This is a genomic window from Pseudomonas sp. GW822-FHT04C11, from assembly GCF_058800905.1.
On sequence record NZ_JBXAMS010000024.1, the window covers coordinates 1 to 57,671 of the forward strand.

A 57,671-nucleotide genomic window follows, 5' to 3' on the forward strand; every position below is an offset into this window, starting at 1 on the left:
TAGGTCATCGTCAAGATTAAATTCCGAAACCCCAATTGCGAAAGCAGTTGGGGTTTTGTTTTGCCTGCGAGAAAGTTCGTACAGCAACATCGGACGGCTCACGGCTGTCACAGTCACCTGACAATGCTAAGGTTCGGCCCTAGCTTTTGCATTTCTCCAAGGAAGCCCTTATGGCGGACGCCTCGTTCCTCAGTGCTGGTTTTATGGTGGTTCACGGCAACCGCCTGGACGAACTGCGTAGCCTGGTGGTCAGCTGGATGCGGCGTTATCCGCTTGCGCCCCTGGAAAATGAAATCGCTCTGGTGCAGAGCAACGGTATTGCCCAATGGCTGAAGCTGGCATTGGCCGAAGACCCTGAAGATGACGACATGGGCGGCTGTGGCATCGCTGCGGCGATTGATGTGCAGTTACCCGGTAGCTTTATGTGGCAACTTTATCGATCAGTGCTCGGGCGTGATGAAATTCCAGCGAAATCGTTGCTGGACAAGGCCCCTCTAACCTGGCGATTGATGCGCCTGTTGCCAGAGCTGATTGATCAACCACATTTCGAACCGCTGCAACGCTTCCTGACTCACGATACCGACCTGCGTAAACGCTATCAGCTCGCTGAGCGGCTTGCTGATCTGTTTGACCAGTATCAAGTGTACCGGGCGGACTGGCTGGAAGATTGGGCGGCGGGTCGCCATCAACTGCGTAACGGTAGAGGTGAGAGCAAGCCGCTCACTCCGGCCAACTGCTGGCAGGCTGAGTTATGGCGTGCGCTGTTGCTGGACGTCGGTGAGCAAGGCATGGCGCAAAGTCGCGCAGGCGTTCATCAACGCTTCATAGAGACAATCACTGGGCTGGACACCGCACCTAAGGGATTACCTTCACGGGTGATCGTTTTTGGCATTTCTTCGCTACCTGCTCAAGCCCTGGAAGCACTCGCAGGATTGGCTCGCTTCAGCCAGGTTCTGCTCTGCGTGCACAACCCATGTCGTCACCACTGGGCCGACATCGTCGCCGATAAAGACCTTTTAAGGCATCAGTACAAGCGACAGGCGCGCAAGACCGGCATGCCGGTCGTACTTGACCCACAAACCCTGCATCAACATGCTCACCCGCTGCTGGCAGCTTGGGGCAAGCAAGGACGCGACTACATCAACCTGCTCGACAGTTATGACGATCCCAACAGCTATCGATCAGCTTTTCGCGATGGACGTATCGATCTATTCAGCGAAAGCCAGCCGTTGAACATGCTCAATCAATTGCAGGACGACATCCTTGAGTTACGCCCGCTGAATGAAACCCGCCTGCTCTGGCCTGCGGTCGATCTGAAGCAGGACGAGTCGATCCGTTTTCACATTGCCCATAGCGCACAGCGTGAAGTGGAGATACTCCACGATCAGTTGCTCGCACGCTTTAGCGCAGACCCGCAGTTGCGCCCACGCGATGTGATCGTGATGGTTCCGGACATCGACAGTTACGCTCCGCACATCCGCGCCGTGTTCGGTCAACTTGAGCGGGAAGATCGGCGCTTTATCCCTTTCACGCTGACCGACCAGGGCCAGCGTGGTCGCGACCCGTTGCTGATCGCGGTCGAGCATTTGCTCAAGCTGCCTGACAGCCGTTTTCCGGTCAGCGAGATCCTCGACTTGCTGGACGTTCCGGCATTGCGCGCCCGATTTGGCGTAGAGGAGCGTGACCTGCCGACCTTGCATCGCTGGATCGAGGGGGCTGGCGTTCGCTGGGGTATGAACGCCGAACAACGCGCCGGTCTTGGTTTGCCTGATGAGCTTGAGCAAAACAGCTGGCGTTTTGGCTTGCGTCGCATGCTTCTGGGGTATGCCGTTGGCAGTGGTCATTCCTGCGATGGCATCGAACCTTATGATGAAATCGGCGGACTGGATGCGGCACTGATCGGCCCATTGGTAGCTTTACTCGATGCTTTGCAGATCGCTCACGCGGAACTCACGCAACCGGCATCGCCCGATCAATGGGGTGTGCGTCTGCAAGCATTGATGCAGCTATTTTTCCTGGCCAGCAATGAGCATGATGACTATCTGCTGGCCCAACTCGAGTTGCTCCGCGAAACCTGGCTGGAGACCTGCGAATCGGTTGGTTTACTGGATGAGCTGCCGCTGACGGTGGTCCGTGAAGCCTGGTTGGCTGGTCTCGATCAAGGGCGTTTATCCCAACGCTTCCTGGCCGGCGCAGTGAATTTTTGTACGCTCATGCCGATGCGGGCAATCCCGTTCAAGCTCGTTTGCCTGCTGGGTATGAACGATGGTGATTATCCGCGTGCACAACCGCCACTGGATTTCGATCTGATGGGCAGCGATTACCGCCCCGGTGATCGGTCTCGGCGAGAGGATGATCGCTATCTATTGCTCGAAGCCTTGCTCTCGGCGCGGGACCAGCTTTACATCAGTTGGGTCGGGCGCAGTATTCGCGACAACAGCGAGCGCCCCGCATCGGTATTGATCGGTCAGCTGCGTGACCATCTGGCTAACGGCTGGAAAAACACCGACGGCAGTAAAGAACTCCTCGATGCGATGACCCAGGAGCATCCGTTACAACCCTTCAGTGCCCGTTATTTCCATGAAGGCGATCAACTGTTCAGCTATGCCCGAGAATGGCAGCTGTTGCATGAGCAGCATGACCGTGGTCCAGTCTTGGAGGTGCTTGATGCCTATGTTCAGGAAGAGCCGCTGAGCCTTGGTCAACTACAGGATTTCCTGCGTAATCCCGTGCGGCATTTTTTCAGTCAGCGTCTCAAGGTGTTTTTCGAAGCGGCTGAAGCGCCTTTGGCAGATGAAGAGCCCTTCGTGCTCGATGCACTGCAACGCTACAGCCTGAGCGACAGCTTGCTTGAAGCTGCACTGGCTAGCCCCGATCAACCTGAGCAGGCTCTGCATGCACAGGCCAAAAGGTTGCAGGACAGCGGCTTGCTGCCGATGGCCGGTTTCGGTGAGTGCTTGCAACGTGAGTTGATCGAGCCGCTACCGGATCTGCTGCAACGTTATCAACAGTTGCTCGCATTGTGGCCAACACCGCAAAACAGTGCTTTGCCGGTGACGCTCCAATTGCAGGGAGTGAGCCTGGAAGGCTGGCTCAGCGGTCTCCATCAACGCAGCGATGGCGGGTTGCTGGCTGTCACTACGATCCCCAACAGCATTGGTTCGATCAAGACCCGCAAGTGGCATCGTTTGACTCGTCCTTGGGTTAATCACCTGGTGGCTTGCGCGAGCGGCTTGTCGATGACTACGGGGTTGGTGGCCAGTGACGATACCTTGCTGCTTGCCCCTATCGAGCAAGATGCCGCGCTGAAAACCCTGGGCAATCTGTTACAGGCCTGGCAATCAGGTATGCGCCAGCCATTGCCCGTAGCGGTAAAAACGGCTTTCGCCTGGCTGGGCCAGACTGATCCGCTCAAAGCCGAGGCTGCCGCTCGCAAGGCCTATGAGGGCGACGGTCAGACCACCGATGGCGAGCGCCGCGAAAGCCCTGCACTGGCTCGCCAGTTTGCCGATTACAACGCCCTGATTGCCGACGAAACCTTTGTCGATTGGTGTGACGCGCTCTACCGTCCGCTGCTCGAAGCCCCTTGGCACTCATTGACCAGTGAGGAGTCGCACTCATGACAGCGAAGGTCCCTCTGGCATTAGCCTTCCCGCTTCGCGGTAGTCAACTGATCGAAGCCAGTGCCGGCACCGGCAAGACGTTCACCATTTCCGCGCTCTACTTGCGGTTGGTGCTTGGGCACGGTGACGAGTCTGCCGGTTTTGGTCGTGAACTCCTGCCACCGCAAATCCTCGTGGTGACCTTTACTGATGCCGCGACCAAGGAGCTGCGTGAGCGGATCCGTACACGTCTTGCCGAGGCAGCGCGGTTTTTCCGCGACGAAACACCAGCACCTGACAGCCTGATTGCCGAGTTGCGTGGGCAGTTCAGTCCCGAACAGTGGTCCGGCTGTGCGAACCGTTTGGACATCGCCGCGCAGTGGATGGATGAGGCAGCAGTTTCGACGATTCACAGTTGGTGCCAACGGATGCTGCGTGAGCATGCGTTCGACAGTGGCAGTCTGTTCACTCAAACCCTCGAAGTTGATCACAGCAATCTGCTCGGTGAAGTTCTGCGCGATTACTGGCGACTGTTTTGCTACCCGATGCAAGGTGATGCGCTGAACTGGGTTCGCAGCCATTGGGGCGGCCCGGCCGCCTTGCTGTCACGAGTGCGCGGGTTGTTCGCCAGTGAGCGTGATAGCGCTGAAGGAAAAGAACCTGCCGAGCTGATCACGGAGTGCCTGCAAGCTCGACGTGATGCGTTGCTGGAGCTCAAGGCGCCTTGGCGACAATGGGCGCAGGAGTTGCGAGAGATCTGTCTGCAAGGCGTCGCCAGCAAGTCTGTCGACGGACGCAAGATGCAAGCGCGTTACTTCGAGCCCTGGTTCGAGAAAATCTGTACTTGGGCCGAGGATGACAGCCTTGAACAACTGGATATTGGCACCGGCTTCAATCGTCTGACACCCGATGGCATGGCTGAGGCCTGGAAAGGTCAGGCACCAAGCCACCCCGGCCTGGACGCCATGTCCGGCCTGAAAGCCAGTCTCGATGCATTGCCGACTCCGGATGCCGCAGTCCTGAAACATGCCGCACAGTGGGTGGGGGCGCGTTTTGAAGAAGAGAAGCGTCGTCGTGCTGAAATGGGTTTTGACGACATGCTGCTCAGGCTCGATGCTGCATTGCGAGCCGAAGGTGGGGAGCGTCTGGCGACGTTGATCCGCGAGCAGTTTCCCGTCGCGTTGATCGACGAATTCCAGGACACCGACCCGGTCCAGTACCGGATCTTCGAAAGTATCTATCGTATTGAAGACAACAACCCCGAATGTGGGCTGTTTCTGATCGGCGACCCTAAACAGGCGATCTATGCCTTCCGTGGCGCAGATATCTATACCTACCTGCGCGCGCGTCAGGCAACGAGTGGTCGCTTGCATACCCTGGGCACCAACTTCCGCTCCAGTCACGGGATGGTCGATGCGGTGAACCATGTGTTCCAGCGTGCAGAAGCCCGTGAGCAGGGGCGTGGTGCGTTTCTGTTTCGTGAGAAAAACGGCGAAAACCCGGTTCCATTTCTGCCGGTCGAATCGCAAGGCCGCAAAGAGTCTTTGCAGATCAACGGTCAGGCCGTACCGGCGCTGAATATCTGGCAACTGTCCAGCGAGCAACCGTTGTCCGGTGTTGTGTACCGACAGCAACTGGCTGCAGCGTGCGCCAGTGAAATCACTGCATTGCTCAATGGCGGCCAGCAGGGGCGTGCGGGTTTTGTCCGGGGGGCAGAGGATCTACAGGGGTTGCTACCGGCAGATATCGCGATTCTGGTACGCGATGGTAAAGAGGCCCAGGCGGTACGCAACGAATTGTCCGTGCGAGGTGTGCGCAGTGTTTATCTATCGGACAAGGACTCGGTGTTCGCGGCCCAAGAGGCTCACGACCTGTTGAGTTGGCTAAAGGCCTGCGCCGAGCCGGATGTCGAGCGACCACTGCGTGCAGCGCTGGCCAGCATCACCTTGAACCTGTCGCTGACAGAATTGGAGCGTTTGAACCAGGATGAGCTGGCCTGGGAGAAGCGTGTCATGCAGTTTCGTGAGTATCGGGTGATCTGGCGCAGTCAGGGCATCCTGCCAATGCTGCGCCGGTTGCTGCATGATTTCGAACTGCCTCAGGCCTTGATTGCCCGAAGCGATGGCGAGCGGATACTGACCAACCTGCTGCACCTCTCGGAGCTGTTGCAGCAAGCCGCCGCCGAGCTCGATGGCGAGCAAGCCCTGATTCGTCATTTGTCCGAGCATCTGGCGTTGTCCGGGCAGGCCGGTGAAGAGCAGATTCTGCGTCTGGAAAGCGATGAGCAACTGGTCAAGGTAGTGACCATCCACAAATCCAAAGGCCTTGAGTATCCGCTGGTTTTTCTGCCGTTCATTTGTTCGGCAAAACCGGTGGACGGCAGTCGATTGCCGATGCACTACCACGACGCGAACGGGCAAGCCCAGATAACGTTGAGCCCAACCCCCGAGTTGATTGCCCTGGCGGACGATGAGCGCTTGGCTGAAGATTTGCGTCTGCTCTATGTGGCCTTGACCCGAGCCCGGCATGCTTGCTGGCTGGGAGTCACCGACCTCAAGCGCGGCAATAACAACAGCTCGGTGCTGCACCTGTCGGCATTGGGCTATCTGCTGGGTGGCGGCGAAAAGCTGGTCGAGTCGACGGCGCTGAAGCGTTGGCTGGAAGACTTGCAGCAAAACTGCAGCGCTTTGAGCTATGGCGAGATGCCTGAAGCCACAACCGAACGTTTTCTCCCGCCACGCAATGAGGCAACGTTGCTCGCACCGCTGATACCGAAGCGCAAGGCGGCCGAGAACTGGTGGATCGCCTCCTACAGTGCGTTGCGCATTGGCGATAGTCTGAGCGCTGGCAGCGACGAAGCGCCGGAAAGCCCTCAAGCGCAAAAGCTTTTCGATGACGAGCGACTTGATCCCGATGCGCCACGCGAAGTGCTTGCGAGCGGTGGTGATATCCACCGCTTCCCGCGCGGGCCGAATCCCGGGACTTTTCTCCATGGATTATTGGAGTGGGCGGGTGACGAAGGTTTCGCCGCAGACCCGAAATCCATCGAAAACGCCATTGCACGCCGCTGCAACCGCCGCGGCTGGGAAGGCTGGATCAACACCCTGAGCGACTGGCTGCAGCATTTGTTGCAAGCGCCGTTACGCATTGGTACCGAACAACCACCCGTGGTGTTCGAACAACTGACCGAGTACCGGGTCGAAATGGAATTCTGGTTTGCCAGCCATAAAGTCGATGTGTTGAAGCTCGACGAACTGGTGCGCCAATACACCCATGCCGGCGCTTCTCGTGTCGTTGCCGAGCCCGTACTGCTGAATGGCATGTTCAAAGGCTTTATCGACCTGACGTTCGAGCACGCCGGGCGTTACTACGTTGCGGATTACAAGTCCAACTGGCTCGGTGCTGACGATTCGGCCTATACCGAGCAGGCAATGGAACAGTCGATGCTCGATCATCGCTATGACCTGCAGTACGTGTTGTATCTACTGGCGCTGCATCGCCAGCTCAAGGCGCGACTCGCCGATTACGACTATGACCGGCACATGGGCGGCGCCTTGTACCTGTTCCTGCGCGGCACCCGGGCACCTGGCCAAGGCGTGTATTTCACTCGTCCGCCACGGGAGTTGATCGAACGACTGGACCGGCTGTTCCAGGGAAAACCAGAACCCAAGCCTGAACCGGCCTGGGAGCAGGGTGTATTGCTATGAGCCGTTCCTTTGCCGATTTGTTACCCACACCGTTGACGGCCGAGAGCCTTGCGCAACTGACACCGCTGAGTCGCGCCGATGACCTGTTGCTGTTACTCGAGCGCTGGGTCGAGCGTGGCTGGCTTCGGGCCTTGGACAAAGCCTTCGTCGCCTTCCTCCACGAACTGGCGCCCGATGGCGATCCGCTGGTGTTGCTGGCAGCAGCCTTGACCAGTCATCAACTGGGGCACGGGCATGTGTGCCTCGATCTGTTCGAAACGCTCAAGGAGCCGGACTTCGCGCTATCCCTGCCGCCGGAAGGCGATCTGCAGACCGGAACCCTGTTGTTGCCATCGCAATTGCTTGAAGCATTGGAGGGCGCTCACTGGTGCAAGGTCCTGGCATCCAGCAGTCTTGTGGCGCTGGCCGTCGATGAGCGTGATGAAACACAGCAGCGCCCATTGGTATTGTCTGGCAAGCGACTGTATTTACGCCGTTACTGGACGTACGAACGGCGCATCGACAGTGCGCTGCGCCAACGACTTATCGTCCATGAACCAACACCCGATGACCTGTCCGAACGCCTGAGTGGCCTGTTTGGCCAGGCCAGTTCCAGTGCGCAGATCGATTGGCAGAAACTCGCCTGTGCCCTGGCCACCCGTGGTGCATTCAGCATCGTTACGGGTGGGCCTGGAACCGGTAAAACCACCACGGTTGTGCGTTTGCTGGCCCTGCTCCAGGCGCCAGCCGTGGAGGCGGGCAAGCCACTGCGGATTCGACTTGCCGCCCCCACGGGCAAGGCCGCCGCGCGGCTGACAGAGTCCATCAGCCAGCAAGTTCGCACACTGCAAGTTGCCGAGAGCGTTAGGGACAAAATCCCCTCTGACGTGACCACGGTCCACCGTCTGCTTGGCAGCCGGCCGGGAACCCGGCATTTCCGCCATCACGCCGGCAATCGCCTGCCGCTGGATGTGCTGGTGGTCGACGAAGCCTCGATGATCGACCTGGAGATGATGGCCAATCTGCTTGATGCGTTGCCGACGCATGCCCGGTTGGTCTTGCTCGGTGACAAGGATCAGTTGGCGTCGGTGGAGGCCGGCGCCGTTCTCGGTGATCTGTGCCGCGATGCCGAGGCCGGTTGGTACAGCCCGCAGACCCGCGACTGGCTGGAGGCCGTCAGTGGTGAAAATCTTGGTTCCAGCGGTTTGCAGGAAGACATCGACGCCACTCACCCGCTGGCCCAGCAGGTCGTGATGCTGCGTCATTCGCGGCGCTTTGGCGAAGGCAGCGGCATTGGTCAACTGGCGCGCTGGGTCAATCAGCAGCAGGCCGATGAGGCCCGCAAGCTGCTGGCTGCCCGCAGTCATGCCGATCTTTTTTCGCTGCCCCTCAAGGGCGAGCAGGACAGGGCGCTGGAGCGTCTATTGCTCGAAGGCCATGGCGAAGGTCCGCAGGGTTATCGGCATTACCTGAGTCTCTTGCGCAACCAGCGTCCGTCCATCAACTCACTTCCCGACGATCCTTGCTGGATCGAGTGGGCACGCAATGTCTTGCAAGCCTTTGATGCGTTCCAGTTGCTGTGTGCCGTGCGCAAGGGACCGTGGGGTGTCGAGGGGCTGAATCAGCGGATTACCGGCGCGTTGCTCAAGGCGCGGCTGATCGACAGTGATCAGCAATGGTACGAAGGGCGTCCGGTACTGATGACGCGCAACGATTATGGTCTGGGCCTGATGAATGGCGACATCGGTATCGCCCTGAAATTGCCTGAGCGCGATGGCCAGGAGGGCGGACGCCAGGTGCTACGCGTCGCTTTTGCGCGTAACGATGGTCAGGGCGGTGTGAGGTTTGTTTTGCCCAGCCGACTCAATGACGTGGAAACCGTCTACGCCATGACCGTGCACAAATCCCAAGGCTCCGAATTCGCCCACACGGCGTTGATCCTGCCAGATGCGCTGAACCCGGTGCTGACCAAAGAGCTGATCTACACCGGAATCACTCGCGCCAAGAACTGGTTCAGCCTGATCGAACCACGTACCGGGATTTTTGAAGAAGCCGTACGACGCAAGGTCAAGCGCTTGAGCGGGTTGATGCTGGAATTGGGGTGAGCAGGTGCAGTGTGGTGGCGAGAGGACTTGACCTATCGCCACCAAGACCCGGCCCGCTCCGAGGTCTACTCCGCTGCCAGCAGCATTTCGGTCTGGGCGGTCAGGCCCATGAAGCGTCGAACACGTTCGCCGGTCTGCTTGTTGCGTATGGCATACGGGCTGGCATCCAGCTGAACATTCCCGTTTTCCATGAAGATCACCCGATCGGAAATCGACATCGCGAAGTCCATCTCGTGGGTCACGATCAGCATGGTCATGCCTTCTTTGGCCAAATCGCGGATCACATTCAACACATCGCCCACCAGTTCCGGATCGAGGGCCGAAGTCGGTTCGTCGAACAGCATGATCTTCGGTTCCATGGCCAATGCCCGAGCAATCGCTACCCGTTGTTGCTGACCGCCGGAAAGCTGATGCGGATACTTGTGCGCGTGAGCCAGCAGTCCGACCTTGTCCAACAACGCATAGGCGCGTTGTTCACTCAAGGGTTTTGCGCTGCCGTGGAAGCGCGGCGCCAGAGTGATGTTGTCGAGAATGCAGCGATGGGGAAACAGGTTGAAGTTCTGGAAAACCATCCCGATATGCCGCACACCACTACGAACCCTGGCGCTGTTGGGGGTGTCGTTGGAACCGATGAAGCTTTCGCCAAATAGCATGATCTCGCCTTGATCAATACTTTCCAGTCCATTGATGGTGCGAATCAACGACGTTTTACCTGAGCCTGACGGGCCGATGATTGAAATCACCTGACCACTGCCGACAGTCAGGTCGATGCCCTTGAGCACTTCGTGATTGCCATAGCGCTTGTGGATCTTCTCCAGCTGTAGGACTGGTACCGCACCGCGATTGACCGGGAGGCCGGCAGTGCTGGTCAGCGGTTGGGATTGGGCCTTGAGTCGGCTTACGGCGGTTTCGTCTAGGGTTTGCGGCTTGCGTTGGTTCAGATCCAGATGGTGTTCCAGTCGCTGCAAAAACCAGCCGAACACGCTAACGATAAACACGTAATACACCGCTACCGCACCGAGGGTTTCCATGACCAGGAAGTTCTGCGCGTACAGGCGCTGGCCGACGGTGAGCAGTTCGGTCAGGGAGATCACCGAGATCAGCGACGTCAGTTTCACCACCGTGATGTATTCGTTGATCAAGGTCGGCAGGGAAATGCGAAAAGCCTGAGGAATCACGATCAAACGCTGCAAGCCCAGGAAGCCGATACCCAGCGCGCGCCCGGCCTCTTTCTGACCCTTGGCGACCGAAATCAGGCCACCGCGATGGATCTCTGCCATATACGCCGCTTCGGTGATCACCAGCGCGAACAACCCGGAGTAGAAGGGGTTGGACAGGACCGAGCCGGTCATCGGGAATAACTGCGGCAGGTTGTAGACGAAGACCACCAGCACCAGCAGCGGAATGCTGCGGAAGAACCAGATATAAGCGGTCGCCGGAAGTCTGAGCCAGACCGAAGTCGACAGCTTGGCCGAGGCCAGCAGAAAGCCCAGCAGCATGCCGATGAACCAGGCCAGGGCACTGAGTTCGATTACGGTGACGCAGGCTTGCCAGAAGGCGGAGTCTGCGAACAGGGAGAAGAAATACGTCCAATCGAATTGCATAAGTACCTCGAACCGCATTGAAGTCTTCGCGGGTAAGCCGCTCCCGCGCTGGGAGCGGTACTTTTGTAGGCGCGTGCTGGCCCGCGAAGGGGCGTCGCCTTAGTTGGACGCTTCTTCCAGGTTGTACTTCTTCAGGATAGCTGCGTAGTCACCGCTTTTTTTCGCCTCATCAAACGCCTTGAGCAGCGCCTGATAGGTCTCCTCGTTGCCCTTTTTGACGAAGATGCCGAGGGTTTGCGGATAGACCAGATGCTGGGAGGTGATCACTACACGGCCGTTGGTGTGCTCGGCGATCATCTTCGCCGCGCCGGCGATTTCCATTTGGGCCTGGATGTTTTTCGACAGCAGGGCCTGGGTCACTTCCGGTGCTGACGGGAACTCGCTGACAGTGATGGCGCCCTTGTTGTTCGGCACGCAATAGTCGGTCGAAAGTTTCTTCAATTGAGCGACCCAGGTGGTGCCTTGTTCCAGCCCGACTTTCAGGCCGCAGAGGTCTTCCGGGGTTTGCGCATTCAGACCGCTGTCTTTCGGTGCCATGATTGCCGCGCCCGTCACCGCGTAGCCAATGGTCATCGCTTGAGTCTGACGCTCTGGCGTGATGTACATGCCAGAGATGATCGCGTCGTAGTGCCCGGAATTCAGGCCGGAAATCAGATTGGGGAACTTGGTATCGACGAACTCCGCCTTGGCTTGCATCTGCTTGGCCAGGGCTTGAGCCAGTTCCGGATCGGAGCCGACGATATTCTTCTGGCTGTCATAGGATTCGAACGGCGGGTAGGTGATTTCCATGCCGATTTTCAACTGACCCGGTGTGGCGGCGGAAGCCATGCTGGCAGTTGCACAAAACAGGCTGGCGGCGAGCAGGGACAAACGGGCAGCACGGTTATTTTTGTAAAGCATTTTCGGTGACTCCGATTAGATAGTAGTGGCCGACAGCAATGATCAGGACGGTTGCGTCTGGTTTTTCAGGTGCCCGAAGCTCGAAGGCTTACGCGCCTTCTCCGGCAACGTGATTTCTCCGTTTTCCACCCGCTTGCGCAGGTATTGGTAAGTCTGCAGCGCCTGGCCGTACATGTGTTCGCCAATGGCGATCTGCTCATACTCTTGCCCGGTCTTGGCGAAACCTGGCAAGGGTTTGATCTGGGTATGGAAGTCGCAGGCATAGAACAGCGGGAAGGAGTAGCGCTCTTCGCTGACACTGCGGACACGGTGAGCCGTCGCAACGAATGCACCCGCGGTCATGACTTCGAGCATGTCGCCGATGTTCACCACGAACGCCCCTGGAATAGGCGGTGCATCGATCCACTGGCCAAGATTGTTCATCACCTCCAGCCCGGGTTTGTCAGCCAGCAAAATGGTGAAGCACTCGTAGTCGGTGTGCGCACCAATCCCGGGTGCATCCTGAGCCGTGCCGTCGAACGGGTAGTGGATCAGCCGCAGCTTCGAGGGCGGCCGGGTGACCATGCTGTCGAAATAGTCTTCCTCCAGGCCCAATGCCAGGGCGAAGCCACCGAACAGCCGTCGACCGAGGGCGAAGATCGCGGCGTAGTAGGCCTGCACGGCTTCCTTGAAACCTGGCAGTGACGGCCATTCATTCGGCCCGAGCAGCGGCGTGTTAGCCAGCACCAGCGGATCGTTTTCCGGGACTTCGAAGCCGATGTCGAAGGCTTCCTTATGATCCGGTTTGCCCTTGGCATAAACCTCTTCACCTTCCGGGACAAAGCCCTTGTGAGTCTTCGAGGTGCCGATGTAGTGCTGCATCTTGGTTTCCAGGGACTGATCGAAATAGTCCTTGGCTGCCTGGCGCAAGTTGGTGATCAACTGCGGATCGATGCCGTGGCTGGTGATATAGAGAAAGCCGACGTCACTGGCAGCCACCCCGAGCTGCTCTGCGACGACCAGCCGATGTTCCCGTTCGATGCTGAACAGACCGGCGATATCCACCACCGGAATGCTCTTGAAGTTCGCTTGGGGCGTAGTGTTATTGATCTGCTCGGACATGTTGCAAGCACCTCACGCGAGGGTTGAGTGATTGAAGCGATTGAAGTGTTCGCGCTCTGTGTTGGCCATCCAGATATTCAGCGACCACAGGTCGGCGACCGGCACATTGGTGAAGGGCAAGTGGTGCAAATAGCCGTCGGCACCGAACTCAGGCGTCAGGGTGCTGACCTGATAGCCGCGAGCCTGCTGGGAGTGCCAGATGGCTTCCCAGTGCTGTTGATGGAAGGCCAGTTCCCGGGCGTATTCCGGGGCGGCGGGATGGGGAACCTGCGGGCCTTGGTCATAACCGACGCGGGCCTGGATATGGTGTACGCGCTCGACGAAGGCACTCAGATCATCCGCCGGATCATTCAACAACCGCTCGCACGTCACGACCCAATGGCTGATATCGCTGGTGAACCGCAGGTCGGGTAGCTGCCGGATCAGTTCAAGCGTCAGCCAAGGGTTGAACAGTGAACGTGAGCGGTGGGTTTCGAAGCTGCAGAATTGCCCGTGCTTGCGTGCAAGCGCCATGGCCTGGCCGAAGAACTCCACCTGCTGCGACAGCGGCCAACGGTCATTGCCGGCCAGCACATTGACGAAGCGTGGATTGAGCTCGGCAGCCCAAGCGAGCTTTTTGTCCAGATCAAGAAGGTGTTCGGTGGGCGACGCGGATTGTTCCGGCAGCACGTCATAAGCGGTAAACACGGTGCTGATGTAAGCCAGTTCATTGGCTTTTAGAAAGGCGCCGAACTCGGTTCGTTCGCGGACGTCCAACGGCAGGCGAGCTTCCATGCCATCGAAGCCGGCTTCCAGCAACTCGTCGAGCGCCTGGGCCTTGCTCGCGCTATAGCCCCAGAGGGTACGAAATATTTCCAGTTTCATCGGTGAACCTCCACGACGCCTTCAACTACTCAAGGCTCGACGCCGGTGCATGACCGAATCGAGCTGTTATGGCAGTAGCAAAAGGTGTTCATGAGTCGGATCTCGGTGGATCCGCTCTCACTTACGTCGCTGTCAGCTTTTATTGTTATTAGGACCGCAGTGCGGTTACAGGTCACGTTGGTGCCGATGGTAGACATGGGGTGAAACAGAGAAAAATAGGAAACCCCAAATTGTTACTTCAGGATTTTATAAACAAATAGTCGCCTATCAATACTCGCTGCTTTCGTGAGCATTTCACCGGATATGCTATCGTTGCGGCATCATCCATGACGATCAACGAGAATTCCCGCATGAAGCTGGCTGTCTGGACGACAGAACGCATTGCTGGCTGGAAGCAGCTGCTGCTGGCCGGCCTTTTCTGTTTGTTGAGCCTTCCTGTATTCGCTGAGTTGCAGGCGCCACCGAGCATGGCTGATCAGCGCGCCATGTCGGTCACTCAAGTGGTGTTGGGAATCCTCAGCTACGCTCGCTGGCCGGTGGAGCCCGCGCAATTGCGTTTGTGCGTGGTCGGTCCCACCGAGTACACCGACGATTTAGTCAAAGGCACCACTCAAGCCACGGGGCGTCCGGTGATCGTTCGGCGACTGTTGGCCAATTACCCGGCGATCGCCAGTGAGTGTGACGCAATCTACATCGGTAAACTGACCAATGAAGAGCGCAGCACGCTCTTCGCTTCTTTGACAGGCCATCCGGTGCTGAGTATCAGCGAGGGGGGCGATCAATGCACGGTAGGCAGCCTGTTCTGCCTGCGGGTCAGTGACCATCAAGTCTCGTTTGAGGTCAACCTCGACTCGGTAGCCCGCAGTGGTGTGCGCATTCACCCCAGCGTCTTGCAACTCTCTCGCCGTAAAGCGGCGGCCCCATGAACCTGTTCAGGTCCGGCAACCGCCCAACTTTGCAATCGGTCATTGGCCGTGGACACCTGATCGTTGCGCTGGTTGGCGTGGCCATGGCCAGTCTGTCCCTGACCTTGCTCGGGGTACTGGCCTTGCGGGTGTATGCCGATCACAACCTGCAGCTGATTGCCCGTTCGATCAATTACACGGTGGAAGCTGCAGTGGTGTTCAACGACAGCGCGGCGGCGACCGAAGCGCTGGCGCTGATCGCGTCCACAGAAGAAGTGGCCGATGCCCAGGTGTTCGATGAAAAGGGCCAACTGCTCGCTCGTTGGCAGCGACCGGAAACCGGTCTGGTTTCCGAATTGGAAATGCAGATCGCTCGATCGCTTCTGGAAAAGCCGATCAACATACCGATCCTCCATCAAGGTCAGGAAATCGGCAGCATCCTGCTGACCGGGCATGGCGGCAGTCTGATGCGCTTTTTGCTCAGCGGTCTGGCCGGGATTGTCTTGTGTACGGCGGTTAGCGCCTGGGTCGCGTTGTATCTGGCACGCCGTCAGCTACGCGGGATTACCGGCCCACTGCGCAGCCTTGCCGAGGTCGCTCACGCCGCGCGCCAGGAGCGGGTCCTCGATCGTCGTGTGCCGCCAGCACGCATTGCCGAACTCGACAGTCTGGGCAACGACTTCAATGCCTTGCTTGATGAGCTGGAGTCCTGGCAAACCCACCTGCAAAGCGAAAACGAAACGCTGGCCCACCAGGCCAGTCATGACAGCCTCACCGGTTTGCCGAATCGGGCGTTTTTCGAAGGTCGACTGATTCGCGCGTTACGTAATGCCAACAAACACGATGAACGGGTTGCCGTGCTGTTTCTCGATAGCGATCGGTTCAAGGGTATCAATGACAACTTCGGCCACGCTGCTGGCGATGCCGTGCTGGTTGCCGTGGCAACCCGAGTCCGGGCGCAATTGCGTGAAGAGGACCTGGTCGCCCGCTTGGGCGGTGACGAGTTTGCTGTGCTGTTGACGCCGTTGCACAAAACCGAAGACGCCGAACGAATTGCCGAAAAGATCATCGCCAGCATGGAGCTGCCGGTTCAGTTGCCAGGCGATACCCAGGTGTTGACCTCTCTCAGCGTTGGCATTGCGATTTATCCTGATCATGGCGCCACACCCGGTACCCTGCTCGATGCCGCCGATGCGGCAATGTATCAAGCCAAACGCCTCGCCCGAGGCGGGCAATACACGGCAGGGTCGGAGCACCTTGTCGCCAATGTTCAAACCAGGAGTTAACAGCCTTGTTTTCACTGACCCAGCGTTCCCTGCGATTCTTTACCTTTACCTTGCTCATGGCCGTGCTGGCAGTGAGCGGTTGCCAGACCGCGCCGCAAAAAGGCCTCAGCCCGGCGCAGATCATGGTGCTTAAACAGCAGGGTTTCGAATTGACCGAGGAGGGCTGGGCCTTCGGTTTGTCGGGCAAGGTGTTGTTTGGCAGCGACGTTGATCACTTGAACCCGCAAAGCACCGAAATCGTTGAGCGAATCGGCAAGGCATTGCACGGTGCCGGCATTGAGCGCGTGCGGGTCGATGGTCACACCGACGGGTCGGGTAAAGAGGCCTATAACGAGCAACTTTCCCTTCGCCGCGCCAAGAGTGTCGGCGCGGTGCTGACCAGCGTTGGCCTGCGCGAGGAGAACATTCGACTGCGCGGCCTTGGCAGCGCCGAGCCGGTGGCATCCAACACCACCACCGCCGGACGCACCGAGAATCGCCGGGTATCGATTGTGGTGATCGCGGACTAGTCGGCAAAGTGCTTCGTGCGGGTTTCCCCCATCAATAGCGCTTGATTCTGCTCAGTCACTTCACGGATGCATTTGCATGTCATAAGCCGGGTGTGTCCCGGTTTCTATCGACGTGCCTTAACTCTGATTCATTCGATAGACCATTGCGCTCCAGTAACGGTTGCCATTGCGTTTCTGGCGAGTCCATCCGGCAGCCTCCAACTGCTTGGCGATCATTCGATTCATGACTCCATGACCGAGCAACAGGACCGGGCCTGCGCTCGCAAGGGATCGAAGTTGTTGAGCGGCCTCGTTGGCGCGAATCCTGGCCTGACGGAAAGACTCGACCGTCCCTGAGAAACCGCATAACCATGAGACTCGAAGGATAAATGCCCATGTAAACGGTGAAAGACGCGGCAGTGTCCAGCGGCCATGGGGCAGCTGCGCCTCGCAGAAAATCGCGTCTACCAGGGTGGGCTGAAGGCCCAACGCCCGAACGGATGTCAGAGCCCGAGGCGCACTGCTCGATACAATCACTTGGGCGGTAGCGGCCAGTTGCACACTCGCCTCTGGGGCGGGCTGGTTGATGATTTCGGATAGATTGTATTGCTCGATCCAGCGTTTCATATCAAGCGCTGAAACCTTGTTGGTCACGGCCAGATTCGGCTGCCCATGGCGCATCAGGATGATCTCCCTGCTCATGTGTTTACGTCCTTGTTTTACTGCCCCAGGAGTGCTGAAAATGCACCCGGTGGGCATTTGAAGCATGCTGATCGTGCCGGTGTAAACCGCACATTGAGGCGTGAGGTTATCATCTGGACGTTAGGTGAAGGGAGCGACATTTGCAGCTTGCGTGAACGAACTCCATCCCCCCAGCCCTTCGATGTCACAAGTTGCGTACCAATCCCTGTCACAAAACCTTGGCAAAGGCCTGCTGACCTCGTTACGACGCCGCTACCTGATTCCTTGAAGGGCTGTCAGTCGGCGAAGTACATCGTTCGGGTTTCACCCATCAATAGTGCCTGATTCTGCTCGGTCACGGCGCGGATGTAGTCCCAGAGCAAAGTAATCCGCTTGAGCTTGCGCAGGTCCTCGCGGCAGTACATCCAGAATTGCCGGGTGATGTTGATTTCCTCCGGCAGCACCGGCAGCAGTCGTGGATCCTGGGCCGCCAGGAAGCACGGCAGAATCGCCAGCGAGCGGCCTTGCTGCGCGGCCACGAATTGCGCAATTACGCTGGTGCTGCGCAGGTTGGCGCTGGCGCCGGGCAGTACATTGGCCAGGTACAGCAGCTCCGAGCTGAATGCCAGATCGTCGACATAACTGATGAACTGATGCTTGCCCAAATCTGCCGGGCGGCGGATGGGCGGGTGTTGGTCGAGGTAATCCTGGGTCGCGTACAGCTGCAAACGGTAGTCGCAGAGTTTGCAGCAGACGTAAGGGCCGTGTTCCGGGCGTTCCAGGGCGATGACAATATCTGCCTCGCGCTTGGACAAGCTGATGAAGTGCGGCAGCGGCAGGATATCCACCGAAATCGCCGGATAGGCATCGACGAAGTGGCTGAGCTGCGGGGTGATGAAAAAACTCCCGAACCCCTCGGTGCAGCCCATCCGCACATGGCCGGATAATGCCACGCCCGAGCCGGACACCTGCTCGCACGCCATGTGCAGTGTGCTTTCTATGGATTCGGCATAACCCAGTAAACGCTGGCCCTCGGCGGTCAATACAAAGCCATTGGTCCGTGATTTTTCGAACAACAATGTCCCCAATGCACCTTCCAGCGAACTGATCCGCCGTGACACGGTGGTGTAATCCACGGCCAGGCGTTTGGCAGCGCTGCTGGCCTTGCGGGTACGGGCGACCTCGAGGAAAAACTTCAGGTCGTCCCAGTTCAACGAGCCTAACGATGTGATGTTTTTTTGCATGTTGGACCGGATTTTATGTGCGTTCTTATTAGAAGTTTGCACATCTATACTCCAAAAACAGTCCGACAACCAATTCGCGACACACGCCTCATCACAAGGCGACTTTTCTCGCCTTGGCTCCCTGCATAACAACAAGTCCAGGAGACCGTCATGAACGCATCGCTCACGCCAGAAACCACTGTGCAAAAGGTCAAGCTGTTGATCGACGGCCAATGGGTCGAGTCCCAGACCACCGAATGGCACGACATCGTCAATCCGGCAACCCAGCAAGTGCTGGCTAAAGTACCGTTCGCTACGCCTGCGGAAGTCGACGCCGCGATCAGCGCCGCTCATCGTGCCTTCCAGACCTGGAAGCTGACACCGATTGGCGCGCGGATGCGCATCATGCTCAAGCTTCAGGCGTTGATTCGCGAGCACTCCAAGCGCATCGCCGTGGTCCTCAGCGCCGAGCAGGGCAAAACCATCGCCGATGCTGAAGGCGATATTTTCCGTGGCCTGGAAGTGGTCGAGCACGCGTGCTCCATCGGCAGCCTGCAAATGGGCGAATTCGCTGAAAACGTCGCGGGCGGTGTTGATACCTACACCCTGCGCCAACCGATCGGTGTCTGCGCCGGTATCACGCCGTTCAACTTCCCGGCGATGATCCCGCTGTGGATGTTCCCGATGGCCATCGCCTGCGGCAACACCTTTGTGCTCAAACCGTCCGAACAGGACCCGATGTCGACCATGCTGCTGGTGGAACTGGCCATCGAGGCGGGCATTCCAGCCGGCGTGCTCAACGTGGTTCACGGCGGCAAGGATGTGGTGGACGCGCTCTGCACCCACAAAGACATCAAGGCCGTATCGTTCGTCGGTTCGACGGCAGTCGGTACTCACGTCTACGACCTGGCCGGCAAACACGGCAAACGCGTGCAATCGATGATGGGCGCCAAGAACCACGCGGTGGTACTGCCCGATGCCAATCGTGAGCAAGCTCTCAATGCGCTGGTCGGTGCCGGCTTCGGCGCCGCCGGTCAACGCTGCATGGCCACCTCGGTGGTGGTGCTGGTGGGCGCGGCCAAGCAGTGGCTGCCAGACCTCAAGGCATTGGCGCAAAAACTCAAAGTGAATGCCGGCAGCGAGCCGGGCACTGACGTTGGTCCGGTGATTTCGAAACGGGCCAAGGCGCGGATTCTTGATCTGATCGAAAGCGGCATCAAGGAAGGCGCAAAACTGGAGCTCGATGGTCGTGATATCACCGTCCCCGGGTACGAAAAAGGCAACTTTGTCGGCCCGACCCTGTTCTCCGGCGTGACCACCGACATGCAGATCTACACTCAGGAAATCTTCGGTCCGGTGCTGGTGGTGCTGGAAGTCGACACCCTCGATCAGGCCATTGCCCTGGTCAACGCCAACCCGTTCGGTAACGGCACCGGCCTGTTCACCCAGAGCGGCGCCGCGGCGCGTAAATTTCAGAACGAAATCGACGTCGGTCAGGTTGGCATCAACATCCCGATCCCGGTGCCGGTTCCGTTCTTCAGCTTCACCGGCTCGCGCGGTTCCAAGCTTGGCGACCTCGGTCCGTATGGCAAGCAAGTGGTGCAGTTCTACACTCAAACCAAGACCGTCACCAGTCGCTGGTTCGACGATGACAGCGTCAATGACGGTGTGAACACAACCATCAATTTGCGTTAAGGAGCCGGACATGAAAATCGCTTTTATCGGTCTCGGCAACATGGGCGCGCCGATGGCGCGCAACCTGATCAAGGCTGGCCATTCGCTGAACCTGGTCGACCTGAACAAAGCCGTACTCGCAGAGCTGGCGCAACTGGGCGGCACCATCAGCGCTTCGGCGCGTGAAGCAGCCCAAGGCGCAGAGCTGGTGATTACCATGCTGCCGGCCGCTGTCCATGTGCGCAGCGTCTGGCTGGGTGAAGACGGCGTGCTGGCCGGGATCGCCAAGGGCGTTCCCGCCGTGGATTGCAGCACCATCGACCCGCAGACCGCCCGCGATGTCGCCGCGGCGGCGGCCAAGCAAGGTGTGGCCATGGCGGATGCGCCGGTTTCCGGCGGCACCGGTGGCGCTGCGGCCGGGACGCTGACCTTCATGGTCGGCGCCACGCCGGAATTGTTCGCCACCCTGCAACCGGTACTGGCGCAGATGGGCCGCAACATTGTGCATTGCGGTGAAGTCGGCACCGGGCAAATCGCCAAGATCTGCAACAACCTGTTGTTGGCGATTTCCATGGTCGGCGTCAGCGAAGCCATGGCCCTGGGTGATGCCCTAGGCATCGACACCAAGGTGCTGGCGGGGATCATCAACAGTTCGACCGGTCGTTGCTGGAGTTCGGAGATGTACAACCCGTGGCCGGGTATCGTCGAAACAGCACCGGCGTCGCGTGGTTATACCGGTGGTTTTGGTGCCGAATTGATGCTCAAGGACCTGGGGCTGGCGACTGAAGCTGCACGTCAGGCGCATCAACCGGTGATGCTCGGCGCGGTGGCTCAGCAGCTGTATCAGGCGATGAGTCAGCGTGGCGAAGGCGGCAAGGATTTCTCGGCAATCATCAACAGCTATCGCAAACCCTGATAGGGGGGGCGGGATTGTGGCGAGGGAGCTTGTCGGAACGCCGCAACGCCCCGCTCGGCTGCGAAGCAGTCGTCAATCCTGAACACGCGGCGTATCTGACAAGTCGCATTGGCCTCATGGGTCCGCTTCGCGAACCAGCGGGAGCAAGCTCCTCGCCACAAAAGCCGCGCTCGCCACAAGTGCGGCGCATTCCAATAGATATTTTTCCGAGAGCCCACGTCGGGTGGGCTCTCGGTTTTTTATTGCTGAATCAGGCGAAAACGAAGTACTTGCGTACGGTCTCGACCACTTCCCATGTACCTTTCATGCCCGGCTCAATGACGAAAATATCACCCGCGCGCAGATGGATCGGTTCCATGCCGTCCGGGGTGATCACGCAGTAGCCTTCCTGGAAGTGGCAGTATTCCCACTTCACATACTCCACGTACCACTTGCCGGGTGTGCAGATCCAGGTGCCCATGATCTTGCTGCCGTCTTCGCTGGTGTAGGCGTTGAGGTTGACGGTGTGCGGGTCACCTTCGAGTTTCTCCCATTTGCAGGCATCAAGCACCGGCAGTGGATGGGTATCGCGAAGAACGGTAATGGGTTTGGACATGCTGACTCCGAGCGTTAGGCAGGACTGAAGTCGCACCCTATAGCGCCCGGCTCGGTGTCAGTTGTCTGTGCTCGACACTCAGCTGTCCAGAAACGCGCTATCGATCAAACCTGCTCAAGCGGGCATCCAGGAGTCCGGTTCACGCATTGAAATTTCCATCCGCTAAACTTCAAATTCTTGGCATTAAGTGCGAAACATTTGGGCGTTCCCGATGGATTTCGCAAGAATCTTCACAGGCATCACTCGTATCATTCACGCGAGAGTTGTCGAGAGCTATGCAATGAAAAAAACAATGTCGTGGTGGGATATCAGCCCGCCCTTGAGCACCGCAACACCGACGTGGCCGGGTGATACGCCGTTTCAGGAAGAGCGCGTCTGGACCTTCGGCCCCGAGTGCCCGGTGAATGTCGGTCGCATCACCCTGTCTCCCCACACCGGCGCCCATGTCGATGCACCGTTACATTACAGCGCCGAAGGTGCAGCCATCGGCGATGTATCGCTGGATGTCTATATCGGGCCGTGTCGCGTCTTGCATTGTCTGGACAGCGGTCGCCTGGTTCAGCCGGGGCAACTGGAAGGACGCCTTGCCGATCTGCCCGAGCGCGTCTTGCTGCGCACTTATCAACAGGCGCCGCTGACGGCCTGGGATCCGGATTTCACGGCAGTCGCCAAGGAAACCGTCGATCTACTGGCGAGCCTTGGCGTGCGGCTGATCGGTATCGATACGCCGTCGCTGGACCCTCAACAGTCCAAGACCATGGATTCGCACAACGCAGTGGCCCGCCATGGCATGGCGATTCTCGAAGGCATCGTGCTCGATGACGTGCCGGAAGGCGACTATGAACTGATTGCGCTGCCGCTGCGGTTTGCCAACCTGGACGCCAGTCCGGTCAGGGCTATTTTGCGTCCACTGAACAAACCGTCACTTGAGGAGCCTGCTCAATGAGCCAATGTCCCTATTCTTCAGATCAGTCACCTTCAAACCCGCCAGAAGAATGGCATAACGCCGAGCTGAATTTTTCCGACTCCATGAGCTACGGCGATTACCTGGATCTGGGGAAGATTCTCAGTGCCCAGCACCCCTTGTCGCCGGACCATAACGAGATGCTGTTCATCATCCAGCATCAGACGTCCGAGCTGTGGATGAAGCTGATGCTGCACGAGCTCAAGGCGGCTCGTGAGCATGTCAGGCTGGGCGAGTTGCCACCGGCGTTCAAGATGCTGGCGCGGGTCTCGCGGATTTTCGATCAACTGGTGCATGCCTGGACGGTGTTGGCGACCATGACGCCGACCGAATACCACGCGATCCGGCCGTTTCTGGGCCAGTCATCGGGCTTCCAGTCGTTCCAGTACCGCGAGATCGAATTCATCCTCGGCAACAAAAGTGCAACGCTGTTGCGTCCGCATGCGCACCGGCCGGAACTGTTGGCGGAGCTGGAAAAGGCGATTGCCACGCCGTCGCTGTATGACGAGGCGATTCGGTTGATGGTCAGCGCAGGGTTGGCGATTGATCCCCAGCGCTTCGAGCGCGACCCGGCAAGTCCGACCGCGTATGACGCCTCGGTCGAAGCCGCCTGGCGCGTGGTCTACACCGACCCTTCGCGGTATTGGGATCTGTACCAGTTGGCGGAGAAACTGATCGACCTTGAGGACTCGTTCCGTCAATGGCGCTTCCGCCATGTCACCACGGTTGAGCGGATCATCGGCTTCCAACCGGGTACCGGGGGCACCGAAGGTGTGGGTTATCTGCGCAAGATGCTCGACACCGTGCTGTTTCCGGAGTTGTGGCGCGTGCGTTCGACCCTCTGACCCGAGATACAAAAAAGCCCCGGCACTCATCGAATGCCGGGGCTTTTTGTCGACTGGCTGAAGGCTATTAAGCGACCGACAACGCGCGAGTTCTGGCGACCCGAATCCGGTAGAACACGAACAGGATCAGCACCCAGACCGGGATCGCGTAGACCGACGCACGCACCCCGGGAATCAACAACATCACGTAGATGATCATGGCCATGAACGCCAGGCACAGGTAATTGGTGTACGGCGACCAGAATGCCTTGAAGCCCGGGACGATGCCGCGTTGGCCCATGGCCTTGCGAAACTTCAGGTGCGTCAGGCTGATCATCGCCCAGTTGATCATCAACGAGGCGACCACCAGCGCGAACAGCAACTCAAGCGCTTCATGCGGGGCGACGTAGTTAACCAGCACGGACAACATCGTCATCAGCGCCGATACGCCCAGCGCCCGTAACGGCACGCCCCGTTTGTTCAGCTTCATCAGTGGCTTGGGGGCATCGCCCTGTTCCGCCAGGCCGTAGAGCATGCGGCTGTTGCAATAGACGCAGCTGTTGTAGACCGAGAGTGCTGCGGTGAGCACCACAACGTTGAGGATCTGCGCCGCGGTGTCGCTGCCGATCAAGGCGAAAATCTGCACAAACGGACTGCCGCTGTAGGCATCGCCGGAAGCGCCCATTGTTTGTAGCAGTTGGTCCCACGGGTACAACGACAGCAGCACGGTGAGTGCGCCGACGTAGAAGATCAATACGCGGTAAACCACCTGGTTGATCGCCTTGGGAATGACTTTTCTCGGCTCGCTGGCTTCGGCGGCGGTGATGCCGACCAGTTCCAGGCCGCCAAAGGAGAACATGATGAACGCCATCGCCATCAGCAAACCGTTGGTGCCGTTGGGGAAGAAACCGCCGTGACTCCACAGGTTGCTCACCGAGGCCTGCGGACCGCCGGTGCCGCTGACCAGCATGTAGCAGCCGAGGGCGATCATGCCGATGATTGCCACGACCTTGATGATGGCGAACCAGAACTCCATTTCACCGAAGACTTTGACGTTCATCGTGTTGATCAGGTTGACCAGTACGAAGAACACCGCCGCGCTGGCCCAGGTGGGGACCTCGGGCCACCAGAACTGCACATATTTGCCAACGGCGGTCAGCTCGGCCATGCCCACCAGCACATACAGCACCCAGTAGTTCCAGCCGGACAGGAAGCCGGCAAAACTACCCCAGTAGTTGTGCGCAAAATGGCTGAAGGAACCGGCGACCGGCTCTTCGACAATCATCTCTCCCAGTTGGCGCATGATCAGAAAGGCGATGAAACCGGCAATGGCATAGCCGAGGATCATCGACGGGCCTGCCGATTTGAGCACGCCGGCGGAGCCGAGAAACAGCCCTGTACCAATCGCGCCGCCCAGTGCGATCAGCTGAATATGCCTGTTTTTCAGCCCCCGCTTCAGTACGCCCTGTTGCAGTTGTTCATCCGCCATCTGGATACCTTCTAGTTGTTATGGTCAGGCTTTGTTGCAGGTCGACAGCTTATTCAATTGGCACGCGTTTGTGAGCCTCAGACGTTACTTTCAGTGAACTTTTCGTAATACAGCTGCACGTTGTCGAGGGTTTGGTCCTGCAACCAGCTCTTGATCGACTCAACCATCGGCGGTGGCCCGCAGACGTAAATGTCGACTGCGGCATCGCGCAGTTCGCTGGCCTCGAAATGCTCGGCAATGTAGCCGCGTTTTCCCTCCCAGCCCGGTGACGGGTCGCTGACCACCGGCGTGTAGCGAAATCCTGGAATGCGGTGAGCATAGGCGCTGATCCGTTCGCCTTCGCACAGATCGGCCGCGTCCCGTACACCGTAGTACAAATGCACAGGCTGCTCGCAACCGCGCGCGACGATTTCGTCGAGCATCCCCAGCAGCGCGGACAGTCCGGTGCCGCCGGCCACCAGAATCAGCGGCCGGGCGATGTGGCGAAGATAAAACGCGCCCAACGGTGCCTCCAGAGCGATTTCATCGCCGACCTGGCAGCGCTCACGAATGTAATTGCTCATCACCCCGTCGGGTAACAGGCGAATCAGAAATTGCAGCTGATTGCTGCTACTTGGGCGGTTGGCGAAGGAGTAGGAGCGCTTGCTCATGGTCCCTGGAATCAACAGGCGCGCATATTGCCCCGGCAGGAAATCCAGTGGCTGGGTGGCCGCGCCCAAATCCAGATGGAGGATCGCGGTGCTGGCCGAGACCTGACGCACATGCGTGACCGTACCGCTGAGTTGTTCAGGCCCCGCGGCATTGCACAGGCTGGAAGCAAAGTCGAAATAAAACGCGGCGTCGGACTTCACTCGGGTCTGACAAGTCAGCATTTTGCGTTGTTGCAGGTCGAGGCTGGAGAGGGCTTCCTCATCCACATAATCCTGGCTGTAGTCGCCGGATTCGCAGCGGCCCTGACAGGTTCCGCAGACACCCTCGCGGCAATCCAGCGGAATATTGATGCCGTTGCGCAGGGCGGCATCGAGCAATATTTCGTTGGCCTGCACGGGAAAAAACAGTGTTTTGCCGTCGGCAAAACTGAACGCGACCTTGTGGTTCATGCCCCGGTCTCCATAGCTTCAGAGGTGGTAGAAATCGAGCACCGAGTTGATGGTGTCGTTGAGCAGCAACACGTGTTTGCGGGTAATCAGCCAGCTGTCTGCGTGAGGCTTGAGGCGATAGGTCGCGTTCCCGTAGAACTGCTCGGAGGTGGCCAGGCGATAAAACAAGGTGTGCCAGTTCAGCCGCACCTCCAGCTCACCGGCTTCGAGTTCGCTGATCCGCACGTTGTTGATCAGGTGCAGGGTGCGCGGCATCGGCGTGGCCGAGGCAGCCTTGCCGGTGCGCAGGCGGAATACACGGTCTTCCAGGCCCGAGCGATTGGCGTAGTAGATCAACGACATTTCGCGCTTGGGGTCACGGGTGTAGACGTGTTCGGAGTCCCATTGCGGCAGGTGAAACTCACTCTGCTCGTCGAAGAGCTGGATGTAGGGGTCCCAGTCCTTGGCGTCGCAGAGTTCGGATTTACGGTAGAAAAACTGCTCGATCTGATACTGCAATTGCGGATTCATATTCACACCTCACGTAGCTTCAGGGATTTCGCGTCCAGGCCGTCGAGCAAGAACTTCTGCCAGTTGCTGTGCTGGTTGACGTAAAGCCCTTCGTGGGTGAATTCGGTGCCGGTCATGGCCGGTGCAATGCCGATCGCCTCGCTGTTGGGCGTGGCGCCGGTTGCCCACTGGTGGCTGCCGCGCGAGATATCGCTCCAGCGTTCCAGTCGTGCCTGGAAACCACGCTGGGCTTCGCGAAACTCCACCAGGTCATCCGGGGTGCCGAGTCCAGACACGTTGAAGAAATCTTCGAACTGGCGAATCCGGTTTTCCCGATCCGCGTCCGACTCGTTTTTCACACCCAGGCACTGGCTGATGATCTCGGTCTTGTTCCAGGCCACCGGACGGATGATCCGTAGCTGCGAGCTGATTTGATCGAGGAAAAACAGGCTGGGGTAGATGTTCAGGTTGCGCAGCCGATGCATCATCCATTCGGCTTTTTCCTGACCGTGTTCCTCGATCAGGCGCGGCATGATCGTCGCGTAGCCGGAACGCACCGTCGGGTTGGGCATGTCGCTGAACAGCACGCTGTGACCGTTATTGAAGGCGAACCAGCCGTCATCGGTATTGGCGTCGCCAGCCCCCAGCTTGCTGTAGTCGAGCGTGCCGCTGGCGCGGGTGCCGTTCTCGTTGTCGACCTGCTGGCGGTGTTGCACCGTGGCCACATAGTTATAGTGGACCGTGCTGACGTGATAGCCGTCCAGGCCGTTTTCGTTTTGCAGTTTCCAGTTGCCGTCGTAGGTGTAGGCCGACTTGCCGGGCAGTACTTCCAGTTCACCAGTGGGCGATTGGGCGACCATCATGTCGAAGAACACTTTGGCATCGCCGAGGAAGTCTTCGAGGCTGTTATCGCCGTGAACGTCCAGGCTGATGAAGACGAAGCCCTTGTAGCTCTGGATGCGGGCTTTTTTCAGACCGCGTGTGGCTTTGTCGAAACCTTCCGGGTATTCGCCGGGGGCCTTGACCTTGACCAGGCGTCCGTCGCTTTTGTAGCACCAGGCGTGGAACGGGCAGGTAAACGTCGATTGGTTGCCTTTGCCGACGCGGGTCAATGTGGTGCCGCGATGCTGGCAAGCGTTGATCAGCGCGTTGAGTTGGCCGTCACCGTCACGGGTGATGATCATCGGCTGGCGACCGGCGCGCAGGGTGATGAAGTCGTGGTTATTAGCCAGCTCGCTTTCGTGACAGGCGTAGATCCAGTTCTTCTCGAAGATCAGCTCCATCTCCAGATCGAACAGTTGCGGCTCGGTAAAGATATCCCGAGCGATGCGGAATACGCCTTCTGCCGGACGGAAGTCCAGGCAGCCTTCAATGAACGCTTTCCACTGCTCGACGTTTTTTTCGCCACTCATGGGTGTGCACCTTTTTTATTCGGGTCAATCGGTGCGCCCATTAGAGAGAGTGGGACGGGCAGGGGTCTATCCGGTTTGTCGACGAAGGCAGTCCACAAAGTTCGGCGGCCGCTGGCTGCACTGCCCCTGTGGCGAGGGAGCTTGCTCCCGCTGGGTTGCGAAGCAGCCCTAAAGTCGGCAATTGCAATTTTTCAGATAGGACGCATCCGAAGGTTTTACGACTGCTGCGCCCGAGCGCGGACCGGTCGGCGGGAGCAAGTGCCTCTCACTGCGATCTTTGCGGGTAACACCCGCGTGTATCAAGGTGGGCAGCTAATACTCAAGACCCTGCACCATTCGATGAACGGCCGCCCCTGTTTGCAGCATTGAGGTACTGTCTTGGGCAGCCTTGAGCGTTGTTCGAGGGTGAGCCCCGGCTCCGGAACTGCCGCGTTATCCACTTAGTCGATGATTGCTATCCGCTGGGTTGGCGCAGGCGTTCAGTGGTCTGGAACTTGCTCGGCTCAAGTCAGAGGTGCGCCGTCAGAGCGCGCGAGAAAAATATTGCCGTGGGTGCGCCGTGATGAGTAGCAAAGCCGATCCGCAGTTTCGCGATATTCGTATCGATCACTATGACCTTGAGGGCGCGCGGACCTGGATGTCAGGGATCTGCGGGCCGCACCGTCTCGAAACCGCGACGCCCGAACGGATCCGTTTTCATCACACGGCCAATGTGTTCAAGTCGATGGCCACGACCCTGGGCACTATCGAATACGGCACTGACGTGACCGTCGATATCGAAGACGCCGAGCATTTCAGCAGCTACAGCCTCAGCCTGCCTTTGGTCGGTGAGCAGGAGCTGAGCAAGAACGGCACGCTGCTCAAATCCAATCGCGATCAGGGCGTGATCATCTCCCCGAATGAAAACCAGATGCTGGCGATCTCCGGTGACTGCCGCAAGGTCCAGGTGGTGATCACTCGGGCGGCCATGAGCGAATCCCTTGAAGGGATGTTGCAGCGCCCGCTGGATGCGCCGCTGCGCTTTGAATCAGTGATGGATGCGGTGGACGGTGCGTCGGCCTCGTGGTGGCGCATGGCGCGGTATTTCATCGGCGAACTCGAGCGCAGCAGAGCACTGTTTGAGCAGGTCGTCTTCACGCGGGACATCGAAAGCTCGTTGATCAAAGGCCTGATCCTCGCCCAGCCGAACAATTACTCCGATGAGCTGCGGGACGTGTTGGGTGTGAAGTTGCCGCATTACCTGATCAGGGCCAAACAGTACATTCACGACAACGCTCGCGAAGCCGTGCACCTGGAAGACATCGAAGCGGCGGCCGGGGTTTCGCGGTTCAAGTTGTTCGAGGCATTCAGGAAGTACTTCGCCCTGTCGCCGATGGCTTATCTGAAAAAATACCGCTTGAATGCGGTGCGCCAGGACATTCTTGAACAGGGGCTGGCGCGCAATATCTCGGAGATTGCCATGGGCTGGGGGTTCACCCACATGGGGCGTTTTTCCGCCGAGTACCGCAAGTTGTTCGACGAAGCCCCGAGCGCCACCTTGCAGCGCAACGAGGCCCGGCGCATGCGCGGGCTTTGACGCAGAGGCAGTCAATAAGGCTTATTTGCGGGCGACCAGATCCAGCAGATCGTCGCGTTCCTTGATTTTCTGCAGGACGATTTCCGAGCGAATATCGGTGACACCCGCGGTGCGATTGAGCTTGTTGACGATGAAATCCGAGAAGTGTTTCAGGTTGCGCGCCTGAACCCGCAGCACATAGTTGCTGGCGCCGGTAATCACGTACGCGGTGGCGACTTCCGGCCATTCTTGCACCTTCTTGATAAAGGTCTCGTGCCAGTCTTCGACGTCCTGTCGCAATGACACATGGACGATAGCTTCCAGCTCGATGCCCAGCCGTTCGGCGTTCAGCACCGCGCGATAGCCGGTGATGATTCCCTCGCTTTCCAGCAACCGTAAACGCCGCAGGCAAGCCGACGGCGACAGCGCAACTTTCTCCGCCAATTCCTGATTGCTGATACGCCCGTCCTGCTGCAAGTAATGCAGGATTCGCAGGTCTGTCGAGTCGAGGGTCATGGTTTGAATAAATCCGCGATTTTTGGAGTTGGATTCGAATTATCTTCGAGACAACTACTATATGACCATCCACTTTGCACGAAAATTCTCCAAGGCTTCGTTCATTATTTGCTCATTGTGCCGGCGCAAAAATGTCCAAAACACCGCGGCATGTCATCTAGAGAACAGGACCGATAATGATCACAAGAAACGATTGCCTGGCGCTTGATGCGCAAGACCCTTTGGCTCATTTGCGTCACCAGTTTGCGCTTCCTGAAGGCGTGATTTACCTCGACGGAAACTCCCTTGGCGCGCGTCCGGTTGCGGCGCTTGAGCGTGCTCAGGCGGTCATCGCCGAGGAGTGGGGCAATGGCTTGATCCGCAGCTGGAACAGCGCGGGTTGGCGCGACCTGCCGGAACGTCTGGGCAATCGGTTGGCGGGGCTGATTGGTGCCGGTGAGGGCGAAGTGGTGGTCACCGACACCACCTCGATCAACCTGTTCAAGGTCCTCGGCGCGGCCTTGCGTGTGCAGGCGATGCGGGCACCGACGCGGCGGGTGATCGTCAGTGAGTCGAGCAACTTTCCGACCGATTTGTACATCGCCGAAGGGCTGATGGATTTGCTCCAGCAGGGCTATAGCTTGCGTCTGGTCGACAGCCCGGAAGAACTCGCGCAGGCGATTGACCAGGACACCGCGGTGGTGATGCTCACCCACGTCAACTACAAAACCGGCTACATGCACGACATGCAGGCCGTGACGGCGTTGATCCACGAATGCGGCGCGCTGGCGATCTGGGACCTGGCGCATTCCGCCGGTGCGGTTCCGGTCGATTTGCGTCAGGCGGGCGCGGACTACGCCATCGGTTGCACCTACAAGTACCTCAATGGCGGCCCCGGCTCGCAAGCGTTTGTCTGGGTTGCGCCGCAGCTGTGCGATCTGGTCACGCAGCCGTTGTCCGGCTGGTTCGGTCACTCCCGACAGTTCGACATGGCCTCAGGCTACGAGCCGAGCAGCGGTATCGCTCGCTACTTGTGCGGCACTCAACCGATCACCTCATTGGCCATGGTCGAGTGCGGCCTGGAGATTTTCGCCCAGACCGACATGCCCAGCCTGCGCCGCAAATCCCTGGCGCTGACTGACCTGTTTATCCAGCTGGTGGAGCAGCGCTGCGCCGCTCACGATTTGAAACTGATTACCCCGCGCGAACACGCCAGGCGTGGCAGCCATGTCAGCTTCGAACACCCGCAAGGCTACGCGGTGATTCAGGCCTTGATCACCCAAGGCGTGATCGGTGATTACCGCGAGCCGCGGATCATGCGCTTCGGTTTCACGCCGCTGTATACCAGCTTCACCGAAGTCTTTGATGCGGTGCAGATCCTTGGCGAGATTCTCGATCAGCAAACCTGGTCGCAAGCGCAGTTCCAGGTACGCCACAGCGTCACCTGATCCCAGCACTGTCCGTGGCGAGGGAGCTTGCTCCCGCTTGAGTGCGCAGCACTCACAAAATCGATACTCACTGCGAAGATTTTTGGGCCGCTACGCAGCCCAGCGGGAGCAAGCTCCCTCGCCACAGGGTTTAGTTCGACCGTGTGACCCGGTTTATCCAAACGATGTGCTCTCTAAAAAAACACAATATTCAGAGGACAGAGAAATGACCGACACCCTCGGTTTTGAAACCATCTCCAACCGTGAGCACGGCCTCAGGCGCCAGCTCACCTCGGGGCAGATGAGCATGATCGCCATCGGCGGTGCGATAGGCACCGGCCTGTTCATGGGCAGCGCCTATGCCATCGGCTATGCCGGGCCGAGCGTGCTGCTCAGCTATGCGATTGGCGCGGTCATCACGCTGCTGTTGATGGGCTGTCTGGCGGAAATGACCGTGGCCCATTCGACCTCGGGTTCGTTCGGCGCGTATGCCGAGTTCTATATCAGCCCGCTGGCCGGGTTTCTGGTGCGCTACGCCTATTGGGCGGCGATTGTGTTGGCGGTCGGCACCGAGGTGACGGCGGTGGCGATGTACATGAAGTACTGGTTCGCCAACGTGCCTGAGTGGATCTGGATCGTCTCGTTCTCGAGCATTCTGATCGTGCTCAACGCCATCAGCGTGAAGACCTTCGGCACCTTTGAGTATTGGTTCTCGACCATCAAGATCGGCGCGATTGTCGGTTTCATCATTCTCGCGGTGTATGTGGTGTTCGGCTCGGGCAACCCGGAGTACGGCGTGCATCACTACACCAGCCACGGCGGATTTTTCCCCAATGGATTGCAAGGGATGTGGGTGGCGGTGATCGTGTCGATCTTCAGCTACCTGAGCGTGGAAATGATCGCGGTGGCAGCCGGTGAAGCCGAGGATCCAGAGCGGGCGGTGAAGAAAGCCTTTCGCGCGACCATCGTGCGGCTGGTGGTGTTTTACCTGCTGACCCTGGCCCTGATGCTGGCGATTGTGCCGTGGGTTCAGGCGGGTCATGCGCAGAGCCCGTTCGTCACGGTCATGCAAACCATCGGCATTCCCGGCGCCACCGGGGTGATGAATTTCGTGATTCTGATTGCCGCGTTGTCGGCGATGAACAGTCAGCTCTACATCACCACGCGGATGATGTTCAGCCTGTCCCGTGGCGGTTACGCCCCCAAGGCGATGGGCGCGTTGAGCAAGAGCGGCATCCCGCTCAATGCCTTGTTGCTGTCGAGCTCGGGCATTGCGCTGGCGACGCTGTTGAACGTGATGTACCCGGAAAGCTCCTTCACCTTGATGATGGCGATTTCCATGTTCGGCGCGATCTTCACCTGGTTCATGATCTTCCTCACGCACTACTGTTTCCGTCGCTATCACCAGCGTCACGGCGAGCGGAAGCTGTCGTTCCGCATGCGCCTGTTCCCTTACACCACGCTGTTGGGGCTGGTGCTGATGGGCGCGGTGATGATCACCACCTACTTCACCGAGGCGTTCAAAATGACCTTGGTGTTTGGTGTGCCGTTCCTGCTGATCCTGTCGTTGGTCTACGGGGTGTTCTTCAGAAAAACCAGGGCATTGGCCGGCACACTGGACAACGCCCCGGCCCCGTAGGAGCAAGGCTTGCCCGCGATGGCGACCGCAAAATCGCCATCGCGGGCAAGCCTTGCTCCTACAAGTTTGTGTCAGCGGTTTCGGATAACGCCTCAAGCAGGGCTTTGGCGTAACGGGGCAGGGCGTCGAACGAGCGTGCGCACAGCAGTAGTTTTCGCTGGGCCCATGGCTCGTTCAGCGCGAGATGTTTGAATGCTTGCCCACGGGCCCAGCGCTCGACCGCTGCCAGTGGCACAATCGCCAATCCCGCGCCATGGGCGACCATGCGAATAACCCCATCGAAACCCTCGGCGCGAATGCGGATCTGCATGCGCAGTCCGGCATGCAGCGCCTGTTCTTCCAGATAGATCGCCAACGCGCTGTTGGCACTGAGCCCGACGTAATCGTGAGACAAGGTCTGGCTGAAGTTCGGTGCTTCCCCTTCAGCCAATGGATGATCGCTCGGCATGATCAGCACCAACGGATCATCGCGGAATGCTCGGGTGTCGAGGTCATGGGTGTCCACCGCATCGGAAACGATACCAAGGTCCGCCGCGCCCTGACGCAAGGCATGGGTGATGCGCAGGCTCGGCAGTTCTTGCAGGTCGATGTCGAGGTTGGGGTGTTCGCACAGAAAATCCGCCAGCAACTCGGGCAGGTATTCAGTGATTGCCGTGGTGTTGCACAACAACCGCACCTGACCTTTGGCGCCTTTGGCGTATTCCGCCAGATCCTGTTGCATGCGTTCGGCCTGTCGCAGCAATACCCGGGCATGTTGCGCCAGTGCCTTGCCGGCCGGGGTAGGGCTGATGCCGCGACGCCCACGCTCGAAAAATGCTGTACCCAGCGAAGCTTCCATCGCACGGATTCGCGCACTTGCCGCCGCCAGTGACAGGTGGCTGCTGGTTGCGCCAGCGGTGATGTTGCCGGCGTCGAGGATCTTCAGGTAGAGCTTGAGGTCGATCAGGTCGAAGTGCATGGGCGTTTCCAAGGCTCTGTTAAAACAAGAGGCAGGCTCAGTATATGGCAGATTTTCAGGGCCCTTCGAAAGGCCCAGGATAACGCTATGAATACTCCTCTCGCGTTCTATCAAAACCTCGGTTTGGCCTTGTCTTTATTGGTGATCATCACCTTTTTGATGGCCGGGATGATCAAAGGCGTGATCGGCCTTGGGCTGCCGACCGTTGCCATGGGCTTGCTTGGTCTGGCTATGGCGCCGGCACAGGCTGCGGCATTGCTGATCATTCCGGCGACGCTGACCAACGTCTGGCAACTGGCGTTCGGTGGGCATTTGCGTCCGTTGATCAAACGGCTGTGGCCCATGCTGCTGGCGATATTTGTCGGTACCGGTGCGGGTACGTTGTGGGTGGGGATTGGAAGCGGGGAGTGGGTGGTGCGAGGACTTGGGGCGGCGCTATTGCTCTATGCCTTGAGCGGATTGTTTCTGCCCACCTTGCGGGTCAGTAGTAAAACCGAAGGCTGGCTCGGCCCGCTCAGTGGTGCGCTGACTGGCATCATCACCTCGGCCACCGGGGTTTTTGTGATTCCGACGGTGCCGTATCTGCAAGCGCTGGGGTTGAACAAGGATCAACTGGTGCAGGCGCTGGGCCTGTCGTTCACCGTGTCGACCCTGGCACTCGCTGCCGGCTTGATGTGGCGCGGGGCGCTCGGCGACGGCGAATTGAGTGCTTCACTGCTCGCCCTGATCCCGGCGCTGCTCGGCATGCTGCTGGGGCAATGGTTGCGAGAGCGGATCAGCGCCGTGTTGTTCAAGCGGGTGTTCTTCGTCGGCCTTGGAATACTCGGCGGCCATCTGCTGATCAGCGGCTAGCCGATGATGGACTGAGCATGTCGATGCGGCGGATATCGAAATCGCGTTCCAGGTAATCCATGCGGTTCTCGAAAAACTGCTGCATGTGCGGCAGGTTCGAGTGCACGTCCAGATGGGCCCGGGACTGCCAGATCTCGTAGAAGATAAACAGCGTCGGGTCTTGCTGGTCGCGCAGCATGTGGTACTCGATGCAGCCAGGTTCGGCGCGACTGGGTTCGACGTAAGCGCGGAACAGGGCTTCGAAGGCGTCGGCTTTTTCCGGGCGGGTTTTGGCGTGCAGGATGAAACCGTGTTGCTCGCTCATGCAGAACTCCTCAAGTCAGGGTTGAGAAAATTCTATGGCAACAATCAGCTGGTGATTCGTGCGTTTCGGTCAAATGTATTTTGCCGGCTTCGGGCTTATTCATGGGAAGGGTCATCGATACTCTGCCGCCATCAAATTTAAAACTTTTCGATCCCGCGACTTATCCACAGCGCGGCGCATCGGACCCTGATGAGGCTTCCCATGAAAAAAGTTCTATTGCTCAACGGTGGCAAGAAATTCGCCCACTCCGATGGTCGCTACAACGCCACCCTGCACGAAGCCGCCTTGAGCGTGCTGGATCGCGGTGGTGTCGACGTGAAAGTCACCCACATCGACGAGGGCTACGACGTCGCTGAAGAAGTCGCCAAGTTCCTCTGGGCCGATGTGATCATTTACCAGATGCCGGGCTGGTGGATGGGCGCGCCATGGATCGTGAAAAAGTACATCGACGAAGTCTTCACCGAAGGCCACGGCAGCCTCTACGCCAGCGACGGCCGGACCCGCTCCGATGCTTCGCAGAAATACGGCAGTGGCGGCCTGGTGCAGGGCAAGCAGTACATGCTGTCGCTGACCTGGAACGCACCGCAGCAAGCGTTCGACGATCCGACCGACTTCTTCGAAGCCAAGGGCGTGGATGCGGTGTACTTCCCGTTCCACAAGGCCAACACCTTCCTCGGCATGAGTGGCCTGCCGACCTTCCTGTGTGTCGACGTGATGAAGCGGCCGAACATTGAAGCCGACGTCGCGCGCTACGAACAGCACCTCAAGCAAGTATTCAACTTGCCGGCGTAACCTGCGTTATGTCTCGCATCCGGCTACTATCGAACACCTGAGCAGTGGCACGTTTTTACTTGTGGCGAGGGGGCTTGCTCCCGTCGGCCGGTCCGTGTTCGGGCGCCGCAGTCGTAAACTGTTGGCAGGCGTTTGGCTGAAGAAACGCGCTGAATGGTTTTGGGGCCGCGTTGCGCCCCAGCGGGAGCAAGCTCCCTCGCCACAATGAAAGCGCATTCGATAGGAAGGACATACGTGAAAGCCAGATCCGATGAGTTGCAGATTTTCGTCTGCGTGATCGAGTGCGGTTCGATTTCTGCGGCGGCCGAACAGGTCGGGCAAACGCCTTCGGCGGTCAGTCGCACGCTGTCGCGTCTGGAGGCCAAGCTCGACACCACGTTGATCAACCGCACCACGCGGCGCATGGACCTGACCGAGGAGGGCAAGTACTTCTTCGAACAGGCCAAGCTGATTCTCGACCAGATGGACGAGCTCGAAGAGCGTCTGTCCTCGCGCCAAAAGACACCTTCCGGACGGCTGCGGATCAACGCGGCGTCGCCGTTCATGCTGCATGCCATCGTGCCCTACATCGATGAGTTTCGCCGTCTGTACCCGGACATCCAGCTGGAACTCAACAGCAACGACCTGATCATCGACCTGCTGGAGCAAAGCACCGACATTGCGATCCGCATCGGAGCGTTGGCGGATTCGACCCTGCATGCGCGTTCGCTGGGGGGCAGCCCGCTGCACATCCTCGCCAGCCCTGCGTATCTGGAAAAACACGGCACACCGACCACGGTTGCCGAACTGGCCGGCCACTCGTTGCTGGGCTTCACCCAGACCGAAAGCCTCAATCACTGGCCGCTGCGTCATGTGCACGGCGACCGCTGGCAGATTCAGCCGAGCCTCAGCGCCTCCAGCGGTGAAACACTGCGTCAGCTGGCGCTGGAGGGGCAGGGCATTGTGTGCCTGTCGCATTTCATGACCATCAATGACATCAAGGCCGGACGGCTGAAATTGCTGCTGGCGCAGGCCAACAGTGGCTATCGCCAGCCGATCAATGCGGTGTACTACCGCAACTCGCAACTGGCCTTGCGGATTCAATGCTTCCTGGACTTTATCCAGAGCAAGCTGGCCGGTTACGCGAACGAGGTGTTTGAAGGCTGATTCTTGCCATCACCAGCAGCCGTCGGTGTTCTCGTTCTGCCCCATGAAAATACTCACCGCGCATTTTCATTAATCACGACATGGCATATCTGTGAGCGACATTTCTTGTCTCTTCACGAAAATTACTTTCATCGGGTTTGAAAGCTGCTCCTCGAAATGATTTATGGGTTTCACAACACATCGACGTGACCCTTTTCGAGGAGTACCGCATGGCACCGTCCTTCGGCTATTGGCTGCTGGTTTATGCCGCTATCGCCATCATTGCGCTGATCGTTCTGATCGCCCGTTACCGACTCAATCCGTTCATTGTCATTACCCTGGTTTCCATTGGTCTGGCGCTGCTCGCCGGGATGCCGCCGTCGGGAGTGGTGGGTGCGTATGAAGCGGGCGTCGGCAAAACCCTGGGGCACATTGCGCTGGTGGTGGCGCTGGGCACGATGCTTGGCAAGATGATGGCCGAGTCCGGTGGTGCCGAGCAGATGGCGCGTACGCTGATCGAGCGTTTCGGCGAGAAAAACGCGCATTGGGCGATGGTTTGCATCGCCTTTCTGGTGGGCTTGCCGCTGTTCTTCGAAGTCGGCTTTGTGTTGCTGGTGCCGATTGCCTTTACCGTGGCGCGGCAGGTAGGCGTGTCGATTCTGATGGTCGGTTTGCCGATGGTTGCCGGGCTCTCGGTGGTGCATGCGCTGGTGCCGCCGCATCCGGCAGCGATGCTCGCGGTGCAGGCCTATCAGGCCTCGGTGGGCCAGACGTTGCTCTACGCGATTCTGATCGGCATCCCGACGGCGATCATTGCCGGTCCTCTGTACGCCAAATTCATCGTGCCGCGCATCCGGTTGCCTGCGGAAAACCCGTTGGAACGACAGTTCATCGAGCGCGAACCACGGGACCGCTTGCCGGGTTTCGGCATCACCATGGCGACGATTCTGCTGCCGGTGGTGCTGATGCTGATTGGCGGTTGGGCCAATCTGATCTCCACGCCGGGCAGCGGTTTCAACCAATTCCTGTTGTTCATCGGTAACTCGGTGATCGCCCTGTTGCTGGCGACATTGCTGAGCTTCTGGACCCTCGGTCTGGCCCAGGGTTTCAACCGCGAATCGATCCTCAAATTCACCAACGAATGCCTGGCGCCCACCGCCAGCATCACCTTGCTGGTGGGCGCCGGTGGTGGCTTGAACCGGATTCTGGTGGACGCCGGGGTGACTGACCAGATCGTCGGCCTGGCCCATGAGTTTCACTTGTCGCCGTTGTTGATGGGCTGGCTGTTCGCGGCCTTGATGCGCATCGCTACCGGTTCTGCGACCGTGGCCATGACTACCGCATCAGGCGTTGTGGCGCCGGTGGCCATTGGTCTGGGCTATCCCCATCCGGAGCTGCTGGTGCTGGCGACAGGTGCGGGCTCGGTTATCTTTTCTCACGTCAACGACGGCGGCTTCTGGTTGATCAAGGAGTACTTCAATATGACCGTGACCCAGACCTTCAAGACCTGGACGGTGCTCGAGACCTTGATTTCGGTGATCGCGTTCGGCCTGACCCTTGGTCTTTCCTATGTGCTTTGAACAGCAGGTGCGGTAAATGGACATCCTCTATCAGATTCGTGCGCGTCAGGATTCCTTCAGCGCCGGTGAAGGGCGGATTGCCCGGTTGATGCTCGACGACGTGGGCTTCGCTGCGTCAGCGAGCCTCGACGAACTGGCACTGCGAGCCGAGGTCAGCAGCGCGACACTCTCGCGTTTTGCCCGCAGCGTCGGTTGCCGAGACCTGCGCGATCTGCGCCTGCAACTGGCTCAGGCCAGCGGGGTCGGCAGTCGTTTTCTCGACCCGGCAGGGACGCCGGAACAGTCGGCGTTTTATCGGCAGATCGTCGGCGATATCGAGTCGACACTGCGTCAACATTTGTCGGCGTTCGATGAGTCGCGTTTCGCCGACGCAGTGAAATTGCTGGGCAAGGCGCGGATGATTCACGCATTCGGCATGGGCGGTTGCTCGACACTCTGTAGCGATGAGCTGCAAGTGCGGCTGGTGCGCCTAGGCTACCCGATTGCCGCCTGTCATGACCCGGTGATGATGCGCGTGACCGCCGCTTCACTGGGCGCGGAGCATGCGCTGATTGCCTGTTCGCTGACCGGCATCACCCCGGAACTGCTGGAGGCTGTCGAGTTGGCGAGCAGCTACGGCACACGCATTCTGGCGATCACCCTGGCCGACTCGCCGTTGGCACAATTGGCCGATGTGCTGCTGCCGCTGCAAAGCGCCGAAACCTCGTTCATCTACAAACCGACGGCGGCGCGCTACGGCATGCTGCTGGCCATCGACGTGCTTGCCACCGAGCTGGCACTGGCAAATCCTGAAGACAATCAAGAACGTCTGCGGCGGATCAAGCTCGCCCTCGACGACTACCGTGGCGGCGATGATCATCTGCCGCTGGGAGACTGACATGCAGTACCACACGCTGATCCGCAACGCCCTGATCATCGACGGCAGCAACACGCCGGGTTATCTCGCCGACGTGGCGATTGTGAACGGACGGATCGCGTGCATCGGTAATTTGCAGGAGGCCAGCGCCGATGAGGAAATCGACGCGGCCGGACGGGTGCTCGCGCCAGGCTTCATTGACGTACATACCCACGACGACACAGTGGTGATCCGCCAGCCGCAGATGCTGCCCAAACTCAGCCAGGGCGTGACTACGGTGATCGTCGGCAACTGTGGGATCAGCGCCTCGCCGGTCAGCTTGCGCGGCGATCCGCCGGACCCGATGAATCTGCTCGGTACGTCCGCAGCCTTTGTTTATCCGGGTTTCAGTGATTACCGGGCGGCAGTCGAAGCGGCCAACCCGACGTTGAACGTGGCCGCATTGGTCGGCCACACGGCACTGCGCAGCAACCACCTCGATGACCTGTTTCGCACCGCGACGCCGAGCGAAATTGCGGCGATGCGCGAGCAACTGCGCGAGAGCCTGGAGGCGGGTGCGTTGGGTTTGTCCACAGGGTTGGCCTACGCCAGCGCCTTCTCGGCATCTACCGACGAAGTCATGCAACTGACTGAAGAGCTGACGGCTTTCGGTGCGGTCTACACCACCCATTTGCGCAGCGAATTCGAACCGGTGCTGGAGGCCATGGACGAGGCATTCCAGATTGCTCGCCACGCGAAAAGTCCGCTGATCATTTCCCATCTCAAATGCGCTGGCGCCGGCAACTGGGGGCGCAGCCCGCAACTGTTGGCGTCCCTTGAGCACGCCGCGAAAACCCATCCGGTGGGCTGCGATTGTTATCCGTATGCGGCGAGCTCCTCGACCCTGGATCTCAAACAGGTGACGGACGCGTTTCGCATCACCATCACCTGGTCGACACCACACCCTGACGTGGGCGGCCGCGACCTGATGGACATCGCCGCCGAGTGGGGCGTGCCGTTGCTGGATGCGGCCCGTCGCCTGCAACCGGCCGGGGCAGTCTATTACGGCATGGATGAGGCGGATGTGCGGCGCATTCTGGCCCACCCGTTATCGATGATCGGTTCCGACGGTTTGCCGGAAGACCCGTTCCCGCATCCACGGTTGTGGGGCGCATTTCCACGGGTACTGGGGCACTTCAGTCGGGATCTCGGATTGTTCCCGCTGCACACGGCGGTGCACAAAATGACCGGGCTCTCGGCGGCGCGTTTCGGCCTGAAACAGCGCGGTGAAATCCGCGAAGGGCATTGGGCGGATCTGGTGCTGTTCGACCCGTTGCGCGTGCGTGATGTGGCGGATTTCAACGACCCGCAACGTTCGGCCGAAGGCATCGACGGTGTGTGGGTCAATGGGGTGCGCAGCTATATCGATGGTCAGCCGAATGGACGTCGGGAAGGGCGGTTTTTGGCGCGCGAAGGAACTCTCGGTTCAGGCTTCAGGTAACAGCGATCTGTGGGGTTGATCACAATGGTGGCACTGTGCAATTAAAGAATGCCTTCCCCAAGCCGAAGCGCTGTCATGCAACCCACTTAGAGTGGGGCCTTTCAGTTTGGGAGTAGCGCAATGAGCTTCGGTAAAACCACCCCGATCCTGCGGATCTTCGATGAAGCCAAGGCGCTGGAGTTCTACGTCGACTTCCTCGGTTTCACGCTCGACTGGCAGCACCGTTTCGAGGCGAACTTCCCGCTCTACCTGCAGGTGTCGCGAGGTGAATGCGTGCTGCATCTGTCCGAGCACCACGGCGACGCAACGCCGGGTTCGGCGCTGCGCATCGAGACCGATGAGCTGGAAGTGTTCCAGCAGCAATTGCTGGCCAAGGAATACCGCTTCGCTCATCCACAGATTCAGGCCATGCCCTGGGGGAGCCAGGACATGACCATCAGCGATCCGTTCGGCAATCGGTTGGTGTTTACCAATGCGATTTGTGTTTGAGACCGCTGGGCGGTCTACTGAGTTGTACAAGCGGGGGGTGTGCTAGTCTCAATCAATGATTTCATTGATTGCAGGAGGCATCATGGCCAGCATCACGATTCGAAACCTTGACGACCAGATTAAAGAACAACTGCGAATAGCCGCTGCCCACAATGGGCATTCGATGGAAGAAGAAGCCCGTTTGATTCTGGGAAGAGCATTGGCCACTGTTGATCGGGCAGGAGGGCTTGGTAGTCGGATCCGCAGCCGGTTTAGCGCAAACGGTGGGGTTGAACTCGATTTGCCTTCGCGCCAGGAGAAAGCGACAGCGGTGGATTTCTCCGAATGATAGTGCTCGATACCAATGTTCTTTCAGAGTTCATGCGGGCTGAGCCCGATATACACGTGTTGGCCTGGGTTGACGCACAACCGGCGATGGATCTGGCAATCAGCGCGGTTACCGTCGCAGAAATTCTCCATGGCATTGCCCGGCTGCCATTCGGTAAGCGTAAACAGAAACTTGAAGCGCATGCGATGGCGATGTTCGAAGAGGACTTTGCCGGAAGAATATTGCCTTTTGATGCTCATGCCGCTGTCGAGTACGCGACGCTGGTGGCGGGCTGCGAAGCCAACGGCCGAGCGGCGTCGATGGCCGATGCGCAGATTGCCGCCATTTGCCGAACTCACGGTGCCTCGATTGCTACTCGCAATGTTCGGGACTTTGAGTTTCCCGGGGTTGAGGTGATCAATCCGTGGGAGGCCTGAGCGCTGGATTGATCACCTTTGCTCATCCACAGATTCAGGCCATGCCCTGGGGGAGCCAGGACATGACCGTCAGCGATCCGTTCGGGAATCGGTTGGTGTTTACCCATGCGATTTGTGTTTGAGCGGATAACTGTATGGGGTGGCGGGTCAGTCAAGACAAACCTGTCATCTTCTATTCCGACTACCTCCCGGACGCGTGCGTTGTACCTGGTTTATTTGCTGGACACGTGCGTTGTATCCCGCATAGTCGGGGGGATTGCGTCCGGTTGGAATGTTGACCGCATGCGGAATGATCCCGCTGCAGTTAATGCAGGCAGGGAATGGCTGAGGGTTAGACCCCCGAGATAATGTGTCTGTGAATACAGTGGTGTCGGCAAGTATCCTTTCCGCTCTATCCGGATAGAGCGCAACAATTGAGTTCACCAGTCGGACTTCTGCATGGGTCCCGGGGCCACCGGCGAGTATCGGCATGATCCCCGCCATTCTATCGATATGAGTTGCTATCCAGTCTCGCGTAGGTTGTTGCAGTTCATGGGCGTTACTGGACAGCCTGCTGATCGTAGGCGCATCTCTTAATACGTCTTCATCGATTGTTAAATTGTGGAACATGTCATTGCCCGCCGCGGCGTACCGGTTGGACACATCGGTCACATAGTCAGCCGTGTTACTGATCCTGTAGGTTCCGAATTGCAAGTAGTGCCCGGCGTTCGTGGCGTTGCCTGAGTAACGCATATCTACCCCTGCATATCCCCTCATACTGCCTTGAGGCTTTGGGATATTAAAAAAGTCGCTGAGCCCAATTTCGCTCGTTTTGATGTATCCATACGAGTGAGCAAGAAATTCCTGCCTCAGCAATCTCTTGTCTAAAAATTGATCAGAGCTTTTATCGTAGTCATCCGGCATCAAGCGATAGGTAAGGTCACCGTTAGCGGTATCCATGATTTCCTGTGAGCGGGCTCTGCCCCAATCCTCGAATTCTCTGAGGTCTTCGTCTCGCATCAGGCCCTTGTGATCGACAAATCTCACCGGGTTGTTTCCCACCATGCAATACAGATTCAACCCGTCAACCGCTCCCGCCGGATCAGGACTGATCCAACGCTGTAACCATGGCGCGTAATACCGGTGCCCGTAGTAATACAGTCCACTGGCATCACGCTCCTTGCCGGAATATCGAATCGTTTTGTAATCGGCCTCCACAGCCGAACGGGACGCCGTCCACGCCGTACCGCCATAAGGCAAATAACTTTCCTGACTGATCAGCGACGCCTGGTCGTCAAGCTCCAGCGAGCTGGACCTCAGATGGTCATCAAGGCTGTAGCGTATTTGATTGGCCGCGATATCGGCCGGTCGGCCTTGGGTCCAGTGCAGGTAGCGAACGCTACAGCGACCCGCCTGCAGGGTGATGACTTCCAGTCGCTCGTGAGTGCGGGTGCGGATTTCGAGGCCCGGCAGATAGCGAACTTCTCGGGTGTGAGTCACCGACGCTGCATGGGTAGTTTGAATCTTGCGTACACGTTGACCGCTGCTGTCGTAGCTGTAGCGCTCAATGTCATCGTGCCCGTCTTCACGTTGGATCAGCATGACACTGGCGAGTTGATTGCGGGTGTTCCATTCCAGCGCCTGGCCCGGTTGCAGGGCGTTCAGGTTACCGTTGGCATCGAAGTTTGCTGCAATGTCAGGAGTTGAGTCGCCCTTGTTCCAGGACTGGAGGCGATTGTTTGCGGCGGTAATGTTCAGGGTCCGGGTGTAGTTATTACGATCGCGAACATGGCGCAGTTCGGTCAGGTTGCCCCCGGTGTCGTACGAATAGAGCTCGGTAAAGTTGAACAATTGCCGGGCGTCGATCGGTGCTCTGCTGGAGATCGGAAGGTGGGGTTGGTTGTTGGGGCCTTCCGCTTCACGGCCTGTCGCGCTGGTCAGTTGGTAAAGGCTGTCGTAGGTGTAGGTGCTGATGGCTTCGACTCGCTGATTGCTGCCAAATTGCACTGGCTGGGTCTTGTCCTCGATCTGCGTCACATTGCCCACTGCGTCATAGGTGTAGTGCAAGTCCTGCAGGGGGCTGCCAGACACGGACGCGCCGAGTGAGGTCAAGCGGCCGCTGGCCGGATCGAACAGGGCGCGACTGGTAACCCCGTTACCGGCAGTCTGGGATTCCACTTGGCCAAACGCGTTGTAGAGCAGATCCTTCACGATGTTTTTTTCGATCACGGCGTCTTTTATTTTCAGGCTCACGGACTTGAGTTGACCCGCAACATCAAACGAGAAACGTTGTTGGTGCTGACCGGCATCGATTTGCTGGATCATTTCTCCCAGCGCGTCGTAGCGCCAGATCGTTTTGTAACCCTCGCCCTCTTCAAGCAGTACATTGCGGTCCTTCTCGTCTGTTGGCCAATGCGGCTGCCGGGGATCGATGAGGAAGCGCCGTGTCTGGCCAGCAGGTTTGGCGCAGAGTGCATATTCATGGATGAGCAGGGTACCGGCGCTGTCATCGTGACGGGTCAGTGCGCCACACAGGTTGCTCGCCGCAGCGGCTGACGAATTATCGCCATAGCTGAAGCGTTCGATCACGCGCAGATCCTGGCCTGCTGCTTGCTCCTGGATTTCGGTCGGCCGGAGCTGATTGTCGTAGCTCGTTTGCCAGTGGCTGCCACGCTGATCCCAGCTGCGCAGTGTCTGTCCGGCGTCACCAGGCAGACTCAGGCGCCACCCGGCATCGACACTGTCGACCAACAGCGGCTTGCCGGACAGGCTGTAGAGGGTGGTCAGATTGGCCTTTGGCATTTTGCCAAACAGTCGTGGGTCCCACTGCGCAACCAGGTGTCCGGCAGTGTCGTGGTCCTGGCGGGTAATACGTGCTTGAGGGCTGTCGTCTGCGCTGTCGCGCCAGTAAGCGATTTGCCGCACGGGCAGGCCACGGCTGTCGATGGCGTTGATCGTGGGTGTCTTGCGGTGAAGGCGTACGTTCATGCCTCACCTCCGGTTGTCGGGAGTGGTTTGGGCATGACCTCTTCGAGTGTGTCGTTCTCGTCTTCATCCACGGTGTACCAGGGATGACGGGTTTGCCGCCGCAGACAGGAAAGATCACCTTGTTTGGCGAGTCGTGTGTGAGTCGGTCGCCCCAATGCATCGTAAAACTGCAAATCGCAGTGGCCGAACTTCCGAAAGGACACATCGTTGATGTAGCGGTGCTGATCGGCGAAGTAAGGACGGTAAGTTCGGATCGCCAATCCCTTGTTGTTGTATTCGACACGTTCACTGACGCGCCAGCGCTGCGCGGCGATCTGTTGCTGCGGTATTTTTCCGTTGAGCGTCAGCTCTCCTGTGTTGCTGACGACGTAGGCTGTTCCTGACTCGACCTTGAGCTTTTGTTGCAGTGTCCGGCCAAAGCCGTCACTGCAGGTCACGGCGATTCGGATTTGCCTTTGGTCGTCATCGGGATAACGATCGGCGGTCAGTGCAACAATGTGCACCGGCTCGCGAGCCGAGATGTCGAGTTCGGCTTTCAGTTTCGCTTCATCGGCCGAGAGTGTCTCAAGGTCCGCCAGACGACGCCGAATCGAGGCACAGATATGTCCGCTCGGCAGTAAGTCGCCGTTGGCTACGCAACGGGTCAGCCAGTCGGTGTCCTTCAGAGCGGTGTCCGAGGCGCGCCCCATCCAGCTAAAGGGTGCGTAATAGATGGCAATGGCGGCGTCTTTCAGAGCGTCTTCTTTGTTGGTGATCGCCTCGCTCGGACGGGTGAATACCGGACGTCTGTATTGGGCAACAGGTTTGAAACCGGTGAGCTTGTTACCCTCGCTGCGATAAAAACTGCTGGCCAGTATCTGGCCAAAACTGTCGTAGAGGCCTTCTTGAATGTTCCCGTTCGGATCGGTGATGCGTCGGGGCGCAAGCGAGCGGTAATCGTAGGTGGCCTGGGTGATGCAGCCATCGGGCAGTTTGAACGCGGTGATGAGGCAGCCGTACTTGTCGTGGCTGATCTCGGTCACGCCCTGGCTTGTGCTCGGCTGGAGGGTTTTTACTTTGTAAAAGCCCTCCAGTGTGGCGTAGGTCGAGAAACCGCTTTTGACTGACCAGAGCTTTTTGGGGGACTTGGACGTCGGGAGAAAATCGGTCATGCGGTGATAGCCACTTCGTTCAAGCAGTTTTCCCTTGGGGCGAGTTGCTTGCGACAACACATCGAAGGCTTTCAGGGCTGTATCGTCCAGCTCGGCGGTTTCCAGATGGTCGGCCAGGGCTTCGAAGTGAGCGGTGCCGTCTGGCAAGGTTTCTGCGGTAGAAGTGTTCTTGTAGCGTTGCACGGACAGGCCCGTCAGGATGCTCTGGGTCGTCCAGTCGGTTCCCTTGATGAGTTCGATGAGCTTTTCGTAAGTCATGTCCTTTGTGGCCAGCCCTCCAGATGCAGGCGCCTTGGGTCGTTTCAGGGCATGGGTACGCTGGCGATAAGGCAGACTCAACCGCCATCCCTGGGGTGAATCCAGATGAATGAACTCGGTGCGGGTTTCGTTCAGGTAGTAGAGCTGTTGCGCCGGATCATGAGCATCGCGCCACCATTGCTGTTGGTCGGCATCGCTGAACGGCGGGGTATCACTGGCGGTTTTACGTCGGGCGCAGTGGACGCTTACGTTGTGGATCAGTGCGCCGAACCTGTCGTGCTGCAGATTGAAGATGTGCTGGCATTGCGGATCATCGGTAATGCCCTCGTACTGGTAACTGATGGACTCCAGTGGCAGCGGCAACATCCGGGCGTAGCGCTGGCTACTGTCTGGCACTTGTAGCAGACGGACCTGATAGCGGTTTTCCTGAACCGAATAAAGCGTTCTGGTTTTCAGGCGTGTATCGATTCCGAGGATCTCGCAGCGCAGTAAATGACCACTCAGGGCGCGCGCCATTTCGAGGGTTGTCGCAGTATCAGGGGTAACGAGTGTGTCGCCCCCGATCTCGGGTTGGTATTGGCAAAGCAGTGCCTTGCCCAGTGCCACCGCTGCTTTGTCAGCGCTGTGATAACCGGTTCGGGGCAAGTCCACTGCTTGTCCGGTGTGGTACCAGCTCTTTTTCAGGCTCGGTGTCGTAAAACCTTGCGAGTCGGCATCACCGGGATTGGCTTCACTGTCGGTTTGCAGCAACAGGCCGAAGCCGCGAAATTCCCGTTCGATACCGTCGTAATAGCCTTGGCGATAGGAAAAACTCTGGGTCAGTTGATTGCCGGTAATCTCGTCGAGTTGGATCTGGCTCGAAACCAGATGCAGGGCAAAGGGCAGATGACAGCTGCGGGGCTTGCCGGCTTTGATTCTCTCTGCTTTTTCATCCAGCCATTCCTGTGCCGAACTTCGGTAGCGGATGCTGCCGGCGGCGCCCATGTTGTTATTGGTGCCAGTGAGCAAATACGGTTTTTCACTGACGAAGTCGTAGCGCCAATGCTGCGTTGTCATGTGCGGCACGCTGAGTATCAGGCTGGAACAACCGAGCCCTTGCAGGTCAGCGATGCTCACCTGGCAGAAACGATCGTAGCGCACACCTTGCGGCCAGGGCAGGGCAACTGACAGGTCGAAAGCATTGCCGCAGCGGTTCATGAATATCTGCGCATGGTCCGCATGCAGGTAGATCAGATCGGCGGCGCCCGAACCGTCCAGATCTGCCAGGCGAATACGTGAAGCGTCGAATGTCTCGTAGTCAAGTTTCGGCGAGCCCAGCACGAAGCCTTTACCGAAACGTCCATGTCCCAAGTTTGGCCAGCACTTCACTTCATTGTGGCGAACACGGACCAAGTGCGGTTGGCCACTGCCCAGGATATCGCTGAAAGCCACCAGCTCGGTGAGCGAAGACGTGAGCACGGGAAGGGCGTCTTCGTCCTCTTCGCGAGGCACTTCGCGGGCAGCAGCAAAGCCCTTTTCTCGTTGATTGGCATACAGCCGAACGCTGCGCGGGCCTATCAGCGTCAAGTCGCTTAGCCCTTCGCCCATCAGATCGGCCAACTGTCCTTGTGGATGAAAAAACTCCGTAGGGAACGCATCGAGTGAGGCAAAATTCGACCAGTTTCGATCGGGGCCCAGGGAGAAAACCCCACTCAATCCTGGCTGAGCAATGACCCAGTCCAGTCGACCATCGCCTGTGAGGTCGCTCAGTGATTGGCGCACAGGTTTGGCAGTATCGGCGGTCGGGATCGTCGGCAGGGCGCGCCACTGATCGTAAGTCACTTCATTGCTTTTGGCCTTGGCGCGTAGGGGCTCACGGTAATACCAGGCATTTTCACTGGAATGAAGTACCCCCGGTAGCCCTTCACCGTACAGGTCTACCAGTTGGTAACGCTGACCGTCGTTGAGACCGGGCATGTCCTGAAACTGCTGCCAGTGGTGGGCGTCGGCCGGGAGCTTGAACGGGCTGTAGCTGAACTCGACGGGAGGACGGCTATCGGCTGTTGTCGCGTTGCCGAACGCCTGTTCATGGGCCGCTGTCAGGTGTTGATAGCCCAGAGACGTTTGACGGTAATCGAGCAGCAGGCGTCGGACCAGAACGGGGTCGGTACCCAATTCATCGGGAAAGCGGTGAAACATCAGCACCTGGCGGCACAGGCGCTCTGTACGTAATTCAAAGCCGTAGGCGAAGTTGGAAAACCCGTCGCTACGGGGTTGCCACTGTTGGCCGTCATATTCCGGTTTCTGTTCGTACGCCGTGCTCCGTTCGCCGTAGTCGAACAGCAGTTCGAAGTGCCATTGCACAAGCCTCAGGCGATCGGCTTTCCATAAGTAAAGGTGCGCATCGGCCTTGAAATTGCCATAGCTCACACGGCTCAAATAGCGCTGGGCCTTGGCGTCATCTTCTGCCTTGTACTGGTAAAGGATGTGTTCGCCGTGCGGGTTCAGGCTCTCCTCCAGCAACCATTCGCCGACAAGGTTCGAATCCTGCGGATCGGCACGACGCGATGCGGGACTCTTGCCGAATACGTGAAGGCTGCCGTCGGCACCGTGCACCAGCCAGAAACCCGCTTTGTCGCTCTGGGAGGACCAATGTTCAATGTGGTCGAAGCTGCTTTCGATTCTCGGGACGTGGCGCGTGACGGTATGGGTTTCGCTCAGTTCCAGGTCGTTGTAATGGTCGATGCGGGTTGAGGTGATGACGCCTTGTGGATCGCGCTCGGGCAACCATACAACTCCACTGGGGCCGATAATCTCGTCATCCTCGGTATAGGCCGGCACACCTTTGCTGGTGCGTCGCCCGACGGTGGGCAATGACATCCCCCAACCGATACCAAACACACTGTTACCCACCGAGCTGCCATAGCTCAGAGACAAGGAGGGAGCAAAGCCGCGACCCGGCGAAATCGGCAAGGCAAGCTCATAAGAGGCCGCGCCGTGGGCGCCGACGGCTCCCCAGCCTTTGCCAATGCTTTGAATGGTACCACCACCTTTGGGCAGCGACGGCGCGATGACAGGCAATGCGTTTTGTTCGCTCATTACGCACCTCCCGCTCTGGCCGTGTAGCTCACGTGCACGATGATGTCGGTCAGTGAGTCCAGCATGGCTTTCTGCGCTTCGGGATTAGGAAAGGTCAGGCGCCATGTGGAGATGGCGCCGGTGTATTCGAAGGGCAGGTAGCGTTCATCGTTGAAGTTCAGGGTGAACAGGCCGTTGTCGTCGACTCCGGTGGAAAGGGCGATCTGCTGGCTGGCTCGCTTGTTTTCCATGAGCTGTCCCTGGTCACCTGGAGACATGAACACTTTGCTTGCGGTCTGGGTCAGCGTTGCCCGGATGTTTTCATAGGGGCCGAGGAGGACCGGCAAGGAGACGCTGAGGGTCTTGATGCGTCGCAGGTAATGCTTCTGGTCTTTGTAATCGTCTTCGAACATGGCGTGGGTCAGTTCGAAATCACAGATACCGTCCTTCAGATCGATTTGAAGGTCCTTCCATTCTTTGTTGATTGAGCTGGAGCTGTCCTGGTCTTTGATCTGACGCAGCGACACGGTTTTACGAATCTCCAGTTCTCGCTCGTTACGCTGCAAATATTCGGCCTGCATTTTCAGCAGGCTCAGCTTCAACTGCTCAACTGCTCACCTGCTCCGAGCCCACGGTAAGTTGTGTTCCAGGTCCCGGGTTGAACAAAGCGCGTGCTGAAGTCGGCGCGCTCGTATTGCCAGCAGGCTTCGGCGGCCAGGCACAAGGCTAGTGTCGCGTCGTAGGCCTGGTAGTACAGCGTGGCAAACTGGCTGTTGAGCCATTGGTAGAGCTGCGCTTTGGTAAAGCGTTTGCTGAGGAAGTCGTAGCTGGCCTTGGTCTGGCTCAGTGCTGTTTCAGCCTGGCGTAATTGCAGGCGTGTGGCGGTTTCCTGCTCGGTGAAGTGCGCGAGTTGTGCGTCGATCTGGTCCAGTTCGAGTTGTGCCTGATCACGGGTCAGGGTCCACTCCTCCCGCCGACGACTGAATTGCGCCGTACGGTCGAGATGGCTGGCCGTGGTGCGAGTCGCTATGGCGGAGCCTTGGGCGAGCGCAGTGGCGGCATGCATCCCGCCTTCCCAGCGGCTACCACCATTACTGAAACCAAAAATAGTGGGAACCATCATCATGCCGCCCGCGACGACCTGGGAGGCTGATGCCGCCAGTTCGGATGCGCCGCTGCTCAAGTACAGTTGGCTGGCGGCAGCCTCTTCTTGAGTGACATCCTTCTCCAGCAACTGCTGATAGTGGCTGATTCGACCCCGGACGATCGCTTTGCTGGCCAGCAGGGCCTGGCGGTTTTGCCGGTCGATGCGTAGCGCCTGGGTTTGCAGGCCGACGGACATTTTCGCCAGGTCCCAGGCGTGCTGTTGCTGCAATTCCTGCAACCGGGTTTGTTCTTTACGCTCGATCAGCGACAGCAGCGTGGCGCCGAACTGGTTGACACTTTCCACTGCACTCAGGGCCTGACTGTGCATGACCGTGAAGCGATAGTGCGGGATTTGTGTGCTCGGCAGGTTCGAAGCTCCGCCGCTTGAAGCGCTCAATGCATTGGCGCTGAGCAAGGCGCGAGGCTCCAATGGCGCCGCGAATAACGGCAAATGCAAGGGCTTGCCGACGATGTCGAGGTTATGCCGCAGGTTGTATAAACGACTCTCGGCGATGTCCCAGCGCTTGAGCAGTTCCGGGTTGAACGGCAAACGCAGATGCGGGGTATCGATAGCGGGTAAGGAGTTCTGCGGACTGCCTTCGCGTAATTGCAGGGTTGAACGGATCAGTGAATCTTCGAATGTGCGCAGGCTTTTACTGGGTGCCTTGCTCAACGCTTGCAGGCTGATAGCCGACCACTGATCGACTTGTTGAACAACCGGGCGTGGCCCCAACAGATCCAATGCCCGCACATACCGGCGCTTTGCCTCGCCGAGGCTATCGGGTGTCAGTTCGCGGTACGCGGCATCGCCTCGGTTGATCAGAATGTCGAGGTACAGGAAGTACAGCGTCTTGCGAAAATGCACAGGATGGCTAAGGGCGATCTGGTGCGGATCGTGAGGTGCCTGGCTGGAATATGAGGGGACATCGGGGCCGGTCAGAGGGACCGCATTCCAATAACCGGACTGCTTACGGCCTGGATCGAAGGCATAGCGAATCCAGCGTTCGGCCTCGTCGTATTGGTGTTCTGTGTTCAACCGATGGGCGATCAGCCACGGCAGGTACAGGAACAGTTCTGTGAAGTAACGACCGTAAGGGCCGTGGAAATCCATGGTTGTTCCGGAATCGGTGTCTGCAATTTTTGGCTCTGGCAGACGTTGTGTTTCCGTACTGAACAGTTTGTCCAGACTGTTTTCGGTACGTTGGATCAACTCTGCGGCGAATGCGGTGTTGAGTCTGATTGGCTGACGACCGGGAAGTCCTTCGTCGCTGTGCGAAATCGTCGATTCCGAGAAGTCGAGAAACTGCACCGTGCCCGAACGTTTAATTGTGGGAGTGCGGAAATCGTTGCGAATCCTGAGTCTGATGGCAGCAAGATAGTAAACTTCTGTTTTTTTTACCGCGTCGTTAGTAATGCAATATCCGTAGTAAAAAGGTTCACCTTCTGTCTTGATTTGGTCGGTGTCGAATGTGGCTGTAAACTCTTTATCTAGGTGAGGCAGGGTCTTGGACGAAGAGGTACGTTCGCGTTGGGAGTCTCTAACGGATAGTGGCCGTAATATAACGTATTTAATTGAATCGCCACTTTTGAGGGGATGTGCCTCCTTTAATTTAAGACTCATGGTAAGCGTTGGTTTGGTTGGGTCATAGATTATGTTGGCGGTAAATTCGTCGGGCTTTTCAATGGGCGCTACATTTTTATCTTTTAAATCAATGGGTATTGAAGTCTTTAATAATGCTGTGCGTGCATTGGATCTTGCTTGTGCAGAGATTTTTGGTTGAAGTGAGTGCGTGTTGGAAAGCACGCGGAGATCTTGCGTAAGTGTGTAATGCAGATGCCGTCGGTTTTTTGCTGTGTCTTCTTTAGGAATGAATACTCCTGGGCTGTGCGTGAGGTATTTGTCGACGCTGGCTGTTTTCAGAAAGATAAAACTGTTGTCGGCCTTGGCATCTTGCGGGTTAACGTATAGGGCAATAATCAGACAATCCTGCGAGTTCTCCTGGTGATGGACGGCGACAGTACCTGTCAGCGACTTGATTGAACTCAAGTCCTTGTCTTGCAGTGTTACATCGTCGCCGTAACCCTGCAGGCAGGTTCGCGCGGTGCTCCAGCTGCCATCGTGTTTACGGTAGCTGAGGCTTAGCCGAAACAGGGGATTGTTCTTGGTCGTTTGGCTTTCGCTGGAGTGGGCGGCAGGATCCTGATGAATGCATTCGGCCCAGACGACAAACAGGCGATTGTTGAACCAGACCGGGCGAATCGAATGCTCGATGGCGTCATCCGGAATGGGCACATCGGCTTTTTCCCAGTCCGACCAGGCGAACGGGTCGGGTTGATCAGTCTGGGCTGGGCGTTGCGCCATGTTCAGCGAACGCCAGAAATAGGTGTTCTCGCTACGGGATTTGGCGATGAAGTAATAAGTGCTGTTGGCGAAATCTGCACCATCGATATAGCCATTGAGGATGTTCAGGTTGGCGACTTCTTCGAACCGGGTCAGATAGGCCAGCACGGCAGTCTGAACGGCATCGGGTTGAATCCGGTTTTGGCTGAGGTCGTTTTCCAGTTGCTGGAAGTTATCGCTCTTGTTGTTTCTCAGGCCGGGGTCCAGATAAATCGCGGGGAAGTACTGCAGCTTTTGATGGGCGGCCCAGGTTGGGTACTGGTGCATCTCATTGCGCCATGTCTGCACACGCTCGGGAGCATCGGTTGCCGAGTCATAACCGGGCTCCATGTTCATCAGAATGCGATTGATGTAGTGCTGCAGGCTGGCAATGGCACAGGCCACGGGGGTGGTGGGCACATCCTGGCTGACCAGCACATCGAGTAACCAGTATTCGTAGAGATCCTGGGCGGTCTTGAGCTTGAGGTTTTTTGTCGTGGCGTCGACGGGCACGACTTTGTTCAGGTACAGCGCCAACAGTGCATCGCGCAGGCGTTCATCAAGCTGCTTTTTAATGGCAACGGTCATATTCGATCCTTGAATAGAGGTGTACGGGTCAATGACAGGCAGCGAGCACGGCTTCACCCACGGTTTTCCAGTCGGATGTTGAGCTGTCGGCTGTCAGGGCCGTAGCGTTGAGCAGGAGGCTTGCCGACAGTCCTGTGCGCTTGCAGCACGTTTGGCAGCGCATGATCCAATCCACTTCCTCCATTGTCCTGGCGCGGTTTTGCCCTAATAGCGCGGTCAGGCAACTGACCTCTTCGATGCTCCAGTTCAGGAGGTTGGCCAGCAGGCCGTTGGAGTCTTTCGCCGGGGCCTCATTCGCCAAACGCAAGTAATGCAAAAGGTTTTCTTCTGACTGCGGCTGATGGCGGGCGCAATGACTGAAGCGTTCGAGCAAGTACAGCGTTTGAGGTGTCAGGGTTCCTGGGCTGTTCGAGGCGAGCCACGCAGGATTACTCATCAATTGCTGTAGCGTGCTGCTGTTCAGGTGCAGCCCCTTGCAGGCTCCGGCAGCGCGAAGGACCTTCGCCAACGATTGGGGTATTTTTCCTGGCGAGAAATTTTTGATCTCCGTGACGACTGCCATTGTGGAGGTGTCGCCCATCGCCATCACGCTGGGGACGTATTCGGCGGATAAGTCGGCAATGTCATGCAGCAGCGTTTCCACCAGGCGCTGTTGATGGTCAGCAGAAGGATTGGTGTCAGCTCGAAATGTCTCAAGCCGTCTCTCCAGCTCAGGGGGGAACGGTAAGTCGTCCTTCGTTGAACTGAACAAGCGACACCATTGCAGCACATCACGGTTGTTTTGCTTGAGCCAGTCAACCGCCCATTCCATGGCCATCAATACGTCAAGTATGTCGGTTGAATGATTATAGGGGTCGCTCAATTTACCTTTAGCCAACAGCTCGCAGAACGCTTCCCCTCCCAGCGTTCGCGCCATTTCTGTGCATTCGACAGGCGACAAGCCAAACATCTGTGCGATGCGGGCCTGGCGGTAAAGTGAAGACACCGTGGGTAAGTCGTGTTTAAGCGAAGAAAGGTGTTCTTTGGTCTGTGCCGCGAGCAGTAACAGCGAGTCTTGCGTGACGGTCAGCCCCAACCCCGCGCCGAGATAGTTGAGGCTCGGTTGCGATTTGGGGGCTTTGATATCAATGTCCTGTCCCGCGTTTTGCAGCAGAGGATTCGGGAGCAATTGAGTGCGGTTGAACACTTGATCGAACAACGGAGCACGATCACCGCAAGCGGATGTCGGCATGTCGTGCAGTAGCGAAGCAAACTCCTCGGGCGCGATGCCGTAACGCTGATTCAGGTATCGATACACCCCCAGGACACGGAGGGTGTTTGGATTGATCCACAGTGATTTCAGGCCGGGCAGTGATGTCGTGCCGTCCGAGTGCATGGCGTTGACGATCAGTGTGTCCAGTTCGGCCGCGGGGATACCGGTCCAGCGCTGCAGCCGGACCATACGCAACAGGACGTCAAAACAAATTACGGGGAGGATATTGAACGTCGCGGGGCTCGTCGCTACCACCATTATCTTGTCGCGAGCTGACGCCGTGTTGATGTACTCGCAGCCATAAAAATGACGACCGGCCCCCGGGCTGTTGGTTGAGGCTTTCGGACGGTGTTTACCCTGCGCCAGCAACTGATCAATCCGCTCCATCGTCAGCCCGGTAAGCTCCTTGAAGCGCTCAACGCTAAGCCTTGGATCGGAGACTTTAGTACCGTAAGCCTTCACCTCTATATCGGGGTCGAGTGGCTCGATCAGTATCTTCTGCTGCTCCGGGCTCAGGCCGGACATCAGTCTCTGAGCCTCGGAAGAGGGCTTGGAAATGCTTCCGTATTCAGACTCGTCGAGCAAAAAAGGCAGTTTCAGACTGACCTGATAATTCAACTCGCCCAGCGCCGGTTTATCTGCACCCAACCCAAGCAAGCACTGGTGATGATGAAGGTCATAGGGCAGAGAGAGCGGGTAGCGCTCGCAGGCCAATACTTCGTGAACGGACTTCGTGTTGTTGGTTTTTTTCAGGTGTTCCTGGACATGACTGCTCAAGGTGTCATTGACGATGCTCAGCATCGGCTTTGCTGCGAAGGCACTCTGGTGATCCAGCGTCAGGTTTTTGAGGTCCGGACGCCTCGTCTCCAGGGTGATCTTGTCGGGGTGTGTGGACGATTTTTCCAGTTGTCCGGCAAACAGATACAGCGCTCGCAGATAGGCCACTGGCGAGTCGATTGCAGCGATATCACCGTCCTTGCAAAACTGCTCCCAATTCTCGTTGAACAATGCTTGATAGGTGGCGGGCCCTGACGTCGACTCGGTACCAACACTGCGCCGAACACGTCGACTGGCATCGCCGGATGACAGCTGATGCTCCTGATACAGACGGCTGATCTGTCGGGCATAGCTCAGCGCGTTGCCATACGCCTGCTCGGCGTTTGCGTCGGTATGCCTGGCGAGTTCAAGGGTGAACTCCTCTTTGGTCATGCGCACGATGTCGAACACCGACTCAAAGCCCATGTGCTGCATGGCTGTCTTGAAGTCTGCTTTTGTCTCGTCTTCGTTGCCTGGGGAGTCAATCAACCTGTGTAACAGCGAGCCGTTGCTTACGTCCATGTGTTGTCATTCTCCTGTTCGAACGGAATGTTCTTGGGCAGAAGAAAACGTACAGGAGTCAGTCTGGAATCGCGGTAGGTTGGCTGGGGATTGGGCTGTACGAAAAAGCAATCCGTTGTTCGGATTTATCGTCTAGAGAACGCCGGTATTCAGCCCCCATACCAGTTGCAGGAAAGGGGCTGAATGGGCGCGTTACGGGCCGAGAGTATTGACGGTTGGCAGGTCAGACGCGGAAGTGGCTGACCATCATCTGCAACTGATTACCCAGCCGTGCCAATTCAACGCTGGACGCGGCAGTTTCATCGCTGGCGGCGGCCGTTTGCTCGGAGACGTCGCGCACGTTGATGATGCTGCGGCTGATCTCTTCGGCCACCGCGCTTTGCTGCTCGGCAGCGGCGGCGATCTGCTGGTTCATCGACTGGATGTTCGACACCGTGCGGGTGATGTTTTCCAGTGATACACCGGCCTTGCGGGTCAGCTCGACGCTGCTGTCGGTGAGGCTGCGGCTGTTGTTCATCACCGCGGCGACTTGCTGGGTGCCGTTCTGCAGGCCGGCGACCAGGCCTTCGATTTCTTCGGTGGATTTCTGCGTGCGTTGGGCCAGGCCACGCACTTCGTCAGCAACCACGGCGAAACCACGGCCGGCTTCACCGGCGCGTGCCGCTTCAATGGCAGCATTGAGCGCCAGCAGGTTGGTCTGTTCGGCCACTGCCTTGATCACGTCCATGACGCTGCCGATCTTGTCGCTTTCCTGTTGCAACACGGTCATGGCTTCGGTGGAACGCACCACTTCACTGGCCAGGCGTTCGATCTGAGCGATCGCTTCGTTGACCACTTTATCGCCTTCGCGGGCTTCACCGTCAGCCGCTGCTGCCGCTTGCGACGCTTCTTCGGCGTTGCGCGCGACTTCCTGCACGGTGGCGGTCATTTCGTGCATGGCGGTGGCAACCTGATCGGTTTCGATCTTCTGGCTGTTGACCCCGGCACTGGTTTCTTCAGTCACCGCCGACAGCTCTTCCGCAGCGCTGGCGATTTGGGTGACGCCGTCGCGGATACCGCTGATCAGTTCGCGCAGGGTGACGCCCATCCGAGCGATGCCTTGCTGCAATACGCCAAGTTCGTCACGACGGGTGACGTGGACATCATGGGTCAGGTCGCCGCCAGCGATGCGTTCGACCACCGCCAGGGTTTCGCGCAGTGGGCGAGTGATCTGTCGGGTGATGATCACGGCCGCGAGAACGCCAACCAGCAATGCCAGCACTGTACTGATCAGTTGCAGGGTACGCGCCTGAGTGCTTTCGGCGTCACGGCGATCCAGCTGGATCTGATA

42 protein-coding genes and 2 pseudogenes (1 of these 44 running past the window's edge) are annotated in these 57,671 nt (G+C 58.3%); 23 read left to right on the plus strand and 21 right to left on the minus strand.

The features are described 5' to 3' along the window. Positions 1–170 precede the first annotated feature (170 nt). From recC to recD, 3 genes are read left to right on the plus strand one after another with little or no spacing between them, the layout of a single operon-like run. On the plus strand, positions 171–3,623 hold the full coding sequence (gene recC, locus AC1RJ3_RS27915; RefSeq protein WP_493081657.1) for an exodeoxyribonuclease V subunit gamma: 3,453 nt from the start codon (positions 171–173) through the stop codon (positions 3,621–3,623). Further along, the gene (gene recB, locus AC1RJ3_RS27920; protein WP_493081659.1) at positions 3,620–7,309 is read left to right on the plus strand and encodes an exodeoxyribonuclease V subunit beta; all 3,690 of its coding nucleotides are present in this window, start codon (positions 3,620–3,622) and stop codon (positions 7,307–7,309) included. Before recC ends, recB begins: the two co-directional genes overlap by 4 nt. After that, entirely contained in the window at positions 7,306–9,393 is a 2,088-nt protein-coding gene (gene recD, locus AC1RJ3_RS27925) for an exodeoxyribonuclease V subunit alpha (protein ID WP_493081661.1), read from the plus strand. Before recB ends, recD begins: the two co-directional genes overlap by 4 nt. 65 nt (positions 9,394–9,458) lie before the next feature. Here recD and AC1RJ3_RS27930 read toward each other — a convergent pair whose 3' ends face one another. From AC1RJ3_RS27930 to AC1RJ3_RS27945, 4 genes are all read right to left on the minus strand, one after another. Continuing rightward, a complete protein-coding gene (locus tag AC1RJ3_RS27930) occupies positions 9,459–10,997 on the minus strand; it encodes an amino acid ABC transporter permease/ATP-binding protein (RefSeq protein WP_493081663.1) in 1,539 nt (512 codons plus the stop codon). A gap of 99 nt (positions 10,998–11,096) precedes the next feature. Beyond that, positions 11,097–11,897, minus strand: a complete 801-nt coding sequence (locus tag AC1RJ3_RS27935; protein WP_493081665.1) for an ABC transporter substrate-binding protein — start codon at positions 11,895–11,897, stop codon at positions 11,097–11,099. Between the two features lie 42 nt (positions 11,898–11,939). Continuing rightward, positions 11,940–12,998 carry an isopenicillin N synthase family dioxygenase gene (locus tag AC1RJ3_RS27940; protein ID WP_054594135.1) on the minus strand — a complete coding sequence of 353 codons (1,059 nt, stop codon included), beginning with the start codon at positions 12,996–12,998 and terminating at the stop codon, positions 11,940–11,942. Between the two features lie 12 nt (positions 12,999–13,010). Continuing rightward, complete coding sequence (locus AC1RJ3_RS27945; protein ID WP_489111826.1) at positions 13,011–13,862, minus strand: sugar phosphate isomerase/epimerase family protein; 852 nt, start codon at positions 13,860–13,862, stop codon at positions 13,011–13,013. A 350-nt stretch (positions 13,863–14,212) separates the two neighbouring features. Between AC1RJ3_RS27945 and yfiR the strand changes: the two genes are divergently transcribed. Genes yfiR through yfiB form a run of 3 tightly spaced genes read left to right on the plus strand, consistent with a single transcriptional unit; the run spans position 14,213 to position 16,562 of the window. Next, on the plus strand, positions 14,213–14,788 hold the full coding sequence (yfiR, locus tag AC1RJ3_RS27950) for a regulatory sequestration protein YfiR (RefSeq protein WP_493081667.1): 576 nt from the start codon (positions 14,213–14,215) through the stop codon (positions 14,786–14,788). Further along, a complete protein-coding gene (gene dgcN / locus AC1RJ3_RS27955) occupies positions 14,785–16,053 on the plus strand; it encodes a diguanylate cyclase DgcN/YfiN (protein ID WP_054594132.1) in 1,269 nt (422 codons plus the stop codon). Before yfiR ends, dgcN begins: the two co-directional genes overlap by 4 nt. 5 nt (positions 16,054–16,058) lie before the next feature. Continuing rightward, complete coding sequence (gene yfiB / locus AC1RJ3_RS27960; protein ID WP_493081669.1) at positions 16,059–16,562, plus strand: outer membrane lipoprotein YfiB; 504 nt, start codon at positions 16,059–16,061, stop codon at positions 16,560–16,562. Positions 16,563–16,679: 117 nt separating this feature from the next. Here the strand turns inward: yfiB and AC1RJ3_RS27965 are convergent, their stop codons facing one another. After that, positions 16,680–17,243, minus strand: a complete 564-nt coding sequence (locus AC1RJ3_RS27965; RefSeq protein ID WP_103319005.1) for a histidine phosphatase family protein — start codon at positions 17,241–17,243, stop codon at positions 16,680–16,682. 275 nt (positions 17,244–17,518) lie between these two features. Next, positions 17,519–18,466 (minus strand): LysR family transcriptional regulator, encoded by a 948-nt coding sequence (locus AC1RJ3_RS27970; protein ID WP_347928069.1) that lies wholly within the window; start codon positions 18,464–18,466, stop codon positions 17,519–17,521. Between the two features lie 150 nt (positions 18,467–18,616). Between AC1RJ3_RS27970 and AC1RJ3_RS27975 the strand changes: the two genes are divergently transcribed. Together AC1RJ3_RS27975 and mmsB are read left to right on the plus strand one after the other, a co-directional pair. After that, positions 18,617–20,140 carry a CoA-acylating methylmalonate-semialdehyde dehydrogenase gene (locus AC1RJ3_RS27975; protein WP_054594128.1) on the plus strand — a complete coding sequence of 508 codons (1,524 nt, stop codon included), beginning with the start codon at positions 18,617–18,619 and terminating at the stop codon, positions 20,138–20,140. A gap of 10 nt (positions 20,141–20,150) precedes the next feature. Beyond that, on the plus strand, positions 20,151–21,035 hold the full coding sequence (mmsB, locus tag AC1RJ3_RS27980; RefSeq protein WP_429539884.1) for a 3-hydroxyisobutyrate dehydrogenase: 885 nt from the start codon (positions 20,151–20,153) through the stop codon (positions 21,033–21,035). A gap of 250 nt (positions 21,036–21,285) precedes the next feature. Here mmsB and AC1RJ3_RS27985 read toward each other — a convergent pair whose 3' ends face one another. Continuing rightward, positions 21,286–21,630 carry a cupin domain-containing protein gene (locus AC1RJ3_RS27985; protein ID WP_019691702.1) on the minus strand — a complete coding sequence of 115 codons (345 nt, stop codon included), beginning with the start codon at positions 21,628–21,630 and terminating at the stop codon, positions 21,286–21,288. 280 nt (positions 21,631–21,910) lie between these two features. On the opposite strand from AC1RJ3_RS27985, the gene kynB reads away from it, so the two are divergent. Together kynB and kynA are read left to right on the plus strand one after the other, a co-directional pair. Then, a complete protein-coding gene (gene kynB, locus AC1RJ3_RS27990; RefSeq protein WP_493081673.1) occupies positions 21,911–22,576 on the plus strand; it encodes an arylformamidase in 666 nt (221 codons plus the stop codon). Then, positions 22,573–23,439: a tryptophan 2,3-dioxygenase gene (gene kynA / locus AC1RJ3_RS27995; RefSeq protein WP_493081675.1), complete on the plus strand. Its 867-nt coding sequence runs from the start codon at positions 22,573–22,575 to the stop codon at positions 23,437–23,439. Before kynB ends, kynA begins: the two co-directional genes overlap by 4 nt. Positions 23,440–23,506: 67 nt before the next feature. Here the strand turns inward: kynA and AC1RJ3_RS28000 are convergent, their stop codons facing one another. From AC1RJ3_RS28000 to antA, 4 genes are all read right to left on the minus strand, one after another. Then, a complete protein-coding gene (locus tag AC1RJ3_RS28000) occupies positions 23,507–24,907 on the minus strand; it encodes an amino acid permease (protein WP_493081677.1) in 1,401 nt (466 codons plus the stop codon). A 77-nt stretch (positions 24,908–24,984) separates the two neighbouring features. After that, positions 24,985–26,007, minus strand: a complete 1,023-nt coding sequence (gene antC, locus AC1RJ3_RS28005) for an anthranilate 1,2-dioxygenase electron transfer component AntC (protein ID WP_493081679.1) — start codon at positions 26,005–26,007, stop codon at positions 24,985–24,987. Between the two features lie 18 nt (positions 26,008–26,025). After that, the gene (gene antB / locus AC1RJ3_RS28010) at positions 26,026–26,517 is read right to left on the minus strand and encodes an anthranilate 1,2-dioxygenase small subunit (RefSeq protein WP_347928064.1); all 492 of its coding nucleotides are present in this window, start codon (positions 26,515–26,517) and stop codon (positions 26,026–26,028) included. Between the two features lie 2 nt (positions 26,518–26,519). Continuing rightward, positions 26,520–27,908 carry an anthranilate 1,2-dioxygenase large subunit gene (antA, locus tag AC1RJ3_RS28015; RefSeq protein WP_427533124.1) on the minus strand — a complete coding sequence of 463 codons (1,389 nt, stop codon included), beginning with the start codon at positions 27,906–27,908 and terminating at the stop codon, positions 26,520–26,522. 562 nt (positions 27,909–28,470) lie between these two features. Between antA and AC1RJ3_RS28020 the strand changes: the two genes are divergently transcribed. Further along, positions 28,471–29,484 carry an AraC family transcriptional regulator gene (locus AC1RJ3_RS28020; RefSeq protein ID WP_493081682.1) on the plus strand — a complete coding sequence of 338 codons (1,014 nt, stop codon included), beginning with the start codon at positions 28,471–28,473 and terminating at the stop codon, positions 29,482–29,484. Between the two features lie 21 nt (positions 29,485–29,505). Here AC1RJ3_RS28020 and AC1RJ3_RS28025 read toward each other — a convergent pair whose 3' ends face one another. Then, the gene (locus AC1RJ3_RS28025; RefSeq protein ID WP_054594119.1) at positions 29,506–29,979 is read right to left on the minus strand and encodes an Lrp/AsnC family transcriptional regulator; all 474 of its coding nucleotides are present in this window, start codon (positions 29,977–29,979) and stop codon (positions 29,506–29,508) included. A 176-nt stretch (positions 29,980–30,155) separates the two neighbouring features. On the opposite strand from AC1RJ3_RS28025, the gene kynU reads away from it, so the two are divergent. Together kynU and AC1RJ3_RS28035 are read left to right on the plus strand one after the other, a co-directional pair. Next, complete coding sequence (kynU, locus tag AC1RJ3_RS28030) at positions 30,156–31,406, plus strand: kynureninase (RefSeq protein ID WP_493081684.1); 1,251 nt, start codon at positions 30,156–30,158, stop codon at positions 31,404–31,406. Between the two features lie 205 nt (positions 31,407–31,611). Next, positions 31,612–33,024, plus strand: a complete 1,413-nt coding sequence (locus AC1RJ3_RS28035) for an amino acid permease (RefSeq protein WP_054594117.1) — start codon at positions 31,612–31,614, stop codon at positions 33,022–33,024. Between the two features lie 58 nt (positions 33,025–33,082). Here the strand turns inward: AC1RJ3_RS28035 and AC1RJ3_RS28040 are convergent, their stop codons facing one another. Beyond that, on the minus strand, positions 33,083–33,982 hold the full coding sequence (locus AC1RJ3_RS28040; protein ID WP_493081686.1) for a LysR substrate-binding domain-containing protein: 900 nt from the start codon (positions 33,980–33,982) through the stop codon (positions 33,083–33,085). 87 nt (positions 33,983–34,069) lie between these two features. Between AC1RJ3_RS28040 and AC1RJ3_RS28045 the strand changes: the two genes are divergently transcribed. Next, the gene (locus tag AC1RJ3_RS28045; protein WP_347928059.1) at positions 34,070–34,834 is read left to right on the plus strand and encodes a sulfite exporter TauE/SafE family protein; all 765 of its coding nucleotides are present in this window, start codon (positions 34,070–34,072) and stop codon (positions 34,832–34,834) included. Here the strand turns inward: AC1RJ3_RS28045 and AC1RJ3_RS28050 are convergent. Continuing rightward, on the minus strand, positions 34,824–35,138 hold the full coding sequence (locus AC1RJ3_RS28050) for a putative quinol monooxygenase (protein ID WP_019691724.1): 315 nt from the start codon (positions 35,136–35,138) through the stop codon (positions 34,824–34,826). The two genes, AC1RJ3_RS28045 and AC1RJ3_RS28050, sit on opposite strands and share 11 nt — an antisense overlap. A 201-nt stretch (positions 35,139–35,339) precedes the next feature. Here AC1RJ3_RS28050 and mdaB point away from each other — a divergent pair, with 201 nt between their 5' ends. The 9 genes and pseudogenes from mdaB to AC1RJ3_RS28095 all read left to right on the plus strand — a co-directional run. After that, the gene (gene mdaB, locus AC1RJ3_RS28055) at positions 35,340–35,930 is read left to right on the plus strand and encodes an NADPH:quinone oxidoreductase MdaB (RefSeq protein WP_019691725.1); all 591 of its coding nucleotides are present in this window, start codon (positions 35,340–35,342) and stop codon (positions 35,928–35,930) included. A gap of 234 nt (positions 35,931–36,164) precedes the next feature. Beyond that, positions 36,165–37,076 (plus strand): LysR substrate-binding domain-containing protein, encoded by a 912-nt coding sequence (locus AC1RJ3_RS28060; protein ID WP_493081689.1) that lies wholly within the window; start codon positions 36,165–36,167, stop codon positions 37,074–37,076. Positions 37,077–37,285: 209 nt separating this feature from the next. Next, complete coding sequence (locus tag AC1RJ3_RS28065; protein WP_493081692.1) at positions 37,286–38,635, plus strand: GntT/GntP/DsdX family permease; 1,350 nt, start codon at positions 37,286–37,288, stop codon at positions 38,633–38,635. A gap of 16 nt (positions 38,636–38,651) precedes the next feature. After that, complete coding sequence (locus tag AC1RJ3_RS28070) at positions 38,652–39,512, plus strand: MurR/RpiR family transcriptional regulator (protein ID WP_054594111.1); 861 nt, start codon at positions 38,652–38,654, stop codon at positions 39,510–39,512. Between the two features lies 1 nt (position 39,513). After that, on the plus strand, positions 39,514–40,971 hold the full coding sequence (locus tag AC1RJ3_RS28075) for a D-aminoacylase (RefSeq protein ID WP_493081694.1): 1,458 nt from the start codon (positions 39,514–39,516) through the stop codon (positions 40,969–40,971). Between the two features lie 120 nt (positions 40,972–41,091). Further along, on the plus strand, positions 41,092–41,460 hold the full coding sequence (locus tag AC1RJ3_RS28080; protein WP_054594109.1) for a glyoxalase superfamily protein: 369 nt from the start codon (positions 41,092–41,094) through the stop codon (positions 41,458–41,460). Between the two features lie 82 nt (positions 41,461–41,542). Continuing rightward, the gene (locus tag AC1RJ3_RS28085) at positions 41,543–41,788 is read left to right on the plus strand and encodes a FitA-like ribbon-helix-helix domain-containing protein (RefSeq protein ID WP_054594108.1); all 246 of its coding nucleotides are present in this window, start codon (positions 41,543–41,545) and stop codon (positions 41,786–41,788) included. Next, entirely contained in the window at positions 41,785–42,204 is a 420-nt protein-coding gene (locus AC1RJ3_RS28090) for a type II toxin-antitoxin system VapC family toxin (protein ID WP_054594107.1), read from the plus strand. The genes AC1RJ3_RS28085 and AC1RJ3_RS28090 overlap by 4 nt, the downstream gene beginning before the upstream one ends. A 17-nt stretch (positions 42,205–42,221) precedes the next feature. Then, positions 42,222–42,326 (plus strand): annotated as a pseudogene (locus AC1RJ3_RS28095) (VOC family protein); the annotation flags it as partial. Positions 42,327–42,369: 43 nt separating this feature from the next. On the opposite strand, the gene AC1RJ3_RS28100 reads toward AC1RJ3_RS28095, so the two are convergent. From AC1RJ3_RS28100 to AC1RJ3_RS28130, 7 genes and pseudogenes are all read right to left on the minus strand, one after another. After that, the gene (locus AC1RJ3_RS28100) at positions 42,370–45,171 is read right to left on the minus strand and encodes an RHS repeat-associated core domain-containing protein (RefSeq protein ID WP_493081697.1); all 2,802 of its coding nucleotides are present in this window, start codon (positions 45,169–45,171) and stop codon (positions 42,370–42,372) included. After that, positions 45,168–49,658, minus strand: a complete 4,491-nt coding sequence (locus tag AC1RJ3_RS28105) for a SpvB/TcaC N-terminal domain-containing protein (protein ID WP_493081699.1) — start codon at positions 49,656–49,658, stop codon at positions 45,168–45,170. The genes AC1RJ3_RS28100 and AC1RJ3_RS28105 overlap by 4 nt, the downstream gene beginning before the upstream one ends. Next, positions 49,658–50,239: a Tc toxin subunit A-related protein gene (locus AC1RJ3_RS28110; protein WP_493081701.1), complete on the minus strand. Its 582-nt coding sequence runs from the start codon at positions 50,237–50,239 to the stop codon at positions 49,658–49,660. The genes AC1RJ3_RS28105 and AC1RJ3_RS28110 overlap by 1 nt, the downstream gene beginning before the upstream one ends. Continuing rightward, on the minus strand, positions 50,236–53,751 hold the full coding sequence (locus AC1RJ3_RS28115; protein WP_493081703.1) for a neuraminidase-like domain-containing protein: 3,516 nt from the start codon (positions 53,749–53,751) through the stop codon (positions 50,236–50,238). Before AC1RJ3_RS28115 ends, AC1RJ3_RS28110 begins: the two co-directional genes overlap by 4 nt. A gap of 28 nt (positions 53,752–53,779) precedes the next feature. Continuing rightward, positions 53,780–56,341 (minus strand): Tc toxin subunit A, encoded by a 2,562-nt coding sequence (locus tag AC1RJ3_RS28120; RefSeq protein ID WP_493081705.1) that lies wholly within the window; start codon positions 56,339–56,341, stop codon positions 53,780–53,782. A gap of 223 nt (positions 56,342–56,564) precedes the next feature. Next, complete coding sequence (locus tag AC1RJ3_RS28125) at positions 56,565–57,428, minus strand: methyl-accepting chemotaxis protein (RefSeq protein ID WP_371917730.1); 864 nt, start codon at positions 57,426–57,428, stop codon at positions 56,565–56,567. After that, positions 57,423–57,671, minus strand: a pseudogene (locus AC1RJ3_RS28130) (methyl-accepting chemotaxis protein); its annotated part runs 813 nt beyond the window's last position; the annotation flags it as partial. The gene AC1RJ3_RS28125 and the pseudogene AC1RJ3_RS28130, both read right to left, overlap by 6 nt.

Coding starts and splice junctions, on each gene's coding strand:
- AC1RJ3_RS27945 (WP_489111826.1), bottom strand. CDS start 13,862: ATGAAACTGGAAATATTTCGTACCCTCTGGGGCTATAGCGCGAGCAAG.
- mdaB (WP_019691725.1), top strand. CDS start 35,340: ATGAAAAAAGTTCTATTGCTCAACGGTGGCAAGAAATTCGCCCACTCC.
- AC1RJ3_RS28050 (WP_019691724.1), bottom strand. CDS start 35,138: ATGAGCGAGCAACACGGTTTCATCCTGCACGCCAAAACCCGCCCGGAA.
- dgcN (WP_054594132.1), top strand. CDS start 14,785: ATGAACCTGTTCAGGTCCGGCAACCGCCCAACTTTGCAATCGGTCATT.
- recC (WP_493081657.1), top strand. CDS start 171: ATGGCGGACGCCTCGTTCCTCAGTGCTGGTTTTATGGTGGTTCACGGC.
- AC1RJ3_RS28070 (WP_054594111.1), top strand. CDS start 38,652: ATGGACATCCTCTATCAGATTCGTGCGCGTCAGGATTCCTTCAGCGCC.
- AC1RJ3_RS28040 (WP_493081686.1), bottom strand. CDS start 33,982: ATGCACTTCGACCTGATCGACCTCAAGCTCTACCTGAAGATCCTCGAC.
- AC1RJ3_RS27935 (WP_493081665.1), bottom strand. CDS start 11,897: ATGCTTTACAAAAATAACCGTGCTGCCCGTTTGTCCCTGCTCGCCGCC.
- AC1RJ3_RS28045 (WP_347928059.1), top strand. CDS start 34,070: ATGAATACTCCTCTCGCGTTCTATCAAAACCTCGGTTTGGCCTTGTCT.
- AC1RJ3_RS27970 (WP_347928069.1), bottom strand. CDS start 18,466: ATGCAAAAAAACATCACATCGTTAGGCTCGTTGAACTGGGACGACCTG.
- AC1RJ3_RS28035 (WP_054594117.1), top strand. CDS start 31,612: ATGACCGACACCCTCGGTTTTGAAACCATCTCCAACCGTGAGCACGGC.
- AC1RJ3_RS28025 (WP_054594119.1), bottom strand. CDS start 29,979: ATGACCCTCGACTCGACAGACCTGCGAATCCTGCATTACTTGCAGCAG.
- antC (WP_493081679.1), bottom strand. CDS start 26,007: ATGAACCACAAGGTCGCGTTCAGTTTTGCCGACGGCAAAACACTGTTT.
- recD (WP_493081661.1), top strand. CDS start 7,306: ATGAGCCGTTCCTTTGCCGATTTGTTACCCACACCGTTGACGGCCGAG.
- AC1RJ3_RS27975 (WP_054594128.1), top strand. CDS start 18,617: ATGAACGCATCGCTCACGCCAGAAACCACTGTGCAAAAGGTCAAGCTG.
- AC1RJ3_RS28020 (WP_493081682.1), top strand. CDS start 28,471: ATGAGTAGCAAAGCCGATCCGCAGTTTCGCGATATTCGTATCGATCAC.
- AC1RJ3_RS28080 (WP_054594109.1), top strand. CDS start 41,092: ATGAGCTTCGGTAAAACCACCCCGATCCTGCGGATCTTCGATGAAGCC.
- AC1RJ3_RS28065 (WP_493081692.1), top strand. CDS start 37,286: ATGGCACCGTCCTTCGGCTATTGGCTGCTGGTTTATGCCGCTATCGCC.
- kynB (WP_493081673.1), top strand. CDS start 21,911: ATGAAAAAAACAATGTCGTGGTGGGATATCAGCCCGCCCTTGAGCACC.
- antB (WP_347928064.1), bottom strand. CDS start 26,517: ATGAATCCGCAATTGCAGTATCAGATCGAGCAGTTTTTCTACCGTAAA.
- antA (WP_427533124.1), bottom strand. CDS start 27,908: ATGAGTGGCGAAAAAAACGTCGAGCAGTGGAAAGCGTTCATTGAAGGC.
- AC1RJ3_RS28075 (WP_493081694.1), top strand. CDS start 39,514: ATGCAGTACCACACGCTGATCCGCAACGCCCTGATCATCGACGGCAGC.
- AC1RJ3_RS28125 (WP_371917730.1), bottom strand. CDS start 57,428: ATGGGCGTCACCCTGCGCGAACTGATCAGCGGTATCCGCGACGGCGTC.
- mmsB (WP_429539884.1), top strand. CDS start 20,151: ATGAAAATCGCTTTTATCGGTCTCGGCAACATGGGCGCGCCGATGGCG.
- AC1RJ3_RS27940 (WP_054594135.1), bottom strand. CDS start 12,998: ATGTCCGAGCAGATCAATAACACTACGCCCCAAGCGAACTTCAAGAGC.
- AC1RJ3_RS27985 (WP_019691702.1), bottom strand. CDS start 21,630: ATGTCCAAACCCATTACCGTTCTTCGCGATACCCATCCACTGCCGGTG.
- yfiR (WP_493081667.1), top strand. CDS start 14,213: ATGAAGCTGGCTGTCTGGACGACAGAACGCATTGCTGGCTGGAAGCAG.
- AC1RJ3_RS28120 (WP_493081705.1), bottom strand. CDS start 56,341: ATGGACGTAAGCAACGGCTCGCTGTTACACAGGTTGATTGACTCCCCA.
- AC1RJ3_RS28105 (WP_493081699.1), bottom strand. CDS start 49,658: ATGAGCGAACAAAACGCATTGCCTGTCATCGCGCCGTCGCTGCCCAAA.
- kynA (WP_493081675.1), top strand. CDS start 22,573: ATGAGCCAATGTCCCTATTCTTCAGATCAGTCACCTTCAAACCCGCCA.
- AC1RJ3_RS27930 (WP_493081663.1), bottom strand. CDS start 10,997: ATGCAATTCGATTGGACGTATTTCTTCTCCCTGTTCGCAGACTCCGCC.
- AC1RJ3_RS28000 (WP_493081677.1), bottom strand. CDS start 24,907: ATGGCGGATGAACAACTGCAACAGGGCGTACTGAAGCGGGGGCTGAAA.
- kynU (WP_493081684.1), top strand. CDS start 30,156: ATGATCACAAGAAACGATTGCCTGGCGCTTGATGCGCAAGACCCTTTG.
- recB (WP_493081659.1), top strand. CDS start 3,620: ATGACAGCGAAGGTCCCTCTGGCATTAGCCTTCCCGCTTCGCGGTAGT.
- AC1RJ3_RS28090 (WP_054594107.1), top strand. CDS start 41,785: ATGATAGTGCTCGATACCAATGTTCTTTCAGAGTTCATGCGGGCTGAG.
- AC1RJ3_RS27965 (WP_103319005.1), bottom strand. CDS start 17,243: ATGAGCAGGGAGATCATCCTGATGCGCCATGGGCAGCCGAATCTGGCC.
- AC1RJ3_RS28115 (WP_493081703.1), bottom strand. CDS start 53,751: ATGACCGTTGCCATTAAAAAGCAGCTTGATGAACGCCTGCGCGATGCA.
- AC1RJ3_RS28100 (WP_493081697.1), bottom strand. CDS start 45,171: ATGAACGTACGCCTTCACCGCAAGACACCCACGATCAACGCCATCGAC.
- AC1RJ3_RS28085 (WP_054594108.1), top strand. CDS start 41,543: ATGGCCAGCATCACGATTCGAAACCTTGACGACCAGATTAAAGAACAA.